At 69.1% G+C, this 56,281-nt stretch carries 50 protein-coding genes and 1 tRNA gene (1 of these 51 cut by a window edge); 28 read left to right on the top strand and 23 right to left on the bottom strand.

The genetic code is table 11. The annotated features are described in order from the left end of the window. Window positions 1–2: 2 nt before the first annotated feature. Both ABAZ39_RS13235 and ABAZ39_RS37500 read left to right on the top strand, forming a co-directional pair. Complete coding sequence (locus ABAZ39_RS13235; RefSeq protein WP_038530008.1) at window positions 3–950, top strand: ABC transporter permease; 948 nt, start codon at window positions 3–5, stop codon at window positions 948–950. A gap of 23 nt (window positions 951–973) precedes the next feature. Beyond that, window positions 974–1,807 (top strand): ABC transporter permease, encoded by an 834-nt coding sequence (locus ABAZ39_RS37500; protein WP_247887726.1) that lies wholly within the window; start codon window positions 974–976, stop codon window positions 1,805–1,807. Between the two features lie 206 nt (window positions 1,808–2,013). On the opposite strand, the gene gpt is transcribed toward ABAZ39_RS37500, so the two are convergent. Continuing rightward, a complete protein-coding gene (gene gpt / locus ABAZ39_RS13225) occupies window positions 2,014–2,514 on the bottom strand; it encodes a xanthine phosphoribosyltransferase (RefSeq protein ID WP_038530002.1) in 501 nt (166 codons plus the stop codon). Window positions 2,515–2,684: 170 nt separating this feature from the next. On the opposite strand from gpt, the gene ABAZ39_RS13220 reads away from it, so the two are divergent. Further along, window positions 2,685–2,761: transfer RNA gene (locus ABAZ39_RS13220), tRNA-Arg, on the top strand. Between the two features lie 77 nt (window positions 2,762–2,838). On the opposite strand, the gene ABAZ39_RS13215 is transcribed toward ABAZ39_RS13220, so the two are convergent. Further along, entirely contained in the window at window positions 2,839–3,018 is a 180-nt protein-coding gene (locus ABAZ39_RS13215) for a hypothetical protein (protein WP_038529999.1), read from the bottom strand. A 673-nt stretch (window positions 3,019–3,691) separates the two neighbouring features. Between ABAZ39_RS13215 and ABAZ39_RS13210 the strand changes: the two genes are divergently transcribed. Next, a complete protein-coding gene (locus tag ABAZ39_RS13210; protein WP_051658019.1) occupies window positions 3,692–4,243 on the top strand; it encodes a YgjV family protein in 552 nt (183 codons plus the stop codon). A 58-nt stretch (window positions 4,244–4,301) separates the two neighbouring features. Here the strand turns inward: ABAZ39_RS13210 and ABAZ39_RS13205 are convergent, their stop codons facing one another. Next, window positions 4,302–4,817: a YciE/YciF ferroxidase family protein gene (locus ABAZ39_RS13205; protein ID WP_014239055.1), complete on the bottom strand. Its 516-nt coding sequence runs from the start codon at window positions 4,815–4,817 to the stop codon at window positions 4,302–4,304. Window positions 4,818–5,006: 189 nt separating this feature from the next. Here ABAZ39_RS13205 and ABAZ39_RS13200 point away from each other — a divergent pair, with 189 nt between their 5' ends. Then, window positions 5,007–5,474 (top strand): PA2169 family four-helix-bundle protein, encoded by a 468-nt coding sequence (locus ABAZ39_RS13200; protein WP_038529996.1) that lies wholly within the window; start codon window positions 5,007–5,009, stop codon window positions 5,472–5,474. Between the two features lie 24 nt (window positions 5,475–5,498). Here ABAZ39_RS13200 and ABAZ39_RS13195 read toward each other — a convergent pair whose 3' ends face one another. The 5 genes from ABAZ39_RS13195 to ABAZ39_RS13175 all read right to left on the bottom strand — a co-directional run bounded on the left by ABAZ39_RS13195 (window position 5,499) and on the right by ABAZ39_RS13175 (window position 9,833). Beyond that, window positions 5,499–5,711 (bottom strand): DUF1289 domain-containing protein, encoded by a 213-nt coding sequence (locus ABAZ39_RS13195; RefSeq protein ID WP_038529993.1) that lies wholly within the window; start codon window positions 5,709–5,711, stop codon window positions 5,499–5,501. 99 nt (window positions 5,712–5,810) lie between these two features. After that, window positions 5,811–6,344 (bottom strand): ferritin-like domain-containing protein, encoded by a 534-nt coding sequence (locus ABAZ39_RS13190; protein ID WP_014239058.1) that lies wholly within the window; start codon window positions 6,342–6,344, stop codon window positions 5,811–5,813. Next, on the bottom strand, window positions 6,341–7,183 hold the full coding sequence (locus ABAZ39_RS13185; protein ID WP_051658017.1) for a 2-oxoacid:ferredoxin oxidoreductase subunit beta: 843 nt from the start codon (window positions 7,181–7,183) through the stop codon (window positions 6,341–6,343). The genes ABAZ39_RS13190 and ABAZ39_RS13185 overlap by 4 nt, the downstream gene beginning before the upstream one ends. Window positions 7,184–7,203: 20 nt before the next feature. Continuing rightward, entirely contained in the window at window positions 7,204–8,925 is a 1,722-nt protein-coding gene (locus tag ABAZ39_RS13180) for a 2-oxoacid:acceptor oxidoreductase subunit alpha (protein ID WP_051658016.1), read from the bottom strand. 227 nt (window positions 8,926–9,152) lie between these two features. Further along, entirely contained in the window at window positions 9,153–9,833 is a 681-nt protein-coding gene (locus ABAZ39_RS13175) for a sulfite oxidase-like oxidoreductase (RefSeq protein WP_051658015.1), read from the bottom strand. A gap of 253 nt (window positions 9,834–10,086) precedes the next feature. Between ABAZ39_RS13175 and ABAZ39_RS33020 the strand changes: the two genes are divergently transcribed. Next, window positions 10,087–12,054: a sensor histidine kinase gene (locus ABAZ39_RS33020; protein ID WP_160174826.1), complete on the top strand. Its 1,968-nt coding sequence runs from the start codon at window positions 10,087–10,089 to the stop codon at window positions 12,052–12,054. A gap of 169 nt (window positions 12,055–12,223) precedes the next feature. On the opposite strand, the gene ABAZ39_RS13165 is transcribed toward ABAZ39_RS33020, so the two are convergent. Both ABAZ39_RS13165 and aceA read right to left on the bottom strand, forming a co-directional pair. Continuing rightward, window positions 12,224–12,787, bottom strand: coding sequence for a DJ-1/PfpI family protein (locus ABAZ39_RS13165; protein WP_014239063.1), 564 nt, complete (start codon window positions 12,785–12,787; stop codon window positions 12,224–12,226). A 703-nt stretch (window positions 12,788–13,490) separates the two neighbouring features. Continuing rightward, the gene (gene aceA, locus ABAZ39_RS13160) at window positions 13,491–14,768 is read right to left on the bottom strand and encodes an isocitrate lyase (RefSeq protein ID WP_038529990.1); all 1,278 of its coding nucleotides are present in this window, start codon (window positions 14,766–14,768) and stop codon (window positions 13,491–13,493) included. Between the two features lie 188 nt (window positions 14,769–14,956). Here aceA and ABAZ39_RS13155 point away from each other — a divergent pair, with 188 nt between their 5' ends. The 3 genes from ABAZ39_RS13155 (at window position 14,957) to ABAZ39_RS13145 (ending at window position 19,368) form a co-directional block, all read left to right on the top strand. Next, complete coding sequence (locus ABAZ39_RS13155) at window positions 14,957–16,399, top strand: helix-turn-helix domain-containing protein (protein WP_038529987.1); 1,443 nt, start codon at window positions 14,957–14,959, stop codon at window positions 16,397–16,399. 182 nt (window positions 16,400–16,581) lie between these two features. Next, complete coding sequence (locus ABAZ39_RS13150) at window positions 16,582–17,355, top strand: ferredoxin--NADP reductase (RefSeq protein WP_038529984.1); 774 nt, start codon at window positions 16,582–16,584, stop codon at window positions 17,353–17,355. A gap of 204 nt (window positions 17,356–17,559) precedes the next feature. Continuing rightward, window positions 17,560–19,368, top strand: coding sequence for a glycoside hydrolase family 17 protein (locus tag ABAZ39_RS13145; RefSeq protein WP_038529981.1), 1,809 nt, complete (start codon window positions 17,560–17,562; stop codon window positions 19,366–19,368). Window positions 19,369–19,489: 121 nt separating this feature from the next. Here the strand turns inward: ABAZ39_RS13145 and ABAZ39_RS13140 are convergent, their stop codons facing one another. Then, a complete protein-coding gene (locus ABAZ39_RS13140) occupies window positions 19,490–20,200 on the bottom strand; it encodes an orotate phosphoribosyltransferase (RefSeq protein ID WP_014239071.1) in 711 nt (236 codons plus the stop codon). A gap of 271 nt (window positions 20,201–20,471) precedes the next feature. Here ABAZ39_RS13140 and ABAZ39_RS13135 point away from each other — a divergent pair, with 271 nt between their 5' ends. Next, entirely contained in the window at window positions 20,472–22,076 is a 1,605-nt protein-coding gene (locus tag ABAZ39_RS13135; protein ID WP_038529979.1) for a DUF3369 domain-containing protein, read from the top strand. A 44-nt stretch (window positions 22,077–22,120) separates the two neighbouring features. Here ABAZ39_RS13135 and ABAZ39_RS13130 read toward each other — a convergent pair whose 3' ends face one another. The 5 genes from ABAZ39_RS13130 to ABAZ39_RS36140 all read right to left on the bottom strand — a co-directional run bounded on the left by ABAZ39_RS13130 (window position 22,121) and on the right by ABAZ39_RS36140 (window position 27,723). Next, window positions 22,121–24,271 (bottom strand): mechanosensitive ion channel domain-containing protein, encoded by a 2,151-nt coding sequence (locus ABAZ39_RS13130; protein WP_247881589.1) that lies wholly within the window; start codon window positions 24,269–24,271, stop codon window positions 22,121–22,123. A 299-nt stretch (window positions 24,272–24,570) separates the two neighbouring features. Further along, entirely contained in the window at window positions 24,571–26,262 is a 1,692-nt protein-coding gene (locus ABAZ39_RS13125; protein ID WP_038529976.1) for an oligopeptide/dipeptide ABC transporter ATP-binding protein, read from the bottom strand. Next, window positions 26,259–27,065, bottom strand: a complete 807-nt coding sequence (locus ABAZ39_RS13120; RefSeq protein ID WP_063922637.1) for an ABC transporter permease subunit — start codon at window positions 27,063–27,065, stop codon at window positions 26,259–26,261. Before ABAZ39_RS13120 ends, ABAZ39_RS13125 begins: the two co-directional genes overlap by 4 nt. Beyond that, entirely contained in the window at window positions 27,065–27,487 is a 423-nt protein-coding gene (locus tag ABAZ39_RS36145; protein WP_160174825.1) for an ABC transporter permease subunit, read from the bottom strand. The genes ABAZ39_RS13120 and ABAZ39_RS36145 overlap by 1 nt, the downstream gene beginning before the upstream one ends. Next, entirely contained in the window at window positions 27,484–27,723 is a 240-nt protein-coding gene (locus ABAZ39_RS36140) for a hypothetical protein (protein WP_038529972.1), read from the bottom strand. The genes ABAZ39_RS36145 and ABAZ39_RS36140 overlap by 4 nt, the downstream gene beginning before the upstream one ends. Window positions 27,724–27,981: 258 nt before the next feature. Between ABAZ39_RS36140 and ABAZ39_RS13105 the strand changes: the two genes are divergently transcribed. From ABAZ39_RS13105 to ABAZ39_RS13095, 3 genes are all read left to right on the top strand, one after another. Further along, window positions 27,982–30,363, top strand: a complete 2,382-nt coding sequence (locus tag ABAZ39_RS13105) for a VTT domain-containing protein (RefSeq protein ID WP_051658012.1) — start codon at window positions 27,982–27,984, stop codon at window positions 30,361–30,363. Further along, window positions 30,360–31,172 carry an endonuclease/exonuclease/phosphatase family protein gene (locus ABAZ39_RS13100; protein WP_051658011.1) on the top strand — a complete coding sequence of 271 codons (813 nt, stop codon included), beginning with the start codon at window positions 30,360–30,362 and terminating at the stop codon, window positions 31,170–31,172. The genes ABAZ39_RS13105 and ABAZ39_RS13100 overlap by 4 nt, the downstream gene beginning before the upstream one ends. A gap of 307 nt (window positions 31,173–31,479) precedes the next feature. Next, a complete protein-coding gene (locus ABAZ39_RS13095; RefSeq protein WP_038529969.1) occupies window positions 31,480–32,700 on the top strand; it encodes a polyhydroxyalkanoate depolymerase in 1,221 nt (406 codons plus the stop codon). A 117-nt stretch (window positions 32,701–32,817) separates the two neighbouring features. Here the strand turns inward: ABAZ39_RS13095 and ABAZ39_RS13090 are convergent, their stop codons facing one another. Next, entirely contained in the window at window positions 32,818–33,903 is a 1,086-nt protein-coding gene (locus tag ABAZ39_RS13090) for a COX15/CtaA family protein (protein ID WP_038529967.1), read from the bottom strand. 193 nt (window positions 33,904–34,096) lie between these two features. Between ABAZ39_RS13090 and ABAZ39_RS13085 the strand changes: the two genes are divergently transcribed. Beyond that, window positions 34,097–37,591 carry a pyridine nucleotide-disulfide oxidoreductase gene (locus tag ABAZ39_RS13085; protein WP_038529964.1) on the top strand — a complete coding sequence of 1,165 codons (3,495 nt, stop codon included), beginning with the start codon at window positions 34,097–34,099 and terminating at the stop codon, window positions 37,589–37,591. Between the two features lie 206 nt (window positions 37,592–37,797). On the opposite strand, the gene ABAZ39_RS13080 is transcribed toward ABAZ39_RS13085, so the two are convergent. Next, window positions 37,798–38,289: a lysozyme gene (locus ABAZ39_RS13080; RefSeq protein ID WP_038529961.1), complete on the bottom strand. Its 492-nt coding sequence runs from the start codon at window positions 38,287–38,289 to the stop codon at window positions 37,798–37,800. A 137-nt stretch (window positions 38,290–38,426) separates the two neighbouring features. Next, on the bottom strand, window positions 38,427–38,690 hold the full coding sequence (locus ABAZ39_RS13075) for an usg protein (protein ID WP_038529958.1): 264 nt from the start codon (window positions 38,688–38,690) through the stop codon (window positions 38,427–38,429). Between the two features lie 294 nt (window positions 38,691–38,984). Here ABAZ39_RS13075 and groES point away from each other — a divergent pair, with 294 nt between their 5' ends. The 7 genes from groES (at window position 38,985) to ABAZ39_RS13040 (ending at window position 47,250) form a co-directional block, all read left to right on the top strand. Then, window positions 38,985–39,275 (top strand): co-chaperone GroES, encoded by a 291-nt coding sequence (groES, locus tag ABAZ39_RS13070; RefSeq protein ID WP_014239088.1) that lies wholly within the window; start codon window positions 38,985–38,987, stop codon window positions 39,273–39,275. A 52-nt stretch (window positions 39,276–39,327) separates the two neighbouring features. Continuing rightward, entirely contained in the window at window positions 39,328–40,971 is a 1,644-nt protein-coding gene (gene groL, locus ABAZ39_RS13065) for a chaperonin GroEL (RefSeq protein ID WP_014239089.1), read from the top strand. Between the two features lie 196 nt (window positions 40,972–41,167). Further along, the gene (locus ABAZ39_RS13060; protein WP_038529955.1) at window positions 41,168–42,859 is read left to right on the top strand and encodes a catalase; all 1,692 of its coding nucleotides are present in this window, start codon (window positions 41,168–41,170) and stop codon (window positions 42,857–42,859) included. A 237-nt stretch (window positions 42,860–43,096) separates the two neighbouring features. Then, complete coding sequence (locus tag ABAZ39_RS13055) at window positions 43,097–44,101, top strand: cytochrome-c peroxidase (RefSeq protein ID WP_014239092.1); 1,005 nt, start codon at window positions 43,097–43,099, stop codon at window positions 44,099–44,101. 261 nt (window positions 44,102–44,362) lie between these two features. Further along, window positions 44,363–45,520, top strand: a complete 1,158-nt coding sequence (locus ABAZ39_RS13050; protein ID WP_051658010.1) for a NapC/NirT family cytochrome c — start codon at window positions 44,363–44,365, stop codon at window positions 45,518–45,520. Window positions 45,521–45,628: 108 nt separating this feature from the next. Continuing rightward, window positions 45,629–45,892, top strand: a complete 264-nt coding sequence (locus ABAZ39_RS13045; protein WP_014239094.1) for a hypothetical protein — start codon at window positions 45,629–45,631, stop codon at window positions 45,890–45,892. Window positions 45,893–46,017: 125 nt separating this feature from the next. Then, entirely contained in the window at window positions 46,018–47,250 is a 1,233-nt protein-coding gene (locus tag ABAZ39_RS13040; RefSeq protein WP_038531501.1) for a BaiN/RdsA family NAD(P)/FAD-dependent oxidoreductase, read from the top strand. Between the two features lie 139 nt (window positions 47,251–47,389). Here ABAZ39_RS13040 and ABAZ39_RS13035 read toward each other — a convergent pair whose 3' ends face one another. Then, the gene (locus ABAZ39_RS13035; protein ID WP_038529949.1) at window positions 47,390–49,564 is read right to left on the bottom strand and encodes a transglycosylase domain-containing protein; all 2,175 of its coding nucleotides are present in this window, start codon (window positions 49,562–49,564) and stop codon (window positions 47,390–47,392) included. A gap of 207 nt (window positions 49,565–49,771) precedes the next feature. Here ABAZ39_RS13035 and ABAZ39_RS13030 point away from each other — a divergent pair, with 207 nt between their 5' ends. Further along, window positions 49,772–50,083 carry a polyhydroxyalkanoic acid system family protein gene (locus ABAZ39_RS13030; RefSeq protein WP_014239097.1) on the top strand — a complete coding sequence of 104 codons (312 nt, stop codon included), beginning with the start codon at window positions 49,772–49,774 and terminating at the stop codon, window positions 50,081–50,083. A gap of 149 nt (window positions 50,084–50,232) precedes the next feature. On the opposite strand, the gene pspF is transcribed toward ABAZ39_RS13030, so the two are convergent. Next, a complete protein-coding gene (gene pspF, locus ABAZ39_RS13025; protein WP_038529946.1) occupies window positions 50,233–51,234 on the bottom strand; it encodes a phage shock protein operon transcriptional activator in 1,002 nt (333 codons plus the stop codon). A 164-nt stretch (window positions 51,235–51,398) separates the two neighbouring features. Here pspF and ABAZ39_RS36530 point away from each other — a divergent pair, with 164 nt between their 5' ends. The 4 genes from ABAZ39_RS36530 (at window position 51,399) to pspC (ending at window position 53,064) form a co-directional block, all read left to right on the top strand. Then, window positions 51,399–51,545, top strand: coding sequence for a hypothetical protein (locus tag ABAZ39_RS36530; protein WP_014239099.1), 147 nt, complete (start codon window positions 51,399–51,401; stop codon window positions 51,543–51,545). A 46-nt stretch (window positions 51,546–51,591) separates the two neighbouring features. Next, window positions 51,592–52,263, top strand: a complete 672-nt coding sequence (pspA, locus tag ABAZ39_RS13020; RefSeq protein WP_035670837.1) for a phage shock protein PspA — start codon at window positions 51,592–51,594, stop codon at window positions 52,261–52,263. Window positions 52,264–52,389: 126 nt separating this feature from the next. Further along, window positions 52,390–52,617, top strand: coding sequence for an envelope stress response membrane protein PspB (gene pspB, locus ABAZ39_RS13015; protein WP_014239101.1), 228 nt, complete (start codon window positions 52,390–52,392; stop codon window positions 52,615–52,617). A gap of 45 nt (window positions 52,618–52,662) precedes the next feature. Continuing rightward, window positions 52,663–53,064, top strand: a complete 402-nt coding sequence (gene pspC, locus ABAZ39_RS13010) for an envelope stress response membrane protein PspC (RefSeq protein ID WP_014239102.1) — start codon at window positions 52,663–52,665, stop codon at window positions 53,062–53,064. 71 nt (window positions 53,065–53,135) lie between these two features. Here the strand turns inward: pspC and ABAZ39_RS37400 are convergent, their stop codons facing one another. Then, window positions 53,136–53,258 (bottom strand): hypothetical protein, encoded by a 123-nt coding sequence (locus ABAZ39_RS37400; RefSeq protein WP_257722214.1) that lies wholly within the window; start codon window positions 53,256–53,258, stop codon window positions 53,136–53,138. 344 nt (window positions 53,259–53,602) lie between these two features. Beyond that, entirely contained in the window at window positions 53,603–55,156 is a 1,554-nt protein-coding gene (locus tag ABAZ39_RS13005; protein ID WP_038529941.1) for a diguanylate cyclase, read from the bottom strand. Between the two features lie 334 nt (window positions 55,157–55,490). Between ABAZ39_RS13005 and ABAZ39_RS13000 the strand changes: the two genes are divergently transcribed. Both ABAZ39_RS13000 and ABAZ39_RS12995 read left to right on the top strand, forming a co-directional pair. Beyond that, window positions 55,491–55,961, top strand: coding sequence for a DUF411 domain-containing protein (locus ABAZ39_RS13000; RefSeq protein ID WP_038529938.1), 471 nt, complete (start codon window positions 55,491–55,493; stop codon window positions 55,959–55,961). 113 nt (window positions 55,962–56,074) lie between these two features. Further along, window positions 56,075–56,281, top strand: the beginning of a protein-coding gene (locus ABAZ39_RS12995; protein ID WP_051658009.1) for a phosphatase PAP2 family protein. It continues 498 nt past the right edge of the window; only the first 207 of its 705 coding nucleotides appear in the window; its start codon is at window positions 56,075–56,077; its stop codon lies beyond the right edge, outside the window.

Below are 56,281 nucleotides of genomic sequence, written 5' to 3'. Positions count from 1 at the left end.
GCGTGCTCGCCTTCCTGGTGCGCCGTCTGCTCACGCTGGCGCTGACGGCGTGGCTGGCCACGCTGGTGGTCTTCGCCGTGCTGGAGGCGATCCCCGGCGACCCCGCCCTGGTGATGCTGGGCACCAGCGCGCAGCCGGAGGCGGTGGCCGCCCTGCGTGCCCAGATGGGGCTCGACCGGCCCTGGCCCGTCCGCTACGCCGGCTGGGTGGGCGGCATGCTGCATGGGGATTTCGGGACCAGCTTGACCTACGCCCGCCCGGTCGCCGGGCTGGTCGCCGACCGGCTGGCCATCACCCTGCCGCTGGCCGGGCTGGCGCTGGTCCTCTCGGCGGGCATCGCCATCCCGCTCGGCCTGTTCGCGGCCGGGCGGCAGGGGCGGGCCGGGGACTGGGCGGTCATGGCCTTCGGGCAGATGGGCATCGCGGTGCCCGGCTTCTGGTTCGCCATCCTGTTGATTTTGCTGTTTTCCGTGCGGCTGGGCTGGTTCTCCGCCGGCGGCTTTCCGGGATGGGAAGCCGGGGCGGGGCCGGCGCTGAAGGCGCTGCTGCTGCCCGCCGTGGCGCTGGCCCTGCCGGAGGCGGCGATCCTGGCGCGCATCACCCGTACGGCGGCGCTCGACACGCTGCGCGAGGAGTATGTGCGCACGGCGGTCGCCAAAGGCCTGCCGCGCCGCGTGGTCCTGCGGCGCCATGTGCTGCCCAACGCGCTGATCCCCGTCGCCACCATCCTCGGCCTGCAATTCTCCTTCCTCGTCGCGGGGGCGGTGGTGGTGGAGAATGTCTTCACCCTGCCGGGGCTGGGCCGCCTGCTCTATCAGGCCATCGGCCAGCACGACCTGATCGTGGTGCAGAGCGTCGTCGTGCTGCTGGCGGTCACGGTGGTGGCGGTCAACGCGCTGGTCGACATCGCCTGCGCCGCCATCGACCCGCGCCCGCGGGTGACGGCATGACGGGGCCCACGAAAATGGGGGGGATGAGACGGCTGAGGCGCCTGCCGGTCAGCCTGCTGCTGGGCGGGCTGCTCACCGCGCTGGTGGTCGGGGCGGCGCTGCTGTCGCTGGTCTGGACGCCCTTCCCGGCGGAGCAGGTGCGGGTGGTCGCCCGGCTGCGCCCGCCGGGGCCGGTCCACTGGCTGGGCACCGACCATTTCGGGCGGGACGTGCTGTCGATGATCCTGGTCGGCGCCCGCAACTCGCTGGCCGTCGGGGCGGCGGCGGTGGCGCTGGGCGCCCTGCTGGGCGTGCCGCTGGGGCTGGCCGCCTCCGCCTGGGGGCGCTGGGGGGACGAGGCGGTGGCCCGGCTGGGCGACCTGCTGTTCGCCTTTCCCGCTGTGCTGACGGCGATCCTGCTGACGGCGGCGCTGGGGGCGGGGGCGGTGAACGTCGTGCTGGCGCTCGGCCTGTTCAACGCCGCGGTCTTTGCGCGGGTGGCGCGCGGGGCGGCGCTGGCCGTCTGGCGGCGGGACTTCGTGCGGGCGGCGCTGGCGCTGGGGCGTGGGCCGCTGTCGGTGACGCTGGTGCATGTGCTGCCCAACATCGCCGGGGTGGTGATCGTCCAGGGGACGGTGCTGTTCGCCGTGGCGGTGCTGAACGAGGCGGCGCTGAGCTATCTCGGCCTTGGCATCCAGCCGCCCTCGCCCTCCTGGGGCAAGATGCTGGGCGACGCGCAGACCTTCCTGTTTACCTCCCCCCTTCAGGCGATCTTTCCGGGGGCGGCCATCGCGGTGACGGTGCTGGGGCTGAACCTGCTGGGCGACGGTCTGCGCGACGCGCTCGACCCGCGCCACCGCTCGGCGGGGTTGCTGTAGACTTGACACAAGACGCTTGGGCTTGTGTCAAGTGGCATGGTGTCCCCTCTCCCCTCTGGGGAGAGGGTTAGGGTGAGGGGGATGCGCGTGGCGGCACGTCCGGCACAAGCGCATGCGCGTGGCGGCACGTCCGGCACAAGCGCAACCCCCTCACCGGCCCTTCGGGCCACCCTCTCCCCAGGGGGGAGAGGGTTGAATGAGGCAGGTCAGGCGCCGCGGTGCTGCTTGGCGATCGGCTGGGAGAATTGCAGCTCGATGTCCCAGGGGAAGTGGATCCAGGTGTCCTGGCTCACCTCGGTGATGAAGGTGTCGACCAGCGGGCGGCCCAGCGGCTTGGCGTAGACGGTGGCGAAATGCGCCTTGGGCAGCATCTTGCGCACGATCACCGCGGTTTTGCCGGTGTCGACGAGGTCGTCGATGATCAGCCAGCCTTCGCCGTCTCCGGCGTTGGCGCCCTCCACGCCCTTCAGGACCGTCGCCTCGCGCTGGTTCTGGTGGTCGTAGCTGGAGACGCAGACGGTGTCGATCATGCGCAGCTCAAGCTCGCGCGCGATGATGGCCGCCGGGACAAGGCCGCCGCGGGTGATGGCGATGATGCCCTTCCAGGGACCCTTGTCGATCAGGCGCCAAGCCAACGCCTTGGCGTTGCGGTGAAGCTCCTCCCACGACACCGGGAAGTGCTTGTTGAACGGAACGGCTTCTGGCACGGCTATGGACTCCGAAAGAAACGTGCGCCGCTTATACCGCAAGCCCCACCGCCGGGCAATCGACCGCGTGAAAAGGCGAAAAAAGGTCTTGCAGCCCGGAATCCTTTTGAGTAAGTTGCGCGCCTCGACGACGGACGGTTACCGCCGCCGCCGGGAAGACAAACAGGAATGCGCCCGTAGCTCAGCTGGATAGAGCACCAGACTACGAATCTGGGGGTCAGGAGTTCGAATCTCTTCGGGCGCGCCATTCCTTCCGGTCTGCACAAGAAAGCCGCCCTTGGGCGGCTTTTCTGCGTTCTGGTGCTTGCCACACTGGCATCCACCTCAGCGGCTTTTCTTTTTCCGTGTCGTGCGCTTCGGCTTGGGCGGTTTGGTCATGGCGTTGAACAGGGCGGTCTGGTTGCGCCGGGCGGCGGCGTTGAACACGCCGCTCCAGAAACCGATCGCCTGACTGGCCGACCGGTTGGCCATGGACAGCCAGATGCTTTGTGGTGTCCCCTTCATGCTTTCCCCTTTTTGAAAGCCCCTGCCGATGAAGCTCGGCCAGGGAGGTAACAGCGCGAGGCGGTCAAACTCCCGCGACGATCGCGCGGCGATGGCGGACCCGCGTCCACGACATGGTCAGGCCGACCCGCTCGGCGCAGCCATAGTGCCAGGGGCGGTTCTCGCTATCGCCAGCCCAATGCGGTTCCCCGGCCCGCAAAGGCTTCCCGCAATGGCAACAGGTGGGTGGCGCGGGAAGACGTGCGGCGTCCCGTTTCGTCAGCTGGGTCATAGGGCATCTCATCCAGAGCGTCTTATTCCAGGAGGCGTCTCAGGCACGGCGTTTCGGGAAGGCACGGCGTCGAGAGCGTGTGAGAGCGTGTGTTTTCTTGGGCGTGTCATCTTGCGGTGCGAAGAATGACCGCCCGGCCGTCCCGGGGAAACGTCGCAAAGGTGAAATGCCCATGGGGTGCCCCCGACCACAGGGGTATGCCCATGGTCAGGCCATAGGTCGCGAGATCGTTGGCATTAAACGCTTTTTGCCCTTATCGCGAATCGCTGCTGCGGGACCGAACGCCCACTCTTGATCACACCCCGATTCACAGCCGGTTAACCATCGGCGCCTAGCGTCCGCCCCCTTCGCCGCGGCCTTTTGCTGCGGCGCAGCATTTTCCGAAGGGTGAAGGCGTTATCCATGGTTTTCCTGTTGCACTACCTGCCGTCCCTGTCGCTGGTCGCGGTGAGCGGGCTTGCCGGTCTGGCGTTGGGCGTCCTGTCCACGCTGCTTCAGGACCGGCGGGCGATCCTGACCGCGCAGGCCGGGGCCGGTGCGCTGTTCGTCGTCCATTTCTTCGCTCTGGGTGCCCATACGGGCATGCTGATGTGCGCGCTCGGCCTCGTGCAGATGGCCGCCGCCTATCCGGAACGGCGGCCGCGCTGGCTGCGCGTCCTGTTCGCCCTGACCGTGCCCGCGGCGCTGGCCGTCGCGGCGGCGACGTGGCAGGGCCCGATGTCCGCGCTGTCGGCGGCGGGCTTCATCCTGGGGACCATCGGGCGCTGGCAGAGCATGGTCGGCCGGATGCGGCTGTTCTTCCTGTCCTCGACGGTGGTCGGGGCCGGCCACAACGTGCTGGCCGGCTCGGCCTTCGGGCTGGCGTCGGACGCGATGACCCTGTCCGGCCATCTGCTCGGCCTGTGGCGCGCCCGCCCGGCGGTTCGCCGGCGGTCGGCGCTGGCTCTGCATTGACGAACGGAAACCGCGCCGGGGACGGTGCCCCCGGCGCGGTTTCGACGCTGCGTTCGGATCAGCGCTTCGCTTCGGCGGTGCCGGCGGTTTCCCGGCGCTCCAGATAGGTCTTGGTGAGCTGCGGCAGGCGCTGTTCCAGCCACGCGGCCATTTCCAGCTCCTCGTCCAGGCTCGGCTGGAGCATGCGGGCGATCTCCGGCTCCCCGGCCTGTTCCGCGGCGGAAATCAGGGCGCGGTAGTTGGCGATCTCGAAATGCTCGAAGGAATAGTCGAAGATCGACGCCTTCACGATCTCGTCGGACGCCACCACACCGGACAGCGACTGGGCGTTGCCGATCAGCATGGCGACGCCGGTCTTGATGGCCGAGGTGTCGGTGCCCAGACGCTGCAGGCACTGCTTCAGCCGGTCGGCCTGCCGGTTCGACACCTCGATGTGCTCCTGCACCTTGGCGAGGACGTCCGGGTAGTTTTTGATGCGCTCCGCCTGCCGCTCCAGCATCTCGACGGCCTGGCTTTCCATGGCGTGGGCGTCGCGCAGCCAGTCGATCAGGGTTTCCTTGGTGGTGTTGGCCACAGGTCCTCTCCCTCGTTGCGTTATCAGACAGTCCATTGGGGATGGACCGACAACAGGCGGAGCAGCGGTTCGTCACCATCGGACGATGCGGCCTGACCAAGCGGAGCACCCTTCGGATGCATCAAGGAACCTTCACCGGGGCGGCAGGTTTTCAAGTGGTTGGGCAGCCTGCCAGGGGAGGAACCGGCCATGTCGGCAAATGAACCGGCCGTGATGGGAAAAGACCAGATCGTCGATACCCTCAACGATCTGATCCGCATCGTCGAGGACAGCCACGAAGCCTATCGTCAGGCCGCGGAAGCCTTGGAGGACGAGGATCTGAAGGCGCTGTTCAACGATCTGGCCGCCCAGCGCGGCGCCATCGTGCGCGAGGTGCAGCGCCTCGTCGCCGAGCAGGGCGGGGCGCCGGACATGGGCGGGACCGTGATGGGCGGCGCGCACCGCTTCTTCCTGGAACTGAAGAACAACGTGTTGGGGCACGACCGCGAGGCGATCCTCGCCGAGGTGCAGCGCGGCGAGGGCGAATGCGTCCGCGCCTACGAGGAGGCCCTGGCCAAGGAGCTTCCCCTGCCGATTACCGCGGTGGCGATCCAGCATCTCGACCGCATTCGCGCCGACCGCGACCGCATGACCCTGCTGCGCGGCGCCGCGGCCTGACGAAAGAAACCGGTTGAGGGACGATCACTCCGCGGCGGCGGCCTGCCGGTTCTCCAGATCGGCCAGCAGGGCGCGCTTCTGCCCGGCATCCATGTGCTTCCAGCCGCGGATTTCCTCCAGCGTGCGCAGGCAGCCGATGCAATAGGCGCGATCGGCGGTCAGCTTGCACACGCTGATGCAGGGGGACGGGACGATGGCGGTGTTGGGGGCAGCGGTATCGGGAGTTCCGTCGGTCATTCCGGGAGCCAAAAAGGAAACGGGACGGCGCTGGGCCGTCCCGTCCTTACCATCCGGTAGCGTCCGGTCTCAATCGTAAAGGCTTTTTGCCTGATCGTTTCAGTCGGAAATGTTGGGCGGGTCGGGATCGTCCGACCAGTCGTCCTTCGGGGCCGGGTAGCGCTCCAGCCATTTGCGGACCAGGGCGACGTGGCCGGCCTCCTCCTCCGCGAACTCGCGGGCGAGGCGGGCGACCTCCGGGTCCTTCGTCTCGGCGGCGACCGAGGCGTAGTAGTTGTTGCCCTGGTGCTCGCTCAGCAGCGCCATCTTCAGCGCGTGGTGCGGCTTCATCAGGTAATGGGCGTTCTCGAAGGCCGCGGCCTCCGGGGACTCGGTGGTGGCGTCCCACTGGAACTCCCAGGGGGCAACCTTGGGCAGCGCGCCGAACTCCCGGGCGATCTGCTTCACCTCTTCGGCGTGTTTGGCCGAGTAGGTGGACAGATCGCGGAACAGCTTGGCGACCTCCACATTGTTGTGGGCCTCCATGCTGTCGGCCAGCTCGGTGTAGCGCTCCGCCGCCTCGATCTCCAGGGCCAGCGCGTGGGCAAGGAACAGACCGACGTTGGCGGCCCCGTTCAGCACTTTCGTCTTCATACCGCGAACCCCTCTTCGATCTGGGCGATGCTGCGGGTGGCCGCCGATTCCGGCTGGAACGGACGGCGGTTGCCGGCGAGGAAGATGCCGAGGCCGAACCCGTCGTCCTCCAGGACGGCGCGCATCGCCTCGTTCGGGTCGTCCGTCGGCTCGCGGCCGTAGGGATGGACCGTGCTCTTCCAGTTGCGCTGCTCGGGACGGAAGGTGACGCAGGGGGACAGGATGTGGATGACCGAGAAGCCGGGGTGCCGCACGCCTTCCACGATCAGGCGCGCGACCTCGTTCGGGTTGTTGGAGAAGCCGCGGGCGACGAAGTTGGCGCCGCAGGCCAGCGCCAGGGCGACCGGCTGGATCGGGTTGACGCCCGGCCCTTCCGGGGTCAGCTTCGACTCGCACCAGTCGGCCTCGGTGGTCGGCGAGGCCTGGCCCTTGGTCATGCCGTAGACCTGGTTGTCCATGACGATGTAGGTCATGTCGACGTTGCGGCGGCAGGCGTGCAGGAAGTGGTTGCCGCCGATCGAGAAGCCGTCGCCGTCGCCGCCGAAGATCAGCACGTTCAGCTCGGGCCGGGCCAGCTTCACGCCGGACGCCACGGCCAGGGAGCGGCCGTGCACCGTGTGGTAGCCGTAGACGCTGGTGTAGGCGGGGATGCGCGACGAGCAGCCGATGCCCGACACCACGACGGTGTCCTTGCGCTCCAGCCCCATGGTCGCCATGGCGCGGGTGATGCCGGCCAGCACGGAATAGTCGCCGCAGCCGGGGCACCAGATGGGCTTCACGTCGGACTTGTAGTCGCCGGGCAGCGGGCCCACGACATCGTCGGTCAGATGGGTATCCATGGATTTCGTGCTCCGGCCGGTCAGATCAGGGAAAGAAGCGTCTCGTGCACCTCGCGGGCGCGGATCGGCAGCGGGCCGGGGCGGCTGAACACCGACACCGCGCCCGGCAGGTCGTAATGCCCACGCAGGAACTTGTGGAACTGGGCGCCGTGCGTCTGCTCGACGACCAGGACCTTGGAGACGCCGTCCAGCGCCGCGGCCAGCTTGGCCGGCTGGACCGGGGAGATCAGGCGGATGGCGACCAGCCGGGCCTTGGTGCCGGCGGCCTCCAGTCGGCGCACCGCCTCGCGCGACGGGCCGGTGGCGGAGCCCCAGGTGACGACAGCGATCTCACCCTCGCCCTCGATGTCGGCCCAGGCGTCGCCGTAGTCGTAGCTGGTCAGCTTGCGCAGGCGCTTGTCGAGCTGCTTCTGGTGGTCGGACGCCTGCGAGGAGGGCAGGGCGTTCTCCGCATGCTCCAAGCCGTCGGCGGTGTGCTCGCCGCCCGGCATGCCAGGGATGGCGGCGGGGGAGACGCCCGATTCGGTGTCGGCGTAACGCTTGTACTTCGCTTCGCCGCCGAGATCGGTCGCCAGCAGGCGGTTGGCCTTGTGGGGGGCATCGGCCGGCTTGTCGACGATGGCGCGGGACTGGCCCATCGCCTGATCGGACAGCACGATGGCCGGGGTCTGCAGGGCCTCGGCCAGGTGCACCGCCCACTGGGTGGTGAACAGGCAGTCGCCGATGGAGGTCGGGCCGACCACCAGATGCGGGGCGTCGCCGTGCAGGCCGTAGACGGCGATGTTCAGGTCGGACTGTTCGGACTTGGTCGGGATGCCGGTGGACGGGCCGCCGCGCTGCACGTCGACGATCACCACCGGGGTTTCGGAGGCCACGCCCAGGCCGATGCATTCGGTCATCAGCGACAGGCCGGGGCCGGCGGTCGCAGTGATCGACGGCACGCCGCTGAAGGAGGCGCCCAGGCACATGGCGATGGAGGCCAGCTCATCCTCCGCCTGGACCAGCTTGCCGCCGGTCTTGGCGAGGTTGGGGGCCAGCCATTCCAGGATCTCGGTCGCCGGCGTGATCGGGTAGGCGGCGCAGAACTTCACCCCGCCCTTCAAGGCACCCAGCCCGGCGGCCTCGTTGCCGGAGATGTTCCAGCGGGTGGCGCCCTCCTTGTTGGGGGCGGCCAGCTCCAGGCCGAGGTTCCAGCCGGCGGCCTCCTTGGACCCGGCGTCGATGCCGGCGTTGGACGCCTGGATGGCGGCGTCGCCCTTCTTGCCCAGCGCCTTCTGGATCACCGCGTCGATGCCGGCGCGCGGCAGGCCGATGATCGCCGCGACGGCGCCCAGCCCCACCATGTTGACGCGCCCGCCGGGGATGCGCCCGGCCAGTTCCTTGATCGGCAGCTCGACCTGTTTGGCGCCGCTGGCGGCCAGGACCGCGGGCACCTCGCCCTGGCTGGGGTCGGTGATGATGACGCTCTTCTCCGACAGGGGAAGCTCGGCCGCGAAGCGCTCCACATTCTGCCAGTCGAAGGCGATGATGATGTCGAAACGGTCCCCCGGACCGTGAACGGGTGTGGGCGACAGGCGAACGAGGGCGGCGGCTTCTCCGCCACGGATCTGCGGGCCGGTGGACCGCGACATCAATCCGTACCATCCCACGTTGGCGGCGGCATCCAGCAGCATCTGTCCGGCGGTCATCGCGCCGGCGCCACCGCTGCCCACCAGGGCAATCGTGACCGAGTCCACTGTCATTGGTTAATCCCTTGCGTCCGAATGTGAGTCGCCCGACGCCCGTACGGCTACGTCAGCATTGCGGAACAGGGGAATGATCTGGCGCAAATCAGACGAAAGACGTCACGATTTTGCGAAGTCACGTCATGGAATGGTCCGACCAAGTCTTGACTGGTGAACGGCCATCCCTTGGCACCGACTGTTGCCGGGATTGTTTCTGGACCGGAATGGCGGGCGTAGTCGCACAGCTACTCGCTGTAGCGTTCTTCCCGCCAGGGGTCGGCGTCATTGTGATAACCGCGGACCTCCCAATAGCCGCGGCGATCCTCCGCCAGGAACTCGATTCGCTTCACCCACTTGGCGCTTTTCCAGAAATAGAGCTTCGGCACGACGACTCGGACGGGGCCGCCATGGTCGCGGCTGATCGGCTGGCCTTCCCAGCCGGTGGCGAGCAGCGCGTCCTCCGCCGCGAAGGCCTCCAACGGCAGGTTGGTGGTGTAGCCGTCCGAGGAGTGGCAGAGGACGAAGCGCGCCTCCGGCCGCGGCTGGACGACCGACAGCAGGTGCCGCGTGGACACGCCCTCCCACCGGTTGTCGTAGCGTGACCATGTGGTGACGCAGTGGATGTCGGAGACGACGCGCTCCCGCGGTTGGGCCTGAAGGTCCGCCCAGCTCCAGGTGACGGGGGTGTCGACCAGCCCGTCTACCGCCAGGGTCCAGTTCGCCTCGCTCACCCGCGGCACGATGCCGAGATCGAGCACCGGCCAGGTCTCCACCAGGCGCTGGCCCGGCGGCAGGCGGTCGCGCGCCGGGTCGGCGGTCTCCCCGGTCAGGCCCCGGCCCTCCCGCGCCCATTGCTCCTTGGTGGCGATCAGCTTGTCGCGGATCCGGCCGTCCTGCGGGCCATCTTGAGGAGTCTCGTCGGCCATGGCGGTCCTCACGAAGGGGTGGATCGGCAGCGATGTCTCTGGTGAGCGGTACGGATTTATGCATGGATGGGGGCCGGTGTCAGCGCCGATCCCGCGGTTTCTTGCGGTGCGAAAGGCTGATCCGCTACCCTTCCGTCCCATTTTCCACGGTTTGGCCGGAAATAGACGGTTCGGACGGTTGCCCTGCCCCTGTTCACGCCCTGCCTTGCTCTGATAGCATGTCCGCTATGCATGACCTGCCATGTTGCCGCCCATGACCACCGCCCTGCCCGTCGCCCCGCACACTGATGCGGCGCCCTCCGGGCTGGGACGGACCCTGCTGGAGAAGGACGAGCTGGACATGGCCCCGGAGGACGCCGCGGGATTGCAATGGCTGGACGCGCTCGCCACGCCGCTGTGGCTGCTCCGTCCCGATGGGCTGACCGTGTGGCTGAACGGCGCCGCCCGCGCGCTGATCGGCCTGGAGCACGACGCGCCCGCCGCCGCCGTCCGGGTCAGCCTGTCCAGCCGGTTCCCCGCCGCGTTGGAGCAGGCCGCCGCGGGGCGGACGGTGGACGCGCGGGCGACCGTCCACGCCCCCCTGACCCTGCCGCTGGAGGTGGACCTCCGGCTGGTTCCGGCGCCGCGCCCGAGCGGGCTGATCCTGGCCGAAGCCCCCGCCGACAGCGGCGCCCGGCAGGAGATGATGCGGCTGAACGAGCAGCTCATCGCGCTGTCCTACGCCTATCCCGACATCCGCTTCGAACTGCTGCGCGACGGCACCATCCTCGACTTCGCCGCCGCCAGCCCCGGCGACCTGAACGTCCCCGCCGAGCGTTTCCTGGCGCACCGCGTGCAGGAGGTGCTGCCCGATCCCGCCGCCGGGATGCTGGCCGCGGCGCTCGGCCGGCTGAACGAAGGCCAAACGGTCATCGGCCTGGACTTCTCCCTGCCGCCGCCTTCCGGATCGGCGGGGGACACCAAATTCTTCGAGGCGCGGCTGGTCGCCCTGCCCGACAGCGACCGCGTGATGTGCAGCATCCGCAACGTCACGGAGCGGGTGGAGGCGGAAAGCGCGGCCCGGCGCGCCCATCACCTGCTCTCCGACGCCATCGAATGCATCACCGAGGGCTTCGTGCTGTACGACGCCCAGGACCGGCTGGTGCTGTGCAACGGGCGCTATCGGGAGCTGTTTTCCGCCAACACCGACCTCATCACGCCGGGGGCCAGCTTCGAGGAGGTGTTGCGCGGCGGGGTGGAGCGGGGCGTCTATCGGGTGCCGGACGGCGACCTGGAGGGCTGGGTCGAGCGGCGCATCGAGCAGCACCGCGGCGCCGGCCCGCCCATGGAAATGGAGCTTCACGACGGGCGCTGGATCCGCATCGAGGAATGGCGGACCTACGAGGGCGGCACCGTCGGCATCCGCGCCGACATCACCGACCTCAAGGCCCGCGAGGCCGAGCTGAGCGCCGCCCGCGACGAGGCCGAGCAGGCCAACCAGCGCAAATCCGACTATGTCCACCATCTGAGCCACGAGCTGCGCACGCCGCTGAACGCCGTGCTCGGCTTCGCCCAGATCATCCATGACGAGATGATGGGGCCGAACAACCCGCGCTACCGCGAATATGCCGGGCAGATCGCGGCGGCCGGCGTCTACATGCTGGACCTCATCAACAACCTGCTCGACCTCGCGCGGATCGAGGCGGGGCGGATGGACCTGCACGAGGAGGCCTGCAACCTGTCCCTGCTGGTCGATCTGACCTTCGGCATGATGCAGCCGCGGGCGTGCGAGGCGGCGGTCGCGCTGTGCATGGAAATCCCCGACGATCTGCCCAGCCTGCATGGCGACGCCTCGCAGATCCGGCAGATGCTGACCAACCTGATCGGCAACGCCATCAAGTTCTCGCCGCCCAAGGACGGGTGCGTGCGGGTGCGCGCGGAGCTGACGGAGGACGGCGGCATCGCGCTGACCGTCGCCGACAACGGCATCGGCATGCGCCCCGAACAAATTCCGGTGGCGCTGGACGCCTTCGGGCAGGTGCATGGCCGCAACCAGGGGCATAGCAACCAGGGCCGCGACCGGGCGACGGAGCGCGGCTCCGGCCTGGGGCTGCCGCTGACCCGCGCGCTGATCGCGCTGCACGGCGGCACCTTCCACATCGACAGCCGGCTCGGGGCCGGAACGACCGTGCGCCTGACCTTCCCGCCCTGCCGGGTCGGTGGGGGCATGCAACGGCCCTGAAGGCCGGACACGACACACGCTGAAAGGCGCGCCTTAAAACGCGCGCCTTAAAACGCGCAACGGCCGCGCGCGCTGGAGGCGCGGCGGCCGTGGACTCACAAGACGAAACCCGCAGGAAAGACGGGCGGCCTGTCGAGGCGCGCTGGCTCGGCCTTAAGCTGGCTTGGCCTTAGGCGGCCTTGCGGACGGCGGCAGCCTCGGAGAAGACCTTGACGACCTGCTCGACAAAGGCGGCCAGCTCGTCATGGCCCAGCGCCGTAATGGTCACGTTGTCCACCACCAGGGCCTCGTCGCTGATCTTGCCGCCGGCGGCTTCCAGCTCGGCGCGGACGGCCTCCGGAGCGGTCAGCGTGCGGCCCTTCAGTTTGCCCGGGATGGCCAGGAGCTGGATGCCCTGGTCGATCGCGGCGATCGGCTTGCCGGCGTCCAGGAAGTGGCCGACGATGCGGCGGGTGTGGGCGCTCTGCTGGAGCTTGGTGACGCTGCGCTCGCCACCCGGCAGCAGCAGCATGTCATAGTCGGCACCCAGAACCTCGCCGACCTGCTTGTCCACCGGGAAGTAATGGCCCCAGGACTTGCCGTGCCAGCCGTTCACCAGACCCTGCTCGGGGGAAATCGTACGAAGAGTAGCGCCGGTCTTGAGGAGAGCCCGTTGCGGCTCCGTCATCTCCAGTTCCTCAAAGCCGTTGGCGACGAGAATGGCAATGCTCTTTCCTGCGAGGGGTTGATCCATACTGTCTTGTCCTTTCATCGTTCAACCAGTGTGTGCGGGCCATCGCCGAGGAATGCGCCGTCGAGGAAAAGAAACGGCGCACGCCGCGCAAAGATTTGCGCGGCGATGGAACCCGCAGCCGGCCCTCGTCAGATGAGGTCCGGCGGGGGGGCGGTCACGCCCCTGATCGGTTTGTGGTGAGCATGGAACACAAGTGGCGGCAACGAGGTCCCAAGTCAATGGCTTATTCCGCACTGCAACGCAGCTTCCCCACCGTCGGGCAGGGCAACCGGCACGGCAATTTCGCGGTCGCGCTCAAGACTTAATCACGATTTTCCGATTGTGGCGGTTGGGATGGCGCAGGTCAGCCATGCCGTCATGGCGCGGCTGTGACAACGAATGGTCGTGAGGAAAACGGGTGGGCGCAAAAAGAAGCGGCCGGGGGCGGACCCCCGGCCGTTTGAAGTCAATAGCGTCAGCCGTTCGAAGAGATCCGGCTCGCACACCGGATCGGGAACCACCGGTCACCAGGGCGGCGGGCCGAAGCCAACCGTCCGAGGGATCGGCGCAAACCGGTCATACGGCCCGAGCCGGGGAGGCTGCCGCGATGGGCGGCCGTATGACCCTTTCACACTTTGCGGGGGCAAAGTGCTGTCTCGTTCAAGGCGGGCGCGTCCGGCGAATGGAACCGGGCGCGCCCTGCCTTTGGTTCAAGGGAGGCGGATCAATGGAACTGATCGGCCTCGGTGGAGTCCTTGTAGGCGGTGGTGGAGGACTGGCCGCCCGAGATCGCCGTGGCGACCGCGTCGAAGTAGCCGGTGCCGACCTCGCGCTGGTGCTTGGTCGCGGTGTAGCCCTCGGCCTCCGCCGCGAATTCCGCCTCCTGCAGCTCCGAGTAGGCGGCCATGCCGCGCGCCGCGTAGCCCTTGGCCAGCTTGAAGGCCGAGTAGTTCAGGCTGTGGAAGCCGGCCAGCGTCACGAACTGGAACTTGTAGCCCATGGCGCCGATCTCGCGCTGGAACTTGGCGATGTCCGCCTCGTCCAGGTTGGCCTTCCAGTTGAAGCTCGGCGAGCAGTTGTAGGCCAACAGCTTGTTCGGGAACTCCTTGCGGATCGCCTCGGCGAAGCGCTTGGCCTCCTCCAGGTTCGGGCGGGAGGTCTCCCACCACAGCAGGTCGGAGTAGGGGGCGTAGGACAGGCCGCGGGCGATGCAGTGGTCGACACCCGTGCCCTTCTTCAGGCGGAAGAAGCCTTCCGAGGTGCGGCCGGCGTCGAAGTCGATGAAGGGATGGTCGCGCTCGTCAACGTCGGAGGTGATGAGCTGCGCGGACTCCGCGTCGGTGCGGCAGAGCACGATGGTCGAGGTGCCCATGGTGTCGGCGGCCAGACGGGCGGCGTTCAGCGTGCGGATGTGCTGCTGCGTGGGGATCAGCACCTTGCCGCCGAGATGGCCGCACTTCTTCTCCGACGCGAGCTGGTCCTCGAAGTGGACGCCCGAGGCGCCGGCCTTGATCATCGCCTTCATCAGCTCGAAGACGTTCAGCGGACCGCCGAAGCCGGCCTCGGCATCCGCGATGATCGGCGCGAACCAGTAGGTGTCGCCCTTGCCCTCGGCGGTCTGGATCTCGTCGGCGCGCTTGAAGGTGTTGTTGATGCGCTCGACCACCGCCGGCACCGAGTTGGCCGGGTACAGGCTCTGGTCCGGGTACATCTGGCCGGCCAGGTTGGCGTCGCCGGCGACCTGCCAGCCCGACAGGTAGATGGCCTTCAGGCCGGCCTTCACCGCCTGCATCGCTTGGTTGCCGGTCAGGGCGCCCAGCGTGTTGATGTACGGCTCGGTGTTCAGCAGTTCCCACAGGCGCTGGGCGCCCAGTTCCGCCAGCGTGTACTCGATCTTGACCGAGCCGCTGAGGCGCTTCACGTCGTCCTGGGTGTAATCGCGCTTGATGCCTTCGAAGCGCGCGGCGCGGAGAGCGGCCTTGGTCTTTTCATCGAGCGACATGGTCGTTTTCCTTCTTTTCGTCACCGTTGCGCTGCTTTTGAGCGCTGCCCTGACAAAACAACTAAAACGGCCTTCGCTGCCTTGCAACATGCCCTTGTTTGTAAAAGGGTCTGTTTGTAAACTGCCGTCAGAAAAGTTCTGTAAATCAGTAAATATTGTAAATCAGCTCAGCTGGAGTTCGGGTGGTCATGGACAAGAAGGCGATGCTGGGTCCGAAGGTGCGTCGGCTGCGCCGCGACCACGGGCTGACCCAGGCCCAGATGGCCGAGCAGCTGGGCATCTCCCCCAGCTACCTGAACCTGATCGAACACAACCAGCGCCCGGTCACCGTGCCGCTGCTGCTGAAGCTGGGCCAGAATTTCGGGGTGGATCTGCAGAGCTTCGCGGAGGATGAGGAAAGCCGTCTCGTCGCCGGCCTGCGCGAGGTCTTCGCCGACCCGCTGTTCGACGGCTCCGACATCAAGAACCAGGACTTTCGCGAACTGGCGGCCGTCGCCCCGACGCTGGGGCAGGCGGTGGTGGCGCTCTACCGCGCCTTCCGCACCAGCCGCGACGACCTGCAGACCCTGTCGGAACGGGTGGCCGACCGCGAGAAGCTGCATCTGGTCCAGACCTCCTCCTTCCCGCAGGACGAGGTGCGCGACCTGTTCCAAGCCCATTCCAACCATTTCGCCGAGCTTGAGGCGGCGGCGGAGGAGCTGTGGCAGGAGGGCCGGCTGGAGAAGGGCGACCTCTACCGGGGTCTGACCGACTATCTGCTGAACAACCACAGCGTCCGCGTCCGGCTGCTGCCTTCCGACATCATGGGCTATGCGGTGCGCCGGTTCGACCGGCATGGGCGGCGCATCCTGCTGTCGGAGATGCTGGCGCCGTCCGGGCGCAACTTCCAGCTCGCCTGCCAGATCGCCCTGCTGCGCCATCGCGACCTGCTGAACCAGATCGTCGAGTCGTCCGGTCTGACGGGGGACGAGGCGCGGCGCTTGGCCCGCATCGGTCTCGCCAACTATTTCGCGGCGGCGGTGGTGATGCCCTACGCCCGCTTCTGGGAGGCGGCCAATCAGGTTCGATACGACATCGAAATATTACGGCGCCGGTTCGATGCCTCGTTCGAGCAGGTCTGCCAGCGGCTGACCACGCTGCAGCGGCCGGGGGCGAAGGGCGTTCCCTTCTTCCTGATGCGGGTGGACAGCGCCGGCAACGTGTCCAAGCGCTTTTCCGGCGCCGGCTTCCATCTGGCGCGCTTCGGCGGCGGCTGCGCCCGCTGGATCGTCTACGAGGCCTTCCGCACGCCGGGAAAGATTCACAGCCAGCTGGCCCAGATGCCCGACGGCACCACCTACTTCTCCATCGCCCGCACGGTGGTGAAGGCCGGCGGCGGCTTCCGCAGCCCGCCGCAGCAATTCGCCATCGCGCTGGGCTGCGATCTCCAGCACGCGGCGCAGATCACCTATGCGGACGGTGTGGATCTCGAAAACACCGAGGCGGCGACGCCCATCGGTGTGAATTGCCGGCTCTGCCCGCGGCTGGACTGTTCGCAGCGCGCCTTCCCGCCGCTGAACCATCGCCTGATTGTCGATGAGAATCTGCGCGGTTTGTCGCCTTATCTCTTCGCCCCGCCGGCGGGAGAGTAAGGCCGTTTATTTTGCGATATCGTCTTGTGATAACCGAAAAGCCACAACAAAATTGTTGGTATAAATTAGTGGTCTGTTGACGAATTTGTTGTTAAAGAGATGTGCTGCAATGCGGCACGGCTTGGCTTCTGAAACGACACCGGCCACAGCATGCCGGTCACCGAAACGGACCTGCGGATTCCATGAGCAATCTGATTCATGAGCGCGTCCTGCGCGTTCACCACTGGACGGACACGCTGTTCAGCTTCACCACCACGCGCGATCCCTCGTTCCGTTTCGATCCCGGACAGTTCACCATGATCGGCCTGGAGGTGAACGGCCGGCCGCTGCTGCGCGCGTACAGCCTGGTCAGCGCCAGCTACGAGGAGACGCTGGAGTTCTTCTCGATCAAGGTGCAGGACGGCCCGCTGACCTCGCGCCTCCAGCATCTCAAGGAAGGCGACACGCTGCTGGTCAACCGCAAGGCGACGGGCACGCTGGTCACCGACAACCTGCTGCCGGGCCGCAACCTGTACCTGCTCAGCACCGGCACGGGCCTCGCCCCGTTCCTCAGCATCATCAAGGACCCGGAGATGTACGCCCGGTTCGACAAGGTGATCCTGACCCACACGACGCGTACGGTGGGCGAGCTGGCGTACGGCGACATCATCAACAGCGTCCTGCCGGAGAACGAGTTCTTCGGCGAGGATGTGAAGCAGAAGCTGATCTATTACCCGACCGTGACGCGCGAGCCGTTCCGCAACCAGGGCCGCATCACCGACCTGATCCGCAACGGCAAGCTGTTCGCGGACGTCGGGCTGGCCCCCTTCGACCGCGAGGTCGACCGCGTGATGATCTGCGGCAGCCCGGCCATGCTGGACGAGACCAGCGGCATCATGAATGAGCTGGGCTTCTCCATGGGCCACAACGGCGAACCCGGTCATTACGTGATCGAAAAGGCTTTTGTGGAACGCTGAGCGGAATTGCTGGAATAAAGCGGGCCGTGGTTCGTTGATGGGACGTGACGATGGCACGTCATCAACTCCAGCCGGCCCGCCTGGGCCGGGTTGGTCCTTGACGGGCGCGTCTCCCTCGCGGGGGCGCGCCCGTTTTCCTTCTGGAACTGACCTGGTTCGCCAGACCGTTTTGCCGATCCCGCATTTGGTGTAGACATCCCCTCCATGCGCCTCATCACGATCCTCGCCGTGCTGCTCGTGGCCGGCCTCGCGAATTTTGCCGTCTGGTCGCTGCCGAACCAGCCGGTGCCGCTCGACCCGCCGCCCGGAGGGAAGCTGAAAAGCGTGTCCTTCGCGCCCTTCCGCGACGGCCAGAGCCCGCTGACGCAAAAATTCCCCAGCACCGCGCAGATCGACGAGGATCTGGCGGCCCTCGCCCCGCAGGTGGCGGGGGTGCGCACCTACACCTCGCTGGAAGGGCTGGAGGTGGTGCCGGAACTGGCCCGCCGTCACGGCATGCAGGTCACCATGGGGGCGTGGCTGTCGTCGCGGCTGGACAAGAACGAGAAGGAGGTCGCCTCCCTCATCGACCTCGCCAACCGCTACCCGGACGTCATCACCCGCGTGATCGTCGGCAACGAGGTGCTGCTGCGCCGCGAGCTGACGCCGGAGCAGGTGGCCGGCTACATCGACCGCGTGAAGGCGGCGGTGAAGCAGCCGGTGTCCTACGCCGACGTCTGGGAGTGGTGGCTGAAGTACCCGCAGATCGCCGATCACGTCGATTACCTGACCATCCATCTGCTGCCCTACTGGGAGGACGTGCCGACCGACGTGGCCGGCGCCATGGAGCGCATCCGCGGCAGCTACCGCACCATCGCCCAGCGCTTCCCCGGCAAGCCGATCCTGGTCGGTGAGACCGGCTGGCCGACCGAGGGCCGGTCGCGCGGCGCCGCGGTCACCGGGCTGGTCAACAAGGCCAAGTTCGTCAACGGCTTCGTCCGCCTCGCCGAGCAGGAGGGCTTCGACTATAACGTGATCGAGGCCTTCGACCAGGGCTGGAAGGCCAAGCTGGAGGGCACGGTGGGCGGCCACTGGGGCCTTTACACCGCCGACCGTCAGGCGAAGTTCGCCCTGGCCGGGCCGGTGGTGGAGAATCGCCAATGGCCGATGCTGTTCGGCGTCTCCTCCGGCCTCGCGCTGCTTCTGGTCGTCGGGCTGACCCTGCGCGGCCGTCCGCTGACCGCCGGGGCCTTCGCCGCCCTAGCCTTCCTGGCGCAGGCGCTGTCCACACTCTATGTCCACGCCGTCTGGGGCGCGCTGCACGGCAAGCACTACCCGCAGGACGTGGCGCTGTCGGTCGTCATGCTGGCGGCGACAGGTGTGCTGTCGATGGCCGTCCTGCTGGCCGCCCGGCGGGCGCTGGGCAGCGGCGGTCTGGCGCTGGAGCCGCTGGCCCCGCTGCGTGGCCGTCCGGCGCTGTCGCGGCTGGAGACGGTGGGCAAGGCCGCCGCCGTGGTTCTCGCCCTGCTGGGGATCGTCTGGAGCGTCCTGATCGTCTTCGACGGGCGCTACCGCGACTTCCCCAACTGGTATTTCGCCCTGCCGGCGCTCGGCCTGCTGGCGCTCGGCGCCATGCGCGCCACGCGGCGTCCGGAGGGCACGGGGGCGCTGGCCGCCTGGGGCATCGGCGGGCTGTTCCGCCCCGCCGTCCCGGTGGCCGATCTGCCGGCGAATGGCCTGTGCGGCGCTGTCCGCCGTCTGCCGCTGGAGTCGGCGCTGGCCGTCCTGTTGCTGCTCGGCGCGCTGCTGACCGTGCTGGCGGAAGGCGTGGTGCCGATGGAGTCGCTGATCTACGGGCAGCTTCCCTTCACGGAGGCCCTGCACGAGGTGGTGTGGACCAGCCCGAACTGGGAAGCGCTGTCCTGGGCCGGGCTTCAGCTTCTGCTGGCGGTGCCCTACGCCGCCGCCGTCCTGGCCGCCCGTTGCGGCGGGACCGCCTTCATTATTCCCTCTCCCCTCCGGGGAGAGGGGTAGGGTGAGGGGGTTGCGCTTTTGCCGAACGCAGCGACACGCCAACCCCCCTCACCGGCCCTCCGGGCCACCCTCTCCCCGGAGGGGAGAGGGTTATATTTAGGGAGAGGGGCCCCGCCCCGCCTCAGGCCGCCTTTTCGCTTTTCCGGCCTTTCTGGTGCTCTGCGGTCCAGCGCCGCGGGTCCTGCAGGAAGGCGTGGATTTCGCCCTGTGCCTGCCCGTCCAGGTAATGGCCGCGGTTCGCCACCTCCAGCACGTCCCACCAGGTCGCCAGCGCGTGCATCGTGATGCCCAGTGGGGCCAGATGCTCCTGGATCTCGTCGAAGATCCCGTACTGGAACAGCACGAACAGGTCGCGCACGTCGCAGCCCGCCTCCTTCAGCGGCTGGGCGAAGCGGGCCTTGCGGTGGCCGTCGGCGGCGATCTGCTCGACGAGAAGCACGCGCCAGCCCGGCTCCACCCGCCCTTCGATGCGGTGCTTGTAGCCCTGCAGGCCCTCCGGCGCCTCCTTGCGCACGAAGACGAGGGGCAACTCCAGCCGGTCGGCGATCAGCGCGGCCCAGGGCACGCCGGCCCCCTCGGCGGCGGCGATGGCGTCCAGTTCGCCGTCGCCGATCTCCTGCCCGATCATCCGCAGCGCGAAATCGAGCACCTCGTCGCGCACCGCGGGATAGGAGAGCAGCCGCCGCCCCTCCAGATGGACCGGGCTGACCAGCCCCGAACCGTGGTTGCACAAATGCTCCGGGTCGTACCGGACGCAGCCGGTCTCGATCAGATGGCGGGCCACGCTGGCGGCCCCTTCGCGCAATTCGATGTCCCAAGCGTCCGGTATCATGGCCTGCCCCCGTCGTTCTCGCGTTGTTTTCAGCCTCACGCCTTTCTACCTATGATCACCCGTTCGGGGCGGGCCGCAACCCCTCCACTCGCGTCGGAGTAGGCGCTTTGGCGGTAGCCGCAACGGGGAAGGACAAAGCGTCGCAGCCTCCCAGCGACTGCAGTCCTGTGCGCGGACGCGCCAGATCGGTTGACACGAACCGCGACAAGCGTTGAAAAAGAGAATCGAATTGTAGCCATGCAGCTTTGGCAGAGCGGGGCGGGGAGCGGCGATGTCGGACATCCAGGGCTGGAGCCAGGACGATGACGACGATCTGTTGTTCGCCGACGAGGACGCTCCGGACCGGTTGTCCGCGACCTCCGGCCCCGCCGTGGCCCCCTGGAAGCTGCTGATCGTCGACGACGATCCGGAGGTGCACGCGATCACCCGCGTGGTGCTGAACGACGTGACCTTCGACGGGCGGCGCCTGCAGTTCCTGTCCGCCCATTCGGGGGTCGAGGCGCGGGTGATCCTGAACGACCATCCCGACATCGCCGCCGTCCTGCTGGACGTGGTGATGGAAACGGAGGACGCCGGCCTGCGGCTGGTCCATCACATCCGCGAGGTGCTGGGCAACCGGCGGGTCCGCATCATCCTGCGCACCGGCCAGCCCGGCCAGGCGCCGGAACGGCAGGTGATCGTCAGCTACGACATCAACGACTACAAGGCCAAGAGCGAGCTGACCGCGCAGAAGCTGTTCACCGCCACGGTGGCCGCCTTGCGGTCCTACCAGCACATCGACGCCATCGAACGCAACCGGCAAGGCTTGGAGACGATCGTCGACGCCGCCGGCACCCTGTTTGAGCAGCGCTCCATGGACCGCTTCGCCGTTGGCGTGGTGGAACGGGTCGCCGCCCTGCTGCCGCGGGCGACCGGCGCCTTCCTGTGCGCGGTGCCGCACGGCCTGAATCCGGAAGGCCGGACCGGGGAGGCGGAGGTGCTGTGCGGGACCGGCGTTTTCGCCGGGGCGGCGGGCCGGCCGGTCAGTGCCGTGCTGCCCGAGGCGGCCTGCGCCGACATCGCCGTCGCCCTGGCCCGGGGCCGCAGCCTGCACGGCGACGACCACAGCGTCGCGCTGTTCCAGACCCAGAGTCCCGGCCCCGGCGCGCTGTTCATCGGCGGGCACGGCGGCCTGCCGGAGGTGGAACGGCGGCTGCTGGAGATCTTCTGCTCCCGGATGTCGGTCGGGTTCGACAACGTGTCGCTGTACGAACAGCTCCGCCTCGCGCAGATCGCCACGGTGCACGCCCTCGGCAAGCTGGCCGAATACAAGGACGAGGTCACCGGGGAGCATGTCCGGCGCATCGGCCGCTGGGCCACCGCCATCGCAAGGGAGCTTCAGGCGCGGGGTGCCTGCGGCGGTGACGCCGATGACCGCTTCTGCGAGCTGATCGGGCTGGCCAGCATGCTGCACGACGTCGGCAAGGTCGCCATCCCCGACCGGATCCTGCGCAAGCCCGGCAAGCTGGACCCCGAGGAGATGGTCCAGATGCGCGAACACGCCGCCATCGGCGGGCGCATCCTGCGCGACGCCTCCGGCCCGGTCGGCGGGCGCAGCTACCTGTCGATGGGGGCGGAGATCGCCGAGAGCCACCACGAGAAGTTCGACGGCACCGGCTATCCCCACGGGCTGGCCGGCGACGCCATCCCGCTGTCGGGCCGCATCGTGGCGGTCGCCGACGTCTACGACGCCCTGCTGCACCGCCGCCCCTACAAGGAGGCGTGGGAGATGGCGGCGGTGGTGGATCTGATCCGCGCCGAGGCGGGCCGGCATTTCGACCCGCGCGTCGTCGACGCCTTCGTCGCGGTCCTGGAGCGCGGCGGGCCGGAGGCGTAGATCAGCCCCCGGCCGCACCGTTCCTTCTTGCGAGTCCCGACCTTTTAAGAGCCTTGGCTGAGCGCCTCGGCCAGCGCGCGGTCGGGGTGGTTCCCGCCGACGATGAGCTGCATGGAGCCGGTCGGCACCTCCACCCCCAGCTCGTCGAAGCGCTTCTTCATGCGGCGGTTGAACTCGCGCGAGACGCCCCACTGCTTGGTCGGGCGGGTCTTGAAGCGCGCGGTGATGAGCTGGGTCGAGTCGGGCTGGAACTTGTCCAGCCCCATCACCTCCAGCGGCCCCATGATGTCGGGCGCGAACTGGGTGTCGGACTGCAGACTGGCGCCGATGTCCTTCAGCAGCTCGATCACGCGGTCGGGGTCCTCGCGGTAGGCGACCCGCACCTCGAACAGGGCGTAGGAGAAGTCCTTCGACATGTTCTTGACGGTGCTGACCGAGTTGAAGGGCACCGTGTGGATGGCGCCCGACCCGTCGCGCAACCGGATGGAGCGGATGGAGATGGCCTCCACCGAGCCGGAATGGCCGCCGCCCACATCCACCACGTCGCCGATGGAGATGCTGTCCTCGAACAGGATGAACAGGCCGGTGATGATGTCCTTGACCAGCGTCTGCGACCCGAAGCCGACGGCCAGACCGACCACACCGGCACCGGCCAGCAGCGGCGCGATGTTGACGCCCAGCTCCGACAGGGTGATCAGCGACACCATGGTGACCAGGACGATCAGGAAGGCGTTGCGCAGCAGCGGCAGCAGGGTGCGCACCCGCGCGCTGCGCTCGATCCGCGTGCCGTTGCGGTCGGTGGAGGCGAGGAAGCGCTCGATCATTGCGCTGACCACCTCCCAGGCGATGACGGAGCCGACGAACAGGAGGCCGATGGTCACCGTGCTGCGCAGGATGCGCTGGCCGAGCCGGGTGTCCGTCCAGGCCAGCGTGTCGAAGCCCCAGCCGTAAAGGATCATCATCGCAGCACCAACCCAGATCACCGTCTTCACCGCCCGGTGCAGGAAGGGCAGGTAGAGCGAAGCGCGGTCCTTCAGCGGCGGCAGGGCGCCCTGGCTGTCCGGAACCATGCGCAGGCCGCGGCGCAGGCCGCGGTTGATGCCGTTGACCAGCAGCCGGGCGACCACCGCGACCAGGATGGTGATGCCGGTGGCGCGGGCCAGATACTCGAACCCGCCATAGACGTTCAGCACCCAGACGCCGAAGGTCACCACGACGTAGATGATCGCCAGGACGTGCCAGACGTCGGCGAAGCGGCGGCGGGCGGAACGCAGGACGGCGCCCTGGCCCTCCGATTCGCGCTCCGCGGTGGCCGCCGGGTCGCCGTCGCCGGACAGCGGGTTGCCGTGCATCCAGTCGGCGACGATGCGGCGGTTCTGCAGGATCAGCGCGATCAGCATGCCGGCGATCGCCAGCCCCAGCAGCTTCAGCAGCGCGCCGTAGGCACCGAGCGGCAGGCCCAGCACATAGGCGCCCTCGGCCAGGAAATAGCCGTAGACGCCGACCGCCGCCAGCCGGCGGAGCCAGCGGTAGAGGCGCTGGGCGTTGGCGTCGCCCACCCGCACCATGCGCAGGGAGGGCGCGAAGGGCGAGATCAGGATGCGGGCGGCGACCAGCAGGATCTGCAGGATGACGGTGGCGTTGATGACGGCCAGGGCGACCAGCCGGACGCGCGGCCCCGGCTCGCTGACCGACAGGATGGCGTAGGCGACGACGATGAAGGCGGCGATGGGCGCCAGCTCCAGCAGCGCGCGGCCAAGCAGCAGCGGCAGGCGCACCAGCACCGTGGTGCCCCGGCGGGCGGCGAGCGCGTTGCGCGGGCGGGCGAGCAGCCAGCCGACAAAACGCTCGATCGCCAGACCGGCGGTCAGGATCATCGTCAGCTGGATGGCGATCTGCACCCAGCGGTCGCGGGCCGACGGGTCGACCATCTGCCGGTTCGCCCAGTCGATGGCGCCGGGCAGCTCCTTGAACACGTTGCCGACCTGGACGAGCTGGCGGCTCAGCACGTCCATGCGCTCGGCCAGGAAGGACAGGGCGCTGGCGCCGATGGTCTCGGGCAGGGTGCTGGCCGCCGGGGCCTCCTCGGCCTTGGCCTGCTCCAGCCCCTTCTGCGCGGCGACCAGCGCCTTCAACTGCTCGACCAGCCGGGCGCGGGCCGCCGGGTCCTCCAGCGTCGTGATCATCGACTGCATCTGCTCGGGCGTCGGATCGGGCGAGGCGGCGGGGTTCCGCAGGGGGCCGCGGGCGGCGGGGACGGCGCGGCGAGGCCGGCGAGAAGCAGCAGAAGGACGGCGAGTGCGCCCATGCAGGGGACCGTCCACCGGGTGCGTGCGCGAAGCATCCCTGTCCTTTTCCGTGATTTCAGCAATGCGGGCGTGAAGGCCGGGGACGTTATCCCGTGCCCGCCTCCTTGCCAACCCGCGCAGTTTCAGACCTTTTTGGGACGGAATTGCGGCCGAGCCCAAGGCACCGGTGGGCTCCGGAACGGAGCTTAGGGCGCTTTTCCGCCAACCTGGGTGCCGTCTTGCGCCTCGTCCTGCGCGACATGGCAGGCGACTCGGTGGCCGGGCGCCACGGGGTCGAGCGTCGGGGGAACCTGGGCGCAGCCGTCATGGGCGAGCGGGCAGCGCAGCCGCAGCGCGCAGCCGGTTGGCGGGCGCAGGGGGGACGGCGGATCGCCGTGCAGCGCCGGGCGGACCAAGCCGGCCGCAGCGATCAGCGCGCGGCTGTAGGGGTGGCGCGCCCCGGCCGCCAGCACCGCGCTGTCCGCCGACTCGACGATCCGGCCGAGCAGGAGCACCAGCGCCCGCCGCGCGATCCGCAAACCCTCCGCCGCGTCCTGGGTGGCGTAGAGCAGGGCCAGCCGGCGGCGGCGGCGGATCGCCTGCAGCAGGGCGAGGAAGTCCGCCCGCTCCGCCCCGTCGAGCGCCGCCGCCGGCTCGTCGCAGACCAGCAGGCGCGGCTCCGGCAGCAGGGCGCGGGCCAGCCCGGCGCGCGCCGCCTCCGCCGGACGGAGCGCGTCGGGATGGAGGTCGAGGACCGCTGCGGGCAGCCCGACCTCCTCCAGCGCCTCGGCCAGCCGGGCGGCGCGGTCGGCTGACGATCGGGTGGGCCGCAGCGACTCCAGCGTCTCGGCGAGCTGCGCGCCGATGGTCATCAGCGGGTCGAAGGCGGCCAGCGGATCGGGGAAGAGGATTTGCAGGTCCCGCCGCGCCCGGCGCATCGCCTCCGGCGGGGCGGCGGCGAGGTCGGTCCCCAGCCAGGAGACCTGACCGCCGACCGGCGGAACCAGCCGCAGGATGGCGCGGGCCAGCACCGACTTGCCGCTGCCCGTCTCGCCGAGCAGGGCCAGCGTCTCGCCCTCGGCCAGCGCGATGGACAGGCCGTCTACGACGGTCAACCAGCGTTCCTCGCCGCGCCAGCCCCGCCCCAACGGAAAGGCGACGCGCAGGTCGCGCACCGACAGGATGGGCGGGCCGGAGGGCGCCGGCTCCGCCGGGGGCGGAGCGGGGGTGGGCTCCTCCTCGGGTTCTTCCAGACGCCCTTGGGCCAGGATCAGCCGGCGGTCGGCCAGACCGGGATGGACCGGATCGGGTTGCGGGCGCCCGGCCAGCAGCAGCGCCGTTCCGGTCTCCCGCGTCCAGGCGGCGAGGTCGTTCAGCAGGCGCACGCGCTGGGTGGGGTCGAGCGCGGCGGCGGGGGCGTCGGCGAGCAGCAACGCCGGCTGAGCCGCCATGGCCAGCGCCAGCGCGGCCCGCCAGCGCATCGCCTCGCCCAACTCATGCGGGTGGAGCGCCAGCCGGCGCGCGGCGGCGGGCACCTGGAAGCGCTCCAGCGCCTCCGCAGCGCAGCACAGCGCGGTGCGCTCGTCCATCCCGGACTGGCGGGCCAGCAGGTCGGCGAACTGGGCGCCCAGCGGGCGCAGCGGGTCGAGGGCGCCGTCCTGGGTGACCAGGAGGCGCCGCCCCCGGATGTGGATGTCGCCCAGCACCGTGATGCCCTTGGGCGCGAGGCCGGCCAGCACGCGCAGCAGCAGCGTCTTGCCCGCCCCGGCGCCGCCCGACAGGGCCAGCACCTCGCCGGGCTCGACGGCGAAGCTCAGCCGGTCGAGCAGGATGTCGCGGCTGGTCAGCAGGGACAGACCCTCCACCCGCAGCGGCGCGCCGTTGTCCGCTCCGCTCACTGGTGCCCTCCCGCGGCCGTGGAGAAGGCCAGCCGCATCCCGTCGCCCACCCCGTGCAGCGCCCACAGGGTCAGCGCCAGCAGCAGCGCCGGCCCGGCCAGCGCCACGGCGTCGCCCGCCCGCGCCGCCGCGCCGATGGCGGTTCCCCAGCCGGTCACCCCTTCCGGCAGGCCGAGGCCGAGCAGGCTGGCGAGGCTTTCCGCCATCAGGGCGCGGGGAAGGGCGGTCCACGCCGCGGCGGCGAGCGGCAGGACGGCGTTGGGCAGGATGTGACGGCGGAGCCGGCGTCCGTTGGGGATACCGGCGGCCTGGGCGGCGCTCAGGAACTCCCGCCGCAGCAGGGCGCGCAGCTCGTCCCGCGCGATGACGGCCACCGCTGGGGCGGCGATCAGGGCGGTCACCACGGCCATCGGCACCAGCCCGCGCTCCGGACCCAGCAACCCGCCGGCCAGCGGCAGGGCCAGCGCCAGGGGAAGGCCGGTCAGAGCGGCGGGCGCCATCATCGCCCGCTCCGCCCGCTCGCCCAGAGCAACCGCTGTGGCGGCCCAGAGCAGGCCGAGGGCGGCCCCGCCCAGCCCGGCGAGCAGCGCGAAGGTCAGGCTCTGGTGCCCGGCGGCCAGCGCCGTCCCTACCGGGCCGCCCCCGGCGACGAGGCCGGCCGCCACCGCCAGCATCAGCGCCGCGAGAACGGTCAGCCCCGTCGCGGCAGGCCGATGCGCGGTCAGCCGCTGCCCGGCCTTCTGCCAGGGGCCATCGCGCCAGTGTGGATCAGTGCGGGAGTCGGTGCCGGCGGGTCCGTGCATCAGGCCATCCGGGCCCGCGGGTCGATCCGGCCGTGCAGCGCGCCGCCCAGGGCGCCCAGCAGCACGGCGAGGCCGCACAGTCCGGCGAGCGCGGCGACGGCCATGCCGGTGTCCCCGGCGCGTGCCGCCTCGACGAACAGCCGCCCGGCGCCGGAAAAGCCGGTCCCGAACAGGTTTTCCACCGCCACGGCCGCGGTCACCGTTCCCGCCACGGCGCTGCGCAGGCCGCCCATCGCCGCCGACAGCCCCAGCGGCAGGGTGAGCCGCCACAGCAGGGCGGAGCCGTCGATCCCGCGCCCGCGCGCCGCCAGCAAAACGGTGTCCTCCGCCCCGGCCCGCGCCCGCCCGGCAAGCGTCGCGGCCTGGGCGGCGGCGGGCAGGGCAAGGGCGGCGAGGCCCAGCAGGACGGGTGCCCTCGTCAAGCGTGGCGGCGAAGACCGCGGCCAGCAGGAAGCCCGGCGAGCAGGGCGCCGAGGCCGGTCCCCAGCGCCAGCGCCGGCACGACCAGCGCCAGCGTCGTCGGCAGGGCGGCCAGCACGGCGCCCAGCGCCTGCGTCCAGCCGGGTCCCGCCAGCGCGGCCACCACGGCGGCGGCGAGCGCGAGGCCCAGCAGGGCCGGCACCACGGCCAGCACCCGACGCAGGACGAGGCTCAGCATCGGCCCCGCCGGGAGCGGGCGGCCGCGGCAATCGGATTTGAGGGGACGGCGGACAAGCGGATCACAACAGGCGGATCATCCGACAATGGCGGACACGAATGGAGTCCTCCTGACGGTACCCAGGTCCCGGCCGGTCGGGCAATGGAATTTCGCCTCTCGGCGGGGGGTGGGGAGGGTTGGGCGGCTGCGGTGTTGTTCGGGCATTCGCCTTCCTGGCCGGTCGCAGCCCGTCCCGGACGCACCATATGTGAACCCCCGATGCCGATCCCCGCAGGAACCCCGGTCCAGCCGCGTCCCATGCCCGACCAGCCGTCCTTCCCAATGCCGCCTGAACCAGCGCTCACCGGGGCGCCCGCCGCGGCGCTTTCCAGCGTGGCCGCGGACCCGCTGCTGGTGCCGGGCCGCACCTGCTGGCGGGTGGAGCGGGCGGAGCGGGTCGGGGTCATCGTCGATGCCGAGGACTACTTCGCGCTCGCCAAGGCGGCGATGCGGCAGGCGCGGCGCAGCATCTACCTGACCGCCTGGGACTTCGACGCCCGCATCCGGCTGACCCCGCAGGCGCGCCATCCGCGCCGCCCCGACAAGCTCGGCAACCTGCTGAACTGGCTGGCCGCGACCCGCCCGGACCTGACCATCCATGTGCTGAAGTGGGACTTCGCGGAGCTGTTCGATCTGGCCCGCTGGTCGCAGCCGCTGTTCCTGCGCGGCTGGCTCAGCCATCCGCGGCTCCAGTACCGGCTGGACGGCGACCATCCCGCCGGGGCCTGCCACCATCAGAAGATGCTGGTGATCGACGACCGGCTGGCCTTCTGCGGCGGGCTGGACATCACCGCCAACCGCTGGGACACTCGCGCCCACCGCGCCGACGAGCCGCTGCGCCGCCAGCCGGACGGCACCCCCTACGAGCCCTTTCACGACGTGATGATGGCGGTGGACGGCGACGCCGCCCGCGCGCTGGGTGACCTGTTCCGCGAGCGCTGGCGCCGTGCCACCGGCTGCGTGCTGTCGCCGCCCGCCATGGACGTGCTTGGCGGCGGTGGCGGCCCTTCCGACGGCAAGCGCCCCCGGCGGCTGCGGCTGAAGGCGCGCCGGGCCGGGCCGGACAGTCCCGACCCCTGGCCGCAACAGCTCGTCCCGCTGCTCAAGGGCATGCCCGTCGGCATCGCCCGCACCGAACCCGGCTACAACGGGCGCGCCGAGGTGCGGGAGGTCGAGGCGCTCTACACCGCCGCCATCGCCGCGGCCGAGCGCTTCATCTACATGGAGAGCCAGTATTTCGCCTCGGTCGCCGTGGCCGAGGCGCTGAAGGCGCGGCTGGCCGAGCCGGACGGGCCGGAGGTGGTCGTCGTCAACTCCGCCCGCACGTCGAGCTGGCTGGAGAACACCGTGATGCTCGGCGCCCGCGCCCGGCTGGTGAAGGAACTGCGCGAGGCCGACCGGAACGGGCGCTTCCGCTTCTACATCGCCAAGACCGAGAGCGCCAAAACCGGCAGCGTCGGAATCACCATCCACGCCAAGGTGATGGTGGTGGACGACCGGCTTCTGCGCATCGGCTCGGCCAATCTGAACAACCGGTCGATGGGGCTGGACACCGAATGCGATCTGGCGCTGGAGGCGCCCCAGGGGAAGGTGGAAGGGCGCGAGGCCCGGCTGGCCATCGCCGGCGTGCGCGACGACCTGATCGCCGAGCATTTGGGGGTGGCGCCGGAAAGCGTGGCGGCGGAGCTGCGCCGCTCCGGCTCGCTCATCCGCACGGTGGAGGCGCTGAGCCGGCCCGGCGGGCGGACGCTGGAGTTGCTGGAGGACGCCGACCCCGGCCTGCTGGCCACCGCCGTCGCCGATTCCATGCTCTTCGATCCGGAACGCCCGGTGGGGGCTGCGGACATCGTGTGGCGCGTCCTGCCGTCGCGCATCCCGCGCCGTCACCATTGGCTGGCCCTGGGCATCATCCTGGCGGTGGTCGGCGGGGTGTGGGGGCTGTGGAACCACACGCCGCTGCGCGACTGGGCGACCCTGGACGCCGTCCTGGGGGCGTTCGAGCGCCTGCGCGAGTCGGCTTTCGGGCCGCTGTGGCTGATCCTGCTCTATGTCGCCGGGGGCTTCGTGCTGTTTCCGGTGCTGCTGCTGATCGCGGCGACGGCCATCGCGCTGGGGCCGTGGATGGGCTTCCCGACCGCGCTGGCCGGGGTGCTGGCCTCCGCCGCGGCGCTGTTCTGGGTGGGACGGTTCACCGGCCGGCGCCCCATCGAGCGCTACGGTGGTGCCGTGGTGCGGCGGGCCAGCGACGCGCTCGGCGAGCGCGGCGTGCTGGCCATGGCGGCGCTGCGGGTGGTGCCGGTGGCGCCCTTCACCGTGGTGAACCTCGTCGCGGGGGCTTCCCGCATCCGCTTTGCCGACTATCTGTTCGGGACGATCCTGGGAATGGCGCCGGGAATCCTTGTCTTCAACCTGCTCGGGCACCAGCTTGAGCGTGTGTTGACGGAACCGACGCCCACCGACATGGTTCTTCTGGGGCTGGCGGCGGTGACCGCGTTGGGGCTCGGCTGGGCCGGCAATCGGCTGGTGCGGGCCCTGGCGGCGAGACGGCCAACCGCCGGGCCGGCCATTGGAGAAGCAGTCAAGGGAGACCAACAGCGGTGATCCGATTCAGCCGAGAGCGTGTGCAGCGGATCGCCTCCGCGCTGCGCGCCGCCCGCGTCCGCCGCCCGAAGCGCCGCGTCGACAGCCGCAGCGGCCCGGTGCCGGAGGGCATGGCGCCGCTGCGCGTGGCGACCTGGAACATCCACAGCTGCGTCGGGCTGGACGCGCGCTTCGCGCCGGACCGCATCGCCGAGGTCATCAAGGAGCTGGACGTCGATCTGGTCGGGCTCCAGGAGGTCGGCTGGCACCACCGCGGCGAATCCGGGCTGGACCAGTTCGCCTTCCTGGAGCGCGCCACCGGCCTGAAGGCCCACGCCGGCCCGACCAAGCACAACGCCCACGCCCATTACGGCAACGCCATCCTGACCCGGCTGCCGGTCCTGAAATGCGAGCCCATCGACCTCAGCGTCGGGCGGCGGGAACCGCGCGGCGGCATCGACGTGATTGTCGAGGTGGAGGGGCGCCCGGTGCGCATCATCGTCGCCCATCTCGGCCTCGATCCGTGGGAGCGGGCGCGGCAGGTCGGCGCCATCGTCGACCGGCTGGAGGAACAGCCGGCCCTGCCGACCCTGTTCATGGGCGACCTCAACGAATGGGCGCCCAACTCCCCACGGCTGCGCAAGCTGGCCGAGGCTTTTCCCGACTGGGCCAGCCCGCGCAGCTTCCACGCGCGGATGCCCACGCTGCGGCTCGACCGCATCTACGTGAACAACGGGCTGACCATCCCGTCTTACGAGGTGGTGCGCACGGTGCTGACGCGCCGCGCGTCCGACCATCTGCCGGTGCGCGCCACCGTGGCCGTGCCATAACCGATATTCCCGCTCGGGTATGCCGGGCCCCTGATTGCTGCAAGGCGCGTGCGCGGTTCCGCGGGCGCGCCTTTTTCTTTGGGCTTGATCCTCCTGCCTTGCCTCCTTTGCAGTGCAGCGTTGCGTGGTCTGTTTCGTGTGGCTGACTGTTTCCTCTGTAAGTTTTTTGCCCGAGAACGGGTGTCGGCTATTGACCTTTCGGATAAGGGCTGGCCAATCTGTTGGTTGGTCATACGACTAATGACGGCCGACCAATAACAGCACCCAGCCGATCGGGCGTGGGAACAACCGCCGAAGCGAGGACCTGTTGCTCTACCATCTCTACGATCTGCAGCACGCCGCCCTGCGCCCGATGCGCCTCCTGGCCGAAGCGACCCAGCACACCTTCCAGAACCCGTTCAGCCCGGTGTCCTACACCCGCGTCGGCCGCGCCATGGCCGCCGGCGCGGAACTGCTGGAGCGCACCACCCGCCGCTTCCCCAAGCCGGAATTCGGCCTGAAGACCACGGTCGTGAACGGCGAGACGGTGGCGGTCACCGAGCGCATCGCCCACCGCAAGCCCTTCTGCAACCTGCTGCACTTCGCCAAGCCGGAGGGCACCCCGGCGCAGCCGCGCGTCCTGCTGGTCGCCCCGATGTCGGGCCACCACGCGACGCTGCTGCGCGGCACGGTGGCGGCGCTGCTGGCCGACCACGACGTCTTCGTGACCGACTGGATCGACGCCCGGCTGGTGCCGCTGGCGCGCGGCCGGTTCGACCTGGACGACTACATCGACACGGTGACGGAGCTGATCCGCGTCCTCGGGCCGCAGACCCACGTCATCGCGGTGTGCCAGCCGGCGGTCCCGGTCCTGGCCGCGGTGTCGCTGATGGCGGCGGGGGACGAGGCGGTGCAGCCGCGCTCCATGACGCTGATGGGCGGTCCCATCGACCCGATGGCCAACCCGACCGTGCCGGTGAAGCTGGCGGCGACCCACCCGCTGTCCTGGTTCGAGCGCAACGTCATCACCACCGTCCCGGCCTATTATCCGGGCGGCTTCCGGCAGGTCTATCCGGGCTTCATCCAGCTCTCCGGCTTCATGTCGATGAACCTGGACCGCCACATCGGGGAGCATGTCGGCCTGTTCCGCCACCTCGTCCGCGGCGATGGCGACTCCGCGGAGCAGCACCGCCGCTTCTACGACGAGTATCTGTCGGTGATGGACCTGTCGGCAGAATTCTACCTGCAGACCATCGAGACGGTGTTCCAGAAGCATTCGCTCGCCAACGGCACCATGGAGTCGCGCGGGCGCAAGGTGGAGCCGGCGGCGATCCGCCGGACCGCCGTGATGACGGTGGAGGGCGAGCTGGACGACATCTCCGCCCCCGGCCAGACCGAGTCGGCGCACCGCCTCTGCGCCTCGCTGCCCGACGACATGCGCGCCCGCCATTTCCAGAAGGGCGTCGGCCATTACGGCATCTTCAACGGCCGCCGCTGGCGCGAGAGCATCATGCCGGCGGTGCGGGAGTTCATCCGCAAGCACGATTGAGGTGAGTGGAAAACCCCTCTCCCGTCCCGGGAGAGGGAGGGGGCCCGCGCCGCAGGCGTGGGAAGGGTGAGGGTGCCGGCAAGGATCGGTACTTGATCCTCGGACCATCAGACAGCGTCAGCGCTTTGGAACGCCCACCGGGCGCAGCTCGTGGAGCAGCCAGACCAGCCCGGACACCAGCAGGATCGCCCCCGCCTGATGGGCGGCGCCCAGCGGTATCCACACGAAGCTCAGCAGCGTGGCGATGCCCAGCCCGATCTGCACCAGCACCATCGCCGCGGTCAGCAGGGCCACCCGCCCGGCGCGGCCCGGCAGGCGGGCCACCCACACCCGCAGGGCCAGCCCCAGAACCACCAGCCCGGTCAGCAGAGCCAGCGCCCGGTGCGTCAGCTGGATGGCGGCGGTGTTCTCGAAAAAGTTGATCCACCAGGGCGTCAGGTTGGCGACCTCCGGCGGGATGACGTGTCCGGCCATCAGCGGGAAGGTGTTGTAGGCCAGCCCGGCGTCTGTCCCGGCGACGAAGGCGCCCCAGACGATGGTGACGCCGGTCAGCCCCAGCGCCCAGCGCGCATGCTTGCGCAGACGGCCGGACTCGGTCGCCCAGCCGGCCAGCGGCAGCGGGTCGAGAATCCCCAGCGCGGTGCGCAGCAGCAGCCCGTAGATCACGATCGCCGTGCCGAGATGCAGCGCCAGCCGGTAGTGGCTGACGTCGGGCCGGTCGACCAGTCCGCTCTTGACCATGTACCAGCCGATCACCCCCTGGAGCCCGCCGAGCAGGAACAGCCCGGCCAGCTTCGGCCACAGGTCGGCGGGGATGCGCCCGTTGACCCAGAAGCGCAGGAAGGGGATCAGGAAGACGAAGCCGATCAGCTGACCCCAGAAGCGGTGGAACCACTCCCACCAGAAGATCTGCTTGAAGGCCGCCAGATCCATCGTCGCGTTGTAGATGCGGAACTCCGGCGTGGTCTGGTAGAGGCCGAAGACGCGGTTCCATTCCGCTTCCGTCAGGGGCGGCAGGATGCCGATCAGCGGCTTCCACTCCACCATCGACAGGCCGGATTCGGTCAGGCGCGTGATGGCGCCGATCACCGCCATGGCGAAGACCATCGCGCAGCAGACGAGAAGCCAATAGGCGATGGGACGGGTGGAGGCGGGGTCGCGGACGTCTTTCCCGGCGAGGGCGGGGGCGGTGATGTCGGTCACGGACGGGCGGCTCCGGATGGTGCGGAAAGGTTCCGGCGGGATAGGGGCTTCCGGCTCATGTGGGGTGCGGCGCCGGCTGCGTCAAACGGACACGGGTTACCCCGCGGCCAGGGACACCGGTTTCGGGTGAAGGCGGCGCGCCGCGAGTGTTACAAATATCAGTCTTACCAACGGCTTCGGATGCGGGGCGGCGATGGCGGACCTCACCCTCGGCTTCGGCCTGTCGTTCCACGAGCTTTACGGGCAGGACGGGCTGGCCCGGCTCGACCGCGCCTTCCTCGCCCGGCTGTCCGACACGGACGTGGCGCTTGCCAACCGGCTGCTCTCCGCCCGCGCCCAGCCCGACCGGCTGGAGGCCAAGGCGGAAAGCGACCTGCTGATTGCGCTCGCCCCCCACGCCGAGGATTTCATCGGCGATCTGTTCGGTATCCGCGCCGCGCTCGATGAGCTGCGCGCCCGCCACACGGAGCTGGCGCCGCTCTACACCGCCAAGCGCCTGTTCGTTCAGCGCCGCGCCGCCAAGGCGGTGAAGCCGGAGGCGGTCGCCGCCCTCGACGGGGCGGAGCTGGCCGCGCGGCTGGAGGACTGGCTGGGCGGCCCGCTGACCGAGGCCGCCTTCGCCCGGCAGGTGCTGGCCTGGATGGAGGACGAGGCCGCCCACGCCGACCAGCTCGACAGCGCCGCCCAGTACGCCGCCTGGGCCGTCTTCAGCGAGGCCGGGCGCGCCCGGCACGGCGGCGGCGTGCTGTTCCAGGTGCCGCACCGCACCGACCCGCAGCGTCTCGTCCCCGTGGAGACGGTCGAGCGGCACGGCGTCACCATGATGCGCCTGCCCGACGGCGCGTGCCGCGAGCGCCAGGGCTTCCACCTGACCGACCCCGGCACCGATCTGGCCGGGGCGCTGGACGAGGCCAACTACTGCATCTGGTGCCACAACCAGGGCAAGGACAGCTGTTCCAAGGGGCTGCGCGACCGCAAGACCGGCGAGTTCCAGAAAAGCGCCTTCGGCGTCGCGCTGGCCGGCTGTCCCTTGGAAGAGAAGATTTCCGAGATGCACGCGCTGAAGGCCGAGGGCGTGCCCATCGGGGCGCTGGCCGTGGTGGTGGTCGACAACCCCATGTGCGCGGCCACCGGCCACCGCATCTGCAACGACTGCATGAAGGCCTGCATCTATCAGAAACAGGAACCGGTGGACATCCCGCAGGCGGAGACCCGCACGCTGAAGGACGTGCTGGAGCTGCCCTGGGGCTTCGAGATCTACAGCCTGCTGACCCGCTGGAACCCGCTGGACCTGCGTCGCCCGCTGATGCGGCCGGACAGCGGCTTCAAGGTGCTGGTGGCTGGGCTGGGGCCGGCGGGCTTCACGCTGGCGCACCATCTGATGAACGACGGCCACACGGTGGTCGGCATCGACGGGCTGAAGATCGAGCCGCTGCCCGCCGACCTCTCCGGTGTGCTGCCCAGCGGCACGCGGGTGCCCTTCCGGCCGATCCGCGACGTGCGCGATCTCTACGACCGGCTGGACGAGCGGGTGATGGCCGGCTTCGGCGGGGTGGCCGAATACGGCATCACCGTGCGCTGGAACAAGAATTTCCTGAAGGTGATCCGGCTGCTGCTGGAACGCCGGGCGCGCATGACGATCATCGGCGGGGTGCGCTTCGGCGGCACGCTGACCATCGACGGGGCGCTGGAGTTGGGCTTCGACCACATCGCCCTGTGCATGGGGGCGGGCAAGCCGACCATCGTGCCGATGGCGAACGGGCTGGCCCACGGCGTGCGGCAGGCCTCGGACTTCCTGATGGGCCTGCAACTGACCGGGGCGGCCAAGCCGGACAGCATCGCCAACCTCCAGGTCCGGCTGCCCATCGTGGTGATCGGCGGCGGGCTGACCGCCATCGACACGGCGACGGAGGCGCTGGCCTACTACCCTGTCCAGGTCGAGAAGTTCCTCTCCCGCTACGAGGTCCTGGTCGCCGAGCGGGGGGAGGCGGCGGTGCGCGCCCGCTGGACGCCCGACGAGGCGGATCTTGCCGACGAGTTCCTAGGCCACGCCCGCGCCATCCGGGCGGAGCGTCTCGAAGCTGGGGAGCAGGGGCGCGAGCCGCGCGTCGCGGCGCTGCTGCAATCCTGGGGCGGCTCGACCATCGCCTACCGCCGCCGCCTGATCGACAGCCCCAGCTACACCCTGAACCACGAGGAGGTGGCGCACGGGCTGGCCGAGGGCATCCGCTTCCTGGAATGCGCCGCCCCGCGCGGGGTGGAGATCGACGAATCGGGCGCCGCACGGGCGATCCACCTCGCCATCAGCCCGGTCGGGCCGGACGGGGTGGTGGCGCCCGCCGCGGTGGACGCGCGGCTTCCCGCCTGCACCATCCTGGTCGCCGCCGGCACCCAGCCGAACACCGTCCTGTCCCGCGAGGAGCCGGAGTGGGTCGAGCTGGATGGACGCTGCTTCCGCGCCATCGACGAGGACGGCAATCCGGTAACGCCGGAACGGACGAGCAAGCCGGCCCAGGCGCATGTGCTGATGGCGCGGGCGCCGGACGGGCGGTTCCTCAGCTTCTTCGGCGACCTGCACCCGTCCTTCGCCGGCAATGTGGTGAAGGCGATGGGCGGGGCGAAGCGCGGCTATCCGGTGGTCAGCCGCGTGCTGGCCCGCCGGGCGCCGACCTCCGTGACGCCGGAGGCTCTGGTGCGGCGCCTGAACGCCGAGTTGCGGCCCCTGGTGCACAGCGTCACCCGCCTGACCCCGACCATCGTGGAGGTGGTGGTGAAGGCCCCGGCCGCGGCATGCCGTTTCGAACCCGGACAGTTCTACCGGCTGCAGAATTTTGAAACGCTGGCGCAACGGATCGGCCGGACCACGCTGGCCATGGAAGGGCTGGCCCTGACCGGCGCCTGGGTGGACAAGGAGGCGGGGCTGCTCTCCCTGATCGTTCTGGAGATGGGCGGCTCCTCCGACCTCTGCGCCCTTTTGAAGCCCGGCGACCCGGTGGTGGTGATGGGACCGACCGGCGCCCCCACCGAGATCCCGGAGGGCGAGACGGTGGCGCTGGTCGGCGGCGGGCTGGGCAACGCCGTGCTCTTCTCCATCGGGCAGGCCTGCCGGGCGCGCGGCAACCGCGTCCTCTACTTCGCCGGCTACAAGCGGATGGAGGATCGTTACAAGACCGACCAGATCGAGGCCGCCGCCGACCGCGTCGTCTGGTGCTGCGACGAGGCGCCGGGCTTCACGCTGACGCGCCCCGGTGATCTGAGTTTCGTCGGGAACATCGTGGAGGCCATGCGCGCCTACGCGGCGGGCGGGCTGGGGCCGGCGGATATTCCGCTGGAGACGGTGGACCGCATCATCGCCATCGGCTCCGACCGCATGATGGCGGCGGTGGGGGCGGCCCGGCACGGTCTGCTGAAGCCGTACCTGAAGCCCGGCCACGCGGCCATAGGCTCCATCAACTCCCCCATGCAATGCATGATGAAGGAGATCTGCGCCCAGTGCCTGCAACGGCACACCGACCCGGTGACCGGCGAGGAGACGGTCGTCTTCTCCTGCTTCAACCAGGACCAGAGCCTGGACCGCGTGGATTTCGCCAACCTGAACCAGCGGCTGCGCCAGAACGCCGTCCAGGAAAAGCTGACCGCCCAGTGGATCGACCGCGGCCTGCGGCTGACCGGCCAAAGGAAAGGGTGAGGGGGATATTTTTCCCTCTCCCCTCTGGGGAGAGGGTTAGGGTGAGGGGGATGCGCTTTTGCCGGACGAACGGCCACGTACAACCCCCTCACCGGCCCTCCGGGCCACCCTCTATGCGCTTTTGCCGGACGAACGGCCACGTACAACCCCCTCACCGGCCCTCCGGGCCACCCTCTCCCCAGAGGGGAGAGGGTTATTAAGAGCGTTCACGCGCCCGTGGCGGTGCTGACCGACGCCTGGGGCAGCGGCGTGGTGGCGCTTTCGAACAGGTCGGCCTCGGCGGCGCGGCGCTTTACCAGACCCGGGAGCTGCGTCTTGACGCCGTTGACCGTGGCGTAGACCCAGCGGCCGAACTGGCCGGCGGCGCCCTCGTAGTCGCCCTGGTTCAGCAGGCGCAGCAGGGTCGAGCACTGCAGGCTGCCGGCCCCCAGGTTGAACACGAAGGAGGCCAGCGCGCCCCGCTGGTCCGGGTTCAGCGTGACGGTGACCAGCTTGTCCACCTGGGCGGTGGCGGCGGTCAGGTCCGACTGCAGGAAGTTGTCGGCCTGGGCGGAGGTGATGCTCTGCCCCAGCTCGACCCCGGCGGTGTGCCCGTAACCGATGGTCGGCACCCCCGCCGGGCACAGATAGGCCTTGAGGTAGAGACCCTCGAAATGCTTCACGAGGTTGACCGCTTCTTCGCAGACCGGCGTCGTCATGATCGTCGTTCCCCCAGCTTGTCGTGGACGTGCATCGGCACGGACAGTTCGTGCTGAGGGAAGGGTATCGAAAGAGTTATGCTCTTAATAATGGTTTATTTTTTCACATTTTCCCGCGTTTCTGGGGTATGGGGGCGTCAGTTCCAGCGGAATTCCGCGGCCACCGCGCGGGCCTCTCCCGGTGTGAGCAGGCGGTGGGTCGCCAGCTTCACCGAATGCAGCTTGCCGTCCAGGTTGGCCTGCCAGAAATCCAGGAACCGGCGCAGCACCGGGTAGCCGGGCGCGAGGTCCAACTCCTGCCAGAGATAGCTCTGCAACAGGTGCGGGTGGTCCGGCATGTGGTACAGAATCTCCGCCGTGGTCAGGCGGTAATCGCGAAGCTGAAGCCCCAGACTGGCCATGCTCTGCCTCCGTGATGGTGGAACCGGTGGCGTCCTTCCGCTGCGTCCTGATGATTCTTTTGTGAAAGTGTGCCGTTCGCGGCTGCGGCAGGCAACAAAAATTTTTCTGCTATTTCAATGCATTAGCAGCAAGGAGGGGCGACTGCTGCCAGGAATCGCACCGATTGCCGCAACGACCCTCTTGAATCAAAACCGCAGCTCGATTAGCTGTCTGGCACTCGCCGGGGGAGAGTGCTAACAGCCCCGAGCCCGGCGCCAATCCTTTCAATAAGCCTTGATCCTGGAGGCATCCCCATGAAGTTCCGTCCGCTGCACGACCGCGTCGTCGTCAAGCGTCTGGAGTCCGACACCAAGACCAAGGGCGGGATCATCATCCCCGACACCGCGAAGGAAAAGCCCCAGGAGGGCCAGGTCGTCGCGGTGGGTCCGGGCGCCCGTGACGAGAGCGGCAAGGTCGTTGCGCTCGACGTGAAGGCCGGCGACCGCATCCTGTTCGGCAAGTGGTCGGGCACCGAGGTGAAGATCGAGGGCGAGGATTTCCTGATCATGAAGGAATCCGACATCATGGGCGTCGTCGAGGCCTGAGCCTCCGCCCGCGCTGAGCGATCCAACCCCCCGAATTTCAAGGAAGTGAGCAATGGCTGCCAAGGAAGTTAAGTTCTCCGCCTCCGCGCGCGAGAAGATGCTGCGCGGTGTGGACATCCTCGCCGATGCCGTGAAGGTGACGCTGGGTCCGAAGGGCCGCAACGTCGTGATCGAGAAGTCCTTCGGCGCTCCGCGCATCACCAAGGACGGCGTCTCGGTCGCCAAGGAAATCGAGCTGTCGGACAAGTTCGAGAACATGGGCGCCCAGATGGTGCGTGAGGTCGCGTCGAAGACGAACGACCTGGCCGGCGACGGCACCACCACGGCGACCGTTCTGGCCCAGGCCATCGTCCGCGAGGGCGTGAAGTCGGTGGCCGCCGGCATGAACCCGATGGACCTGAAGCGCGGCATCGACCTCGCCGTCGAGACCGTCGTGGCCGACATCCGTGGCCGCGCCAAGAAGGTCACGACCAACGACGAGATCGCCCAGGTCGGCACCATCTCCGCCAACGGCGAAGCCGAGATCGGCAAGATGATCGCCCAGGCGATGGAGAAGGTCGGCAACGAGGGCGTCATCACGGTGGAAGAGGCCAAGAGCCTCGAGACCGAGCTGGACGTCGTCGAGGGCATGCAGTTCGACCGCGGCTACCTGTCGCCGTACTTCATCACCAACGCCGACAAGATGATCGCGGACCTCGAGAGCCCGTTCATCCTGCTCCACGAGAAGAAGCTGTCGGGTCTGCAGGCCCTGCTGCCGGTCCTCGAGGCCGTCGTGCAGTCCTCGCGTCCGCTGCTGATCATCGCCGAGGACGTCGAGGGCGAGGCCCTGGCGACCCTGGTCGTGAACAAGCTGCGTGGCGGCCTGAAGGTCGCCGCCGTCAAGGCCCCGGGCTTCGGTGACCGCCGCAAGGCGATGCTGGAGGACATGGCCATCCTGACCGGCGGCCAGGTCATCTCCGAGGATCTCGGCATCAAGCTCGAGAACGTCACCATCGACATGCTGGGCACCGCCAAGAAGGTCGTGATCTCCAAGGAGAACACCACCATCGTCGACGGCGCCGGCTCGGCCGAGGACATCCAGGCCCGCATCGGCCAGATCAAGGCGCAGATCGAGGAGACCACCTCGGACTACGACCGCGAGAAGCTGCAGGAGCGTCTGGCGAAGCTGGCTGGCGGCGTTGCCGTCATCCGCGTCGGCGGCGCCACCGAGGTCGAGGTGAAGGAGCGCAAGGATCGCGTTGACGACGCCATGCACGCCACCCGCGCCGCGGTGGAAGAGGGTGTCGTCGCCGGCGGCGGTACCGCTCTGCTGTACGCCACCAAGGCCCTGGAAGCCCTGAAGCCGATCAACGACGAGCAGCGCGTCGGCATCGAGATCATCCGCCGCGCCCTGCAGGCCCCGGTCCGTCAGATCGCCTACAACGCGGGCACCGACGGTTCGATCGTGGTCGGCAAGCTGCTGGACCAGAACGACGCCAACTTCGGCTACGACGCCCAGAAGGGTGAGTTCACCGATCTGGTCGCCGCCGGCATCATCGACCCGGTGAAGGTGGTTCGCACCGCCCTGCAGGATGCGGCCTCGATCGCCGGCCTGCTGATCACCACCGAGGCGATGATCGCCGAGAAGCCGGAGAAGAAGGCTGCTCCGGCCGGCATGCCGGGTGGCATGGACGACATGGGCGGCATGGGCTTCTAATAGCTCACGTCATCCACGACGATTGCGGAAAGGGCGGTCCCTCGGGGCCGCCCTTTTCCGTTTGGGCATCTCCCTGACGGACAGGGTGCCGCCGTCCGGCGTTTTGGATTGGAACGGTTCCAAACTGGGGACGTTGACCTCCCAACCGGACGCCCCAGGGGTGCGCCGGCACGGCTTGCTGTTCAGGGAGAAAGCGATGGCTGACCAATCGAAGACTCTGACCAACCGTCAGGGCCACCCGATCACCAACAACCAATCCCAGCGCACCGTGGGGGCGCGCGGTCCGGCGACGCTGGAGAACTACCAGTTCCTGGAGAAGATCTCCCACTTCGACCGCGAGCGCATTCCGGAGCGCGTGGTCCACGCCCGCGGCTTCGTCTGCTACGGCGAGTTCGAAGCGACGGGCAAGATCGGCGACGAGCCGGCCTCCAAATACACCCGCGCCAAGCTGTTCCAGCAGGCGGGCAAGAAGACCCCGCTGGCCATCCGCTTCTCCACCGTCATCGGCGGACGCGATTCGTCGGAGGTGGCGCGCGACCCGCGCGGCTTCGCGGTGAAGTTCTACACCGAGGACGGCAACTGGGATCTCGTCGGCAACAACCTCGCGGTCTTCTTCATCCGCGACGCCATCAAGTTCCCCGACGTCATCCATTCGCTGAAGCCCGATCCGGTGACCTTCCGCCAGGAGCCGAACCGCATCTTCGACTTCATGAGCCAGACGCCCGAATCCATGCACATGCTGACGCATCTGTTCAGCCCGCGCGGGATTCCGGCCAACTACCGGCACATGGAAGGCTTCGGCGTGAACACCTACAAGATGGTGAACGCCAACGGCGACACGGTGCTGGTCAAGTACCACTTCCACCCGCGCTGCGGCGTCGCCTGCCTGACGGCGGACGAGGCGGCGAAGGTGCAGGGGCAGGATCTCGGCTCCGCCTCCAAGGACCTCTTCGAGGCCATCGACCGGGGCGATTACCCGCAGTGGGATGTGTTCGTCCAGGTCATGGAGGATCACGACCATCCCGAGCTGGAGTGGGACCCGCTGGACGACACCAAGATCTGGCCGGAGTCGGACTTCCCGCTGCGCCACGTCGGGGTGATGACGCTGAACCGCAATGTCGAGGACTTCTTCAACGAGAACGAACAGATCGCCATGGGCACCGGCGTTCTGGTCGACGGGCTGGACTTCTCCGACGACAAGATGCTGGTCGGACGGACCTTCTCCTACTCCGACACGCAGCGCTACCGGGTCGGCCCCAACTATCAGCAGTTGCCGATCAATCAGGCCAAGAACGCGCCAGTCGCCACCAACCTGTCGGGCGGGCAGATGTCCTACCAGCGCGATCTGGCGCCGGGGCAGAACCCGCACGTCAATTTCGAGCCGTCCATCCACAACGGCCTCAGCGAAGCCCAGCGGGAGGAGCCGAACAACCCGCCGGAAATTCACGGTCGCCTGACCCGCAGCGTGATCGAGCGCCGCAACGATTACGTTCAGGCGCGGGGCCGCTACTGCACCATGATGGACTGGGAGCGCGACGATCTGGTCTTGAACATGGGCACCCTGCTCGGCCAGTGCGAACGCGACGTCCAGGAGCGGATGCTCTGGCACTTCTTCCTGATCCATGACGACTACGGCAGCCGGGTCGCCGGTATGCTGGGCATGACCGCCGCCGACGTCGCCGGCTTGCCCCCTCTGCCCAAGCAGGTGCTGACCGACGAGGACCAGAAGCGGCTGAAGTCGCTGGGCAGGAACGGCGACACGATCGACCCAAAGGCCTGGGGCCAGTGGACCGGCTCCGTGAAGGTCCACCGCGCCACGGCGGACGAGGTGGTGAAGGGCATGCCGTCCGGTGTGCAAGGCGGCATGACCAGCCAAGCCGCCGATTAGGCGCAACCAAAAGTCATTGTTCGAGCATCGTCCCGATGGGGGCGGCGGGCTGTCCCGCCGCCCCTTTTTCACGCCCGCATTAAGGATTGTTTTGAGTAGCCATAGTTTGTGTACGGACATGCGGCAAGTTGCCGCGCGACACGCCTGTCACTGGTATCACCAGAGTAGGGCATGCCACTGTCATTTTGCATCAAGGCATTAGCCAAAATATTAGAACTTCGATAAGGGAGAAGTGCGATGTCCATGCGTGCTGCCGTGTCGTTCGCGGCCATGCTGGCGGCCTCCGTCGCCACCTTCGGCGTGCCGGCGTTCGCCGCCGACGAACCGATTTCGCCGATCGAGCCGGCGAAGGTCACCAATCCCGGATTGGTTGAACTCGGCAAGAAGCTGTACTTCGATCCCCGGCTGTCCAAGTCCGGCTTCATCTCCTGCAACTCGTGCCACAACCTGTCCATGGGCGGCACCGACAACCTGAAGACCTCCATCGGCCACAACTGGCAGCAGGGTCCGATCAACTCGCCGACCGTGCTGAACTCCAGCCTGAACGTGGCGCAGTTCTGGGACGGCCGCGCGCTGACCCTGCAGGAGCAGGCCGGCGGGCCGATTGCCAACCCCGGCGAGATGGGCTCCACCCACGCCCTGGCGGTTGAGGTGCTGCGCTCCATTCCCGAATACCAGAAGGAATTCGGCGAGGTCTTTGGCGAGACCAAGATCACCATCGAGGAAGTGACCAAGGCCATCGCTGCCTTCGAGGAGACGCTGGTCACGCCGAACTCCCGTTTCGACCAGTGGCTGAAGGGCGACAAGAAGGCCCTGACCACCGTCGAGCTGGAAGGCTACGAGCTGTTCAAGGACTCGGGCTGCACCGCCTGCCACAACGGCTCGGCCGTCGGCGGCAACACCTTCCAGAAGATGGGCGTCGTCGAGCCCTACAAGACCAACAACCCCGCCGAGGGCCGCATCGCGGTGACCAAGGAGGAGGCCGACCGCTTCAACTTCAAGGTTCCGACGCTGCGCAACGTCGCGCTGACCTACCCCTACTTCCACGACGGCGAGGCCGCGACGCTGTCCGACGCCGTGGACGTCATGGGGCGCATCCAGTTGGGCAAGAAGTTCTCGCCCGACGAGAACGGCAAGATCGTCGCCTTCCTGAAGACGCTGACCGGTGACCAGCCGAGCTTCGCTCTGCCGATCCTGCCGCCGTCCACGGACAAGACGCCGAAGCCGCATCCCTTCGACTGACGGGTTGGGTGTATCCCTCTCCCCTCGGCTCACGCGCAAACGAAGTTTGCGCTGACGCGACAGGCGGACCTTTGGTCCGCCGAAAGCGGGGAGAGGGTTAGGGTGAGGGGGTTGCGCTTGTGCCGGACGTGCCGGAAACGCGCAACGGTTGCGCTTGTGCCGGACGTGCCGGAAACGCGCAACCCCCTCACCGGCCCTTCGGGCCACCCTCTCCCCGGAGGGGAGAGGGTTGAGGATTGTCAGGGTGTCCAGGGTATCGACATGCGGTGGGGATGGAAGACGGCAGGCGGCTTGGCGGGCGGCTTCGGGGCGCTCGCGCTGGCCGGTCTGGTGGGCGTCGTCGTCGGGGTGGTCGGCTGGGGCGGCTTCAACACCGCGATGGAAGCGACCAACAGCATGGAATTCTGCATCTCCTGCCACGAGATGCGCGACAACGTGTATGTCGAGTACACGGCCTCGCCGCACTACCAGAACGCCTCGGGCGTAAGGGCGACCTGCGCCGACTGCCACGTCCCGCGCGACTGGACGCACAAGGTGATCCGCAAGGTGCAGGCGTCGGGCGAGCTGTACCACTGGCTCATCGGTTCCATCGACAGCAAGGAGAAGTTCGAGGCCAAGCGCCACACGCTGGCGCGCCGCGAATGGGACCGCATGCGCGCCACCGACAGCCAGGAATGCCGCAACTGCCATTCCTTCGGCGCCATGGACTTTCACAAGCAGACGCCGAAGGCGGCCAGCGCCATGGAAGGGGCGGAGAAGGCCGGCAAAACCTGCATCGACTGCCATAAGGGAATCGCCCACAGCTTCCCCGACATCACCGCCGGCCATCGCCAACTCTTCGCCGGCCTGTCGGACCAGGCGAAGGCGCTGGCCCTGAAGCCCGGCGACACCGCCTACGCCCTGACCAGCCTCGCCCTGTACGGAGCGCCACCGACCCCTGGGAGCGCCGGGGACGGCGAGATCGCCGCGGCGACGCCGGTGAAGGTTCTGGCGACGGAGGGCGGCGCCCTGCGGGTGGAAATCACCGGCTGGCAGCGTGGAAGCTCCACCCAGACGCTCTACGCCCAGCCGGGCAAGCGCATCACCACGGCCAAGCTGAACGCGGCGGCCGGGCAGGCGGTGGCGCTGCGCAGCGTCACCGATCCGGAGACCGAACAGGAGTGGACGGAGGTCCGCCTGACTGCCTGGACCGGCGCGGGTGGCTATGTGGGCGCGCTCGGCGCGCTGTGGGATTACGGCGCTCGGGTCTATGACGCCAACTGCTCGCTCTGCCACACGCTGCACCCGCCGGCCGACTTCGACGCGAACGCCTGGATCGGCAAGATGAACGCCATGAAGCGGCTGACCCGGCTGGACGAGGAGGAGGGCCGGCTGCTGCTGACCTATCTGCAGAGCCATGCAAAGAACGGCGCGCGATGATCGCTGCGGCGAGAACCCGAAGCTGCTAAGAGGGGTTTTCTACCACGGGCCGGCGCTGAACGCGCCGCTCCCGCCGGCAGACGACCACTTGAGAAAGAGGACCCCGCGATGTCGACTCTGCACAAACAAGCCATGGAAGCGGTGCTTCAGGCCGCCTCTCACGACATCGTCGGCACGCTCCAGGAGCGTGGCATCACCGACAAGCACAGCGAGGAGGGCGACCTCGTCGTTCTCGACGTCGCGATCCTGCACGCCTACCGCATCTTCATGCGGATCTGCGAGGAAAACGGGCTTGAGGTGGACGCGGGCTATTTCGCCGACATGGCCAACGACCTTGCCGACGAGGTGGCCCAGGAGGACGACGCGGACTGATCCGGTCCCGCGCCGCCAATTCTCCGCTTCTTGAGTGCCCCGGTCCCGTCCGACGCTGCTTTTTCCTTTGGCGAAAGGCGGTGCGGATGGGACCGGTCGACATCCTTCACCCCTCGGGGGACCCGATGACCGACGCCCCTGACACTGTCTTTTCTCCCGATGTTGCGATCATCGGTGCCGGCCCGGCCGGGCTGATGGCGGCGGAGGTCATCGCCGCCGCGGGTCGCTCGGTCGCCGTCTATGAACGGATGCCCACCCCGGCGCGCAAGCTGCTGCTGGCCGGGCGCGGCGGGCTGAACCTGACCCATTCCGAAGCGCTGGACGCCTTCACCGCCCGCTACGGCGCGCAGGCCCCCCTGTTCGCCGATCTGCTGGCCAGCTTCTCCCCGGCGGACCTGCGCGACTGGGCGACGGGGCTCGGGATCGAGACCTTCGTCGGCTCCAGCGGGCGCGTCTTTCCAGTGCAGATGAAGGCCTCCACCCTGGTCCGCGCGTGGCTGCGCCGGCTGGAGGGGCTGGGCGTCACCCTGCACACCCGCCACCGCTGGCTCGGTTGGGACGCGTCCGGCGCGCTGCACTTCCAGCGCGGCGACGGCACCGAGACCACCGTCGCCCCGCGCGCCACCCTGCTGGCGCTGGGTGGGGCGAGCTGGCCGCGCACCGGCTCCGACGGCGCCTGGACGGAGCTTCTCGCCGCGCGCGGGGTGGACATCGCGCCGTTGCGCCCGTCCAACATGGGCTTCGAGGTGCCCTGGTCCGATCACCTGCGCGAGCGCTTCGCCGGCCAGCCGGTCAAGAGCGTCGGCCTCGCCTTCGGCGACCGGCGGCTGAAGGGCGAGTTCATCATCACCGAAACCGGCATCGAGGGCGGCGCCGTCTACGCGCTGAGCGCCCCCTTGCGCGACGCCATCGAGCGCGAGGGCTGGGCCGCCCTGACCATCGACCTGATGCCGGACCTGCCGGAGTCGGCGATCACCAAACGGCTGCGCCGCCGCGGGGCGGAGTCGCTGTCCACCTTCCTGAAGAAGGCGCTGTCGCTGACCGGCCCGCGCGCCGCCCTGCTGCGCGAGTTCACCCCGGCGTCGGAGCTGTCCGACCCGGCGGCGCTGGCCCGCCAGATCAAGGGCCTGTCGATGGTGCTGACCGGGGTGCGGCCCATCGAGCGCGCCATCTCCACTGCCGGTGGCGTCCGGTGGGAGGAGGTGGATGGCGCGCTGATGCTGACCCGCCTGCCGGGGACCTTCGTCGCCGGGGAGATGCTGGATTGGGAGGCGCCGACCGGCGGTTACCTCCTCCAGGGCTGCTTCGCCATGGGCACGCGGGTGGGGAAGGGCGTGCTGGGGTATCTGGGAGGCTGAGTTTTCGCCACGACCTTCCCCTTTGCCCCACCCCAACCCTCCCCCGCTGGGCGGGGAGGGGGCAAGTGCTTCTTCGGAAAGGCGACGGCAGTCCCTCCCCGCCCAGCGGGGAGGTTAGGTGGGGCAATACGCTCGCCCGTCACCGCACCGGATTGCCGTAGTCGTACTGCACCTGGGGCGCGCTGCCCTTGCCGGTCAGGCTTTCGATCAGCGAGCCGATGCCGCCCGCCACGCTGCCCGACGACCCGCGCGCGGGCGCCGGAGCCGCCGCCGGGGTGGCGCGGGCGGGTTCGGCGATGCCCGAGGCGACATAGGCGGGTGCGCCCTCCATCCCCGGCAGGGGGCGGGGCGGGCGTCCGGCGTGGGCGTCCAGCATGAAGCCCTGCCACAGCTTGGCCGGCAGGGAGCCGCCGGTGACCCGCTTCATCTCGGCGTTGTTGTCGTTGCCCAGCCAGACCCCGGCCACGAGGTCGGCGGTGAAGCCGACGAACCAGGCGTCGCGGTAATCCTGGGTGGTGCCCGACTTGGCCGCCGCCGGGCGGTCGAGCTTCGCCGACTTGCCGGTGCCGTACTCGATGACGCCGGTCATCATGCGAGTGAGTTGCACGGCGTGCGCCGGGTCGACCACGGGGACGGAGCCGCCGGCCTGCCGCCGGTAGAGGACGTTGCCGTCGCGGTCGCGGATCTCGGTGATGGCGTAGGGCCAGACCGGGGCGCCGCGGTTGGCGATGCCGGCGTAGCCGCGGGTCAGCTCCAGCAGGTTGACCTCGCTGGTGCCGAGCGCCAGCGACAGGTCCTTGCCGAGCGGCGAGTTGATGCCCAGACCCGCCGCCACCCGGCGCACCCGCTCCACCCCGATGCGGTCGATGATGCGGACGGTCGCGGTGTTGGACGAATGGGCCAGCGCATTGGCCATGGTGATGGTGCCGCGGAACTTGCCGTCGTAGTTGCCGGGGCTCCAGGTGCCGATGCGGACCGGGGCGTCCTCGACCGGGCTGTCAGGCGACCAGCCGGCCTCCAGCGCCGCCAGATAGACGAAGGGCTTGAAGGCCGATCCCGGCTGGCGCATCGCCTGGGTGGCGCGGTTGAACTCGCTGTTGTCGTAGTCCCGCCCGCCGACCAGGGCGCGCACCGCGCCGTCGGTGGTCATGGCGACCAGGGCGCCCTGGCGGGCGTTGGCGCCGGCGCCGGGGCCGGACAGAATCTCCTCCAGCCGCTGCTCCGCCGCGCGCTGCAGCTTGAGGTCCACCGTCGTGCGAACCACCACGTCGCCGTGGCCGGAGCCGACGAAGGCCGAAACCAGCTCCGTCACCCAATCGGCGAAATAGCGCCCGTCGCCGCCCGGCTTGCGCTTGGCCGACGGCGGGGCGTTGCGCGCCGCCTCCAGCTCCTGCGCGGTGATGAAGCCGGCATCGACCATGGCGCCCATCACGACGCGCGACCGCTCCGCCGCCTCGTCCGGGTTGGAGGACGGGGCGTAGCGCGAGGGCGCCTTCAGCAGGCCGGCGATGATCGCCGATTCCCGCAGGTCGAGCTGGGTCGCCGGCTTGCCGAAATAGGTGCGCGCCGCTGCGTCCACGCCGAAGGTGCCCGCCCCCAGATAGACGCGGTTCAGATAGGCGGTGAGGATCTGGTCCTTGGTGAAGCGGTGCTCCAGCCACAGCGCCAGCATGGCCTCCTGGATCTTGCGCTTGAGCGACTTCTCGGGCGTCAGGAAGAGGTTCTTGGCGAGCTGCTGGGTGATGGTGGAGCCGCCCTGCGCCGAGCGCCCGGATCGCCAGTTGACGTAGAGCGCGCGGGCCAGACCGATGGGGTCGACGCCGAAATGCGAATAGAAGCGCCGGTCCTCGATGGCCAGAACGGCGTTGATGAGATGCGGCGGCAGGTCGCGCACGCCCAGCGTCGTGCCGTGCAGGTCGCCGAAGCGCGCGAACTCCGACCCGTCGGCCGCCAGCACGGTGACCGAGGCGCGCCGCTCGAACTGCGCCACCTTGGAGATGTCCGGCAGGTCCAGGGCGAACCAGGCCAACACCGCGCCCAGCGCGATGCCGCACCACACCCCGGCGACCATCCCGGCATAGACCAGCGTGCCGAGGATCGTCCGCCGCCCGCCGCTTCTGGCGGTTTTCGGAGCGGCTTTCCGTGGCGGAGGAGCGGGCTTGCGCGGCTTCTCGGCCTTGGGCTTCTCGGGCTTGGCGGGCTTTTCCGGCTTGGGCGCGCGTTTGGGCAGGCGGGGACGCAGCGCCGGTTCCTCGCCCCGCGTCTGGATGGGGCGCGGCCCCGCAAAGAGTTCGCCCGGTCGATCGTTGCTCACGGCGCGGTCGCGGCCCCCAAGAAATCCATGCCCGATGTAATCTGTGATGGAAAGCTATACGCCGCCGCCCCGTTGCGACGAAAGAGCGCCCTCGAAAGAGATAAGATTTGTCTTAGCACCGTTGCAGATGGATGACGGGGGTGGAAGAAAAGCCGCCGCGGACTGTTGTTTGTGTGAATAAGCGTTGACGCAGCGGAGAGCCTCTTCATGTCGAAGCCCCTGACCGTTTCCATTCCCCACAAGCTCGGCCGGGACGAGGCGAAGCGGCGCGTGGCGGAGGGGGTGGGGCAGGCCCGCTCCCACCTCGCCGCGGTCGCCAGCAGCATGGACGACCATTGGACCGACGACCGCGTGGATTTCCGCGTGGTGGCGATGGCCCAGACCGTCACCGGCTTCATCGACGTGCAGGACGACAGCGTCACCGTGGAGGTGCAGCTTCCCTGGGCGCTCGGCCTGCTGGCCAACAAGGTGAAGGACCGGCTTCAGAGCAAGGGCACGCTGCTGCTGGAGAAGAAGTAGGTCCCTCTCCCGCCCCGGGAGAGGGAAGGGGCCCGCGCGGAGCGCGGGAAGGGTGAGGGTGCCGCAACCGGCAAGTGCCTGATCCTTGCTTGTACCCTCACCCGCCCGCTGTCGCGGGCACCCTCTCCCGGGGCGGGAGAGGGATTGGGCTACTCGGGCTTGCCGATCAGCCCGTGCTTCTTCAGCAGCCCGCGAAGCTGGTGGTAGCCGAGTCCCAGCGCCTCGGCGGTCTGGCGCTGGTTGAAGCGGTTGCGCTCCAGCGCCGTTTCCAGCAACCCGGACTCGAAGCGCCGCACCTGCTCCTGGAAGTCTCCGGCGGCAACGGGCGGCGCCTCCTCCGCGACCGGTGACGGGGCGGACACCGCCGGTGCGGCCGGCCGCCAGGCGGAGGCGAAGGGGTCGAGCAGGATGTCCTCCACCAGCCCCTCCGGGTCGGACGCAGCGACGGACCGCTCCACCGCGTTGCGCAGCTCGCGCACGTTGCCTGGCCAGTCATGGTCCAAAAGCTGCTCCAGCGCCCGCGGGGCGAAGCCGGGGAACAGCGCCCGCTCCAACTCCCGCACCATGCCCAGCGCGAAATGCTCGGCGAGCACCGGAATGTCCTCGCGCCGGGCGCGCAGCGGCGGCAGGGTCACCACGTCGAAGGCCAGCCGGTCCAGCAGGTCGGCGCGGAACCGCCCGGTCTCGGCGAGCGCCGGCAGATCGGCGTTGGTCGCCCCGATCACCCGCACATCGACGGTCTGGGTCCGCCCGCCGACCCGCTCGATCTCGCCATACTCCACGGCGCGCAGCAGCTTTTCCTGAACGGCGGCGCTGGCCGTGGCGATCTCATCGAGGAACAGCGTGCCGCCGTCCGCCTGCTCCACCCGCCCGATCTGCCGCCGGATCGCCCCGGTGAAGGCCCCCGCCTCGTGCCCGAACAGCTCGGAATCGAGAAGGCTCTCGGTCAGCGCGGCGCAGTTCACCTTCACGAAGGGGCGGTCCCAGCGCCGGGACAGATAGTGCAGGCGGGCGGCTATCAGCTCCTTGCCGGTTCCGCGCTCCCCGATGACCAGCAACGGACGCTCCAGCGGCGCCACGCGGGAGACGTGGGCAAGGACCGCGTGGAAGGCCGGGGACTCCCCGAGCAGGGAAGGCGGATTGGGTTGCATGGTCAAAATGGCGAAGAATTGGCAGATTTCTTGATGGTATCGCGGAAACGGCGATACGCCAAGCCCGGCCGACGTTCGTCCGCTCCAGGAAATCCAGGACTTTGCGGGGATTCCCGGCTTTGGCACGGCCATTGCGAAGAAGGGGACCAAACAAGGAGACCCGCATGAGCCACTACAGCGACTACCACCGCCGCTACACCCGCGAGGCCCGTCCGCTGGCGGCGCGCATCCGGACCTACCTGACCAGCCGCCCCACCGAGAGCTGGGCGTTCTTCGCCGCCGGCCTGCTGATCGCCACGATCCTCGGCTGACGTACCCAACGCCCGACCCAAAGCGACCAAGAACGGACACATCCCCATGAGCATCTTTTCGCGCCTGACCGACATCGTGCAGTCCAACCTCAACTCCCTGCTCGACCGCGCGGAGGACCCGGAGAAGCTGATCCGTCTGATCATCCAGGAGATGGAGGACACGCTGGTCGAGGTGCGCTCCTCCACGGTGAAGATCATCGCCGAGCGCAAGGAGATCGAGCGCCGCATCGCCGACCTGCACCGCGAGCGCGACTCCTGGGACCGCAAGGCCGAGACCGCGCTGACCCACGACCGCGAGGACCTCGCCAAGCAGGCGCTGCTCGCCAAGTCGCGCGCCGCCGAGGAGGCGGACGTCCTGACCGCCCAGCTCGCCCAGGTCGAGGAGGCGCTGTCCAAGTCCAACGAGGACATCGGCCGCCTCCAGGCCAAGCTGACCGACGCCAAGAACCGCGAGAAGGCGCTGGTCGCCCGCACCAAGACGGCGGCCAACCGCGTGCGTGTCCGCTCCACCCTGCACGACGAGCGGATCAACGACGCCTTCTCCCGCTTCGAGCAGGTGGAGCGCAACCTCGACGAGCTGGAGGGCCGCGTGGAGGCCTACGACGTGGGGCGCACCAAGACGCTGACCGAGGAGATCGCGGAACTGGAGGCCGACAAGAAGGTCCAGGACGAGCTGGCCGCGCTGAAGGCCCGCGTCGCCGCGCGCCGGGGAAGCTGATCCCACACCGGCGTCGACACTGGCCCCGACTTCGTCCTTGCCGACAGCGGGGTTGGCGTTGAGCCCCCTCTCCCGCCGCTTCGCGGGAGAGGGGTTTCCTCAAACAACAAGAAAGGCCGTCCCCTGATGAGCGGTTTCAGCTTCGTCCTCGCGGCGCTCTTCATGACCGTGGTGGCACCGCTTTGGATCATCTTCCACTACATCACCAAATGGCGTGGGCAGCGCGGGCTGTCGGCCCAGGACGAGCAGCTTCTGGCCGAGCTTTGGGACATCTCCAACCGCCTGGAGGGCCGCATCCACGCGCTGGAACGGGTGCTCGACGCGGAGTCGCCCAATTGGCGCGACAAGCTGTGAGCCGGCCGCATTCCACGATCATTCCGACCTGACGGGAGCCCGACGATGGACCGTTCTTCGCCCTACGACTCGCCCAACCCGCACCGGCTCTACCGCGATCCGCAGCGTGGCGTGGTGGGGGGCGTGTGCGCCGGCATCGCCGATTATTTCGGGTTCCGGCCCGGACTGGCGCGGCTGGCCCTGGTGCTGAGCCTGTTCTTCTTCATGCCGCCGGTGATCCTCGCCTATGTGATCGCGGTCCTGGTCCTGCCGGTCAAGCCGCCGGCGGTCTACCGCAATCCGGAGGAGGAGGCCTTCTGGCGCGGCGTGTCGATCAAGCCCGACCGCACCCTGGCCGGCTTGACGCAACGCTTCCGCGATTTCGAAAAGCGCGTGGGGAACCTGGAAGCGCATGTCGCTTCCAAAGAGTACGAACTCAACCGCGCGATCCGCAACCTGGACCGCTGACGGCAGCCCCGGAACGCCTCCGGGGCCAAGCCGCCGTCTGACCGAAGCGCCGCGTTGCGCGGCGCCGGGGGTCAGCGCCGGCGGCGATCCCGGCTGCGCACGCGCACCGGCTTCATGGCCGGGCGGGCGGCAGCGAGACCGGCGAGGGCCGCAGCCATCGCCCCAACGAGCACGACCAGATCGAGATCCATCATGGCTCCTCCGCTTGACCCGATCAGAATGACGCAACTGTGAAGGACATGGTAGCGAAAAGAGGTGACAGCAACCGTCCGTCCGGCAGATGACCGCCACCGGGGCTCCCCCAAACGGGGAAGCCTATCCGTCCGGGTCGTCAATCGAGGTAGGGCTTCACCGAAAGAACGGAGAGGCCCTTGTGTTCGGGATGGCGGGCGTTGCTCTTCTGCCGGGCCTTCGTCTCGTCCGGTCCCCTGACCGGAAGCGACGCCCCCTCTTCCAGGGCTCCGGCGCCCTCTTTTCCAGGGGCATGTTCTCAAGGCGGCCGGTGACGCGCGCGGCGTGACGCCGGATCAGGGCCGGATCAAGGGCGGACCGGCGCCTTCGGCTCGTCCGCGACGCACACGCGGTCCCGCCCGGCCAGCTTGGCCTCGTAGAGCGCGGCGTCGGCGCGGCGCAGGGTCAGTTCGATGGAGGGTTCCGACGCGTTCCACTCGGCCACGCCCAGGCTGGCGGTGATGGGGATGGCCCGGCCGTCGGTCACCACCGGGCTTCCGGCGATGGCGGCGCGCACCCGCTCGGCCACGATGCGGGCTCCAGCTAGGTCGGTTTCCGGCAGCAGCGCGACGAACTCCTCCCCGCCGAAGCGGGCGATCTGGTCGGAGGTGCGCAGCGCCTCGCGGGCGCGGACCACCGCCGTGCGCAACGCCTCGTCCCCGGCGGCGTGTCCGTGGCCGTCGTTGACCGCCTTGAAATTGTCGAGGTCGAGCAGGATGACGCTGAGCCGCCGCCCGTGGCGATGCGCCCGTCCCAGCTCCGCCGCGGCGAGGTCCAGGAAATGCCGGCGGTTCCACACGGCGGTCAGCGGATCGACCGTGGCCAGCCGCTCCAGCTTGGCGTTCGCCGCCTCCAGCGCGCGGGTGCGCTCGGCGACGCGGGCCTCCAGCGTCTCGTTGGCCTCGCGCAGCCGTTCATACAGGCTGACGTTGGCGAAGCTGAGGGCGATCTTGGAGGCGAACACCTCGACCAGCCCACGGTCCACCTCGTCCAGCGGGCGATCGGTGTGAATCCAGGCCGCCACCTCGTGCCCGTCGGGGACGCGGATGAACAGGGTCGTCTCGTTGGCGCCGTAATGGCTGCGGCGGCTGCGGAAAGCGTCGGTGATGCGGTCGGCGAGTGCCGGCGGGATCACCGCTCCGGTCGGCGACGCCGTCTGCCCGGCCGCCTCGGCGTAGCAGCCGGCCCCGGCCAGCACGTAGAAGGCGCCGTCCGGCAGCGGTCGGCCAGTGGCGCCGCGCTGGGCGCAGAGAATGGCGTCGGGCTTCACCCGCAGGAAGGCGGACAGCTGGGTCAGCACCCCGGCGGCGAACTGCTGCATGCAGCGCAGCTCGAACAGCCGGTCGGTGGACTGGATGATCTGCTGGAGCCCGCGGCGGTTGGTTTCCAGCGCCACGATGTCGGCGTAGGCGCGCAGGGCGGCGACGACGGAGGTGAACAGCTTCTTCGCCGTCAGCTCCGCCTTGGATTTGTAGTCGTTGATGTCATAGGCGAGGACCACGTCCTCCTCCGGCGCCTGTCCCGGCTGGCCGGTGCGCAGGATGATGCGGATGGCGTGGTTGTTCAGCTCCTCGCGGATGGTGCGGACCAGCCGCAGCCCGGCATCGTCCGTCTCCATCACCACGTCCAGCAGGATGATGGCGACGTTGGGCGTGCAGCGCAGGATGGCCGCGGCCTCGCCCGCCGACAGGGCGCTGACGAGCGACAGGCGCCGCCCCTTGTAGCGCAGGCCCCCCAGAGCCAGCCGGGTGACCGCGTGGACCTCCGGATCGTCGTCCGCGATCAGCGCGATCCAAGGTTCCGCCCCGTCCTCGGGCGGCGGCGGTTGGTCGTCGTCTGCGAACAGAAGGTCGGTTTCCATGCTGTGCGTTCCGCCCGTCCTGCCCGTCCGTTCAGCCTGCCCGTCCGTTCGGCCCGTTGCCGGCCGACAACCGGTGCCCGGGCGGTGCCGGTCAGGGTTTGCCACGCGGATTGCTGCCATTCAGCGGTAACCGATGCAACTTCACCTGCGCAACGGGTTCGTTGTCCTTATGGAATGAATTTCGTCCTTTCGCAACCATCGGTCCGCGGCGTGTCGTTTGACCACGATCAAAGCGGGCGACGGCGGCGGGCGGCAGACTGCGTTGAATCGGGGTGGCCGCAAGCCATCTTTCCGCAAGTCTGTGGAGCGGGTGTTGCGAATGTTGGATCGTCGGATGTTTCTCGCGGCCATGGGGGCGAGCCTGACGGTGGGCGCCCTGGCCATCGCGGTGCGCAGCCTGGCCGGCACTTCTCCCGCTTCGGCCTCCTCCGCGGCCAAGCCGGAGGTGATGGTATGGAAATCGCCGACCTGCGGCTGTTGCGGCGGCTGGGTGGACCATATGAGGGCCGCCGGATTCCCGGTGACCGTGCAGGAGGTCGACGATGTGGAGCCGGTGAAGACGCGCCTCGGCGTGCCCGCACGGCTCCAGTCCTGCCACACCGCCCTGGTCGGCGGCTATGCCCTGGAAGGCCATGTGCCCGCCGACAGCGTGCAGCGGTTGCTGCGCGAACGTCCGGCGGCGGTTGGCCTCGCCGTTCCCGGCATGCCGCAGGGCTCGCCCGGCATGGAGACGGGGGTGAAAGACCCCTACGACGTCGTTCTGTTCGGTGGGGCGGGCGGCGACAGCGTGTACGAGCGGCGCTGACCCTTCCGGGATAAGCCCGATACCCAGTACCCTCGGGGCTTGCCCTTCCGTTCCCTGCTCCCAGGGGTCGGCCTTTCAGAGGTCGGCTGGCTTGGCGGAACGGAGGGAACGGCGTGACCACGGCATTCGACCTCGTCATCATCGACTGGCTGAACGGCTACAGCCGCGCCAGCATGGCGGCGGACAAGACCATCTATGTCATCGCCCAAAGCGACCTGCTGAAGGGCGGCGTGCTGATGGCGCTGCTGTGGTGGTGCTGGACCCGGCGCAGCGGGCGGCTGATCGGGCCGGACCTCTATTCTGTTAAGACCATCGCCGGG

Source organism: Azospirillum argentinense (genome assembly GCF_000632475.1).
In the GTDB taxonomy this organism is placed as follows: domain Bacteria; phylum Pseudomonadota; class Alphaproteobacteria; order Azospirillales; family Azospirillaceae; genus Azospirillum; species Azospirillum baldaniorum.
This window is presented reverse-complemented; position numbering and strand designations above follow the sequence as displayed.

Excerpts from the sequence above, each read along its gene's own strand:
- ABAZ39_RS37500 (WP_247887726.1), top strand. The coding sequence starts at position 974 with ATGAGACGGCTGAGGCGCCTGCCGGTCAGCCTGCTGCTGGGCGGGCTG.
- ABAZ39_RS13215 (WP_038529999.1), bottom strand. The coding sequence starts at position 3,018 with ATGAAGGGGACACCACAAAGCATCTGGCTGTCCATGGCCAACCGGTCG.
- ABAZ39_RS13210 (WP_051658019.1), top strand. The coding sequence starts at position 3,692 with ATGGTTTTCCTGTTGCACTACCTGCCGTCCCTGTCGCTGGTCGCGGTG.
- ABAZ39_RS13200 (WP_038529996.1), top strand. The coding sequence starts at position 5,007 with ATGTCGGCAAATGAACCGGCCGTGATGGGAAAAGACCAGATCGTCGAT.
- ABAZ39_RS13195 (WP_038529993.1), bottom strand. The coding sequence starts at position 5,711 with ATGACCGACGGAACTCCCGATACCGCTGCCCCCAACACCGCCATCGTC.
- ABAZ39_RS13190 (WP_014239058.1), bottom strand. The coding sequence starts at position 6,344 with ATGAAGACGAAAGTGCTGAACGGGGCCGCCAACGTCGGTCTGTTCCTT.
- ABAZ39_RS13185 (WP_051658017.1), bottom strand. The coding sequence starts at position 7,183 with ATGGATACCCATCTGACCGACGATGTCGTGGGCCCGCTGCCCGGCGAC.
- ABAZ39_RS13180 (WP_051658016.1), bottom strand. The coding sequence starts at position 8,925 with ATGACAGTGGACTCGGTCACGATTGCCCTGGTGGGCAGCGGTGGCGCC.
- ABAZ39_RS13175 (WP_051658015.1), bottom strand. The coding sequence starts at position 9,833 with ATGGCCGACGAGACTCCTCAAGATGGCCCGCAGGACGGCCGGATCCGC.
- ABAZ39_RS33020 (WP_160174826.1), top strand. The coding sequence starts at position 10,087 with ATGACCACCGCCCTGCCCGTCGCCCCGCACACTGATGCGGCGCCCTCC.
- ABAZ39_RS13165 (WP_014239063.1), bottom strand. The coding sequence starts at position 12,787 with ATGGATCAACCCCTCGCAGGAAAGAGCATTGCCATTCTCGTCGCCAAC.
- aceA (WP_038529990.1), bottom strand. The coding sequence starts at position 14,768 with ATGTCGCTCGATGAAAAGACCAAGGCCGCTCTCCGCGCCGCGCGCTTC.
- ABAZ39_RS13155 (WP_038529987.1), top strand. The coding sequence starts at position 14,957 with ATGGACAAGAAGGCGATGCTGGGTCCGAAGGTGCGTCGGCTGCGCCGC.
- ABAZ39_RS13150 (WP_038529984.1), top strand. The coding sequence starts at position 16,582 with ATGAGCAATCTGATTCATGAGCGCGTCCTGCGCGTTCACCACTGGACG.
- ABAZ39_RS13145 (WP_038529981.1), top strand. The coding sequence starts at position 17,560 with ATGCGCCTCATCACGATCCTCGCCGTGCTGCTCGTGGCCGGCCTCGCG.
- ABAZ39_RS13140 (WP_014239071.1), bottom strand. The coding sequence starts at position 20,200 with ATGATACCGGACGCTTGGGACATCGAATTGCGCGAAGGGGCCGCCAGC.
- ABAZ39_RS13135 (WP_038529979.1), top strand. The coding sequence starts at position 20,472 with ATGTCGGACATCCAGGGCTGGAGCCAGGACGATGACGACGATCTGTTG.
- ABAZ39_RS13130 (WP_247881589.1), bottom strand. The coding sequence starts at position 24,271 with ATGCAGTCGATGATCACGACGCTGGAGGACCCGGCGGCCCGCGCCCGG.
- ABAZ39_RS13120 (WP_063922637.1), bottom strand. The coding sequence starts at position 27,065 with ATGCACGGACCCGCCGGCACCGACTCCCGCACTGATCCACACTGGCGC.
- ABAZ39_RS36140 (WP_038529972.1), bottom strand. The coding sequence starts at position 27,723 with ATGCTGAGCCTCGTCCTGCGTCGGGTGCTGGCCGTGGTGCCGGCCCTG.
- ABAZ39_RS13105 (WP_051658012.1), top strand. The coding sequence starts at position 27,982 with ATGCCGATCCCCGCAGGAACCCCGGTCCAGCCGCGTCCCATGCCCGAC.
- ABAZ39_RS13085 (WP_038529964.1), top strand. The coding sequence starts at position 34,097 with ATGGCGGACCTCACCCTCGGCTTCGGCCTGTCGTTCCACGAGCTTTAC.
- ABAZ39_RS13080 (WP_038529961.1), bottom strand. The coding sequence starts at position 38,289 with ATGACGACGCCGGTCTGCGAAGAAGCGGTCAACCTCGTGAAGCATTTC.
- ABAZ39_RS13075 (WP_038529958.1), bottom strand. The coding sequence starts at position 38,690 with ATGGCCAGTCTGGGGCTTCAGCTTCGCGATTACCGCCTGACCACGGCG.
- groES (WP_014239088.1), top strand. The coding sequence starts at position 38,985 with ATGAAGTTCCGTCCGCTGCACGACCGCGTCGTCGTCAAGCGTCTGGAG.
- groL (WP_014239089.1), top strand. The coding sequence starts at position 39,328 with ATGGCTGCCAAGGAAGTTAAGTTCTCCGCCTCCGCGCGCGAGAAGATG.
- ABAZ39_RS13060 (WP_038529955.1), top strand. The coding sequence starts at position 41,168 with ATGGCTGACCAATCGAAGACTCTGACCAACCGTCAGGGCCACCCGATC.
- ABAZ39_RS13055 (WP_014239092.1), top strand. The coding sequence starts at position 43,097 with ATGTCCATGCGTGCTGCCGTGTCGTTCGCGGCCATGCTGGCGGCCTCC.
- ABAZ39_RS13050 (WP_051658010.1), top strand. The coding sequence starts at position 44,363 with ATGCGGTGGGGATGGAAGACGGCAGGCGGCTTGGCGGGCGGCTTCGGG.
- ABAZ39_RS13045 (WP_014239094.1), top strand. The coding sequence starts at position 45,629 with ATGTCGACTCTGCACAAACAAGCCATGGAAGCGGTGCTTCAGGCCGCC.
- ABAZ39_RS13040 (WP_038531501.1), top strand. The coding sequence starts at position 46,018 with ATGACCGACGCCCCTGACACTGTCTTTTCTCCCGATGTTGCGATCATC.
- ABAZ39_RS13030 (WP_014239097.1), top strand. The coding sequence starts at position 49,772 with ATGTCGAAGCCCCTGACCGTTTCCATTCCCCACAAGCTCGGCCGGGAC.
- pspF (WP_038529946.1), bottom strand. The coding sequence starts at position 51,234 with ATGCAACCCAATCCGCCTTCCCTGCTCGGGGAGTCCCCGGCCTTCCAC.
- ABAZ39_RS36530 (WP_014239099.1), top strand. The coding sequence starts at position 51,399 with ATGAGCCACTACAGCGACTACCACCGCCGCTACACCCGCGAGGCCCGT.
- pspA (WP_035670837.1), top strand. The coding sequence starts at position 51,592 with ATGAGCATCTTTTCGCGCCTGACCGACATCGTGCAGTCCAACCTCAAC.
- pspB (WP_014239101.1), top strand. The coding sequence starts at position 52,390 with ATGAGCGGTTTCAGCTTCGTCCTCGCGGCGCTCTTCATGACCGTGGTG.
- pspC (WP_014239102.1), top strand. The coding sequence starts at position 52,663 with ATGGACCGTTCTTCGCCCTACGACTCGCCCAACCCGCACCGGCTCTAC.
- ABAZ39_RS37400 (WP_257722214.1), bottom strand. The coding sequence starts at position 53,258 with ATGATGGATCTCGATCTGGTCGTGCTCGTTGGGGCGATGGCTGCGGCC.
- ABAZ39_RS13005 (WP_038529941.1), bottom strand. The coding sequence starts at position 55,156 with ATGGAAACCGACCTTCTGTTCGCAGACGACGACCAACCGCCGCCGCCC.
- ABAZ39_RS13000 (WP_038529938.1), top strand. The coding sequence starts at position 55,491 with ATGTTTCTCGCGGCCATGGGGGCGAGCCTGACGGTGGGCGCCCTGGCC.